The sequence below is a fragment of the Bacteroides sp. AF32-8BH genome (assembly GCF_003435205.1).
GTDB classification, from domain to species: domain Bacteria; phylum Bacteroidota; class Bacteroidia; order Bacteroidales; family Bacteroidaceae; genus Bacteroides; species Bacteroides ovatus.
Genome location: NZ_QVLZ01000042.1, coordinates 1 through 57,671 on the forward strand (window position 1 = coordinate 1; position 57,671 = coordinate 57,671).

The following is a 57,671-nucleotide window of genomic DNA, read 5'->3' on the forward strand; positions in this document are numbered from 1 at the left end:
GGGCTTTGCGCATAAAAAAGGCTGTGTCAGCGTTTTGACACAACCTCTTTTTTATTGTATGAACTCTGTCCAACATAAACAGTACTCCCTTTTTCCCACTAGAGTTCATGTCTATTTTATATTTAAAATTAAGAATAACAATGCTCCAATCTATTTATTCTCTGACTTCGGAATCCAACTATCCACCAACAGCCGATGCTCATCCCTCCATTTACGGGCTATTTCTTCTTCATCCATCCTGGCATCCTTCATAGCTGTCATAAAAGAGCTAAGTTCTTCTGTCGTTAGTTTGATGTTGCCAAAGAATTCGGCAGCAAACGGATCTTTCTCACTGAATCCTTTCCATGCAATAGCATGTATTTCTTCCAAGTCTCCATATACTTTCTTCGGATCATCCAAGAATTTCAAGTCAAACTGGTCGAACATCCAATGCGGTGTCCACCCCGTAATGACAATCCATTCTCCTTTGTCCATCGCTTTTTTCAAAGAAGCCAGCATGGTGGAACTACTTGAAGTCATGAGGGTATACCCATCAAGTCCGTAAGCAGCAATGGCCTTATCGGTCGTCTTCATTATCCCTGCTCCCGCATCAATTCCTACTATTTCAGAAGAAAAACGGTCTTTATTAGCTTCCAGCTCATTAATAGACTGGATCGTAACATATTGAGGAACAACCAGTCCGACGCGAGCTTCTCCGTATACCTCCCCCAAAAATTCGATGCTGTCCCCATACTGATCCATATAATCTTTCATCGTTATTGGTAACCAGGCATCCAGAAACACATCAGATTTCTTTCCTGACATAGATACAAAGATGGGGGCAAGGTCAGCATTTTGCAGTTCAACCTCATATCCATGCTCTTCCAATACCACCTTGGCCAAATGACTCATGGCAATACCTTCCAGCCAATTGGCATAGGCTATTTTTATTTTCTTTTCCTCTAGGTCTGAATGAGCACAGGAAGCCAGCAAAAGCATAGCCGAAAGCACTATTCCTACTATTTTATATATTCTCACATGCATTTTTATTCCTTTCCGTTTTAGTTCTTATTTTTTCGTCCTGCCATTCCTTGTGTGATACGGTCTAAGATGATAGCTAAAATAACAACAGCTATACCACCTTCAAACCCAAGTCCGATTTTCATTTGGGTAATACCTTTCAATACAATTTCTCCCAGACCACCGGCAGCAATCATGGCAGCAATGACAACCATAGAAAGCGACATCATAATTGTCTGGTTGACACCTGTCAGAATGGTGGGCAACGCCAAAGGAAGCTGCACTTTATACAATAACTGCCAACGGGTAGCCCCGAACGAACGGGAAGCTTCCACTACATTTTTAGGAACTTGCCGAATTCCCAATCCGGTAAGGCGGACTACAGGAGGCATAGCAAAGATAATGGTAGCAAACACTCCCGGCACTGCTCCCAATCCGAAAAACAAAACAGCAGGAATCAGATAAACAAAAGCAGGCATCGTCTGCATCAAGTCGAGAACAGGACGAAGTATTTTCTCTGCACGCGGACTGTTTGCCGTCCACACTCCTAAAGGTACACCAACAATCAGAGCCAGACAGGTAGATGAAAAAACGAGAGCCAGGGTTTGCATAGTAGCCTCCCAGAATCCCATTCCATAGATCAGTAATAATCCCAATGCGGTGAAAATTGCCGTACCGCGTCCTGCTTTCATCCATGCGAGTGTAGCAAGTACCAAAATGGTTATATAAAAAGGTATTCCGAAAAGTATGTGTTGGAATCCTATAATAAAACTACCGATGCCCGCATTCACGGCATCAAAGAAAGTGGAAAAATGTACCATCATCCAATTGATGGCCATCTCTATATATTGTCCTATATTTATCATAAATCTATTGCGTTTTGAATTATTTCGTTTATTTCTTCTTTGTCTTTCCCGGTCACTTCGATGATTAAGGATGAAAGCGGGATTGTTCCTAAAAACTCGCGCGTCTCATCAATCACCCATACCGGCGAATTGCTCTTTGTCATTAGAGGAAGTATATCCTCCAACACCGTATCCTCCAACACAGAATGTACTTCTGTACGCACAATCGTTTCAATGGATTTTTCCTGTTTGCTACGTAACTTAAGCAAGTCGTTCAGACGTACTTCTCCGACCAGTTTATCATCGGCGTCTATGACAGGTAATACGGTGATATTCTTCGCACGCATCTTACGAATCAATACTTCGGGACCTTCTTTCTTCAGACGGGCCACCAACGGTTTGTCAATCATTAAAGAAGAGGCGGTAATAATTTTGCTCCTATCCACGTTTTCAACAAAACGGGCTACATAATCGTTAGCCGGTTCAGTCAGGATTTCCTCCGAAGTACCTACCTGCACCACTTCTCCGTCTTTCATGATGGCAATACGGTCACCTAGCTTAATTGCTTCACTCAAGTCGTGGGTAATAAAAACAATCGTCTTTTTCATCTTTGATTGCAAGGCCAGTAGTTCATCCTGCATCTGTACGCGAATCAGAGGATCGAGAGCAGAGAAAGCCTCATCCATTAAAAGCACTTCAGGATTATTAGCCAGAGCACGAGCCAGTCCGACACGCTGTTGCATTCCACCGGAAAGATCGCCTACCATCTGATTTTCATATCCTTTCAATCCGACAAGCTTCATGCTTTCCATCGCTTTCTTCTCACGTTCCTCTTTCTTCACTCCCTGAAGTTCGAGGCCGAACGCGATATTGCTCAATACGGAACGGTGAGGTAACAGACCGAAATTCTGGAAAACCATCGCCAGCTCTTTCCGGCGAACCTGCAATAATTCTTTTTCGGAAATTTTAGATATATCTACTCCGTTTACAAGCACTTGTCCGGCAGTAGGACGTATCAGACGATTGATACAACGCAGTAATGTCGATTTTCCACTTCCCGAGAGTCCCATTATCACGAAAAACTCTCCTTCATTAATTGAAAGATTGGCATCTTTCACTCCTACCGTACAACCGGTATCTTTCAGAATTTCCTCTTTACTCTTATCTTTTTTCAACATCTTGAGGGCTTTCTGCTTCTCGTTACCAAAGATAAGGTACAAATCCTTTATTTCTATTTTACTCATATAATATATTGGTTTAGATTATAATATTTGTTTTGTTTTCAACTGCCGCATTCCTTATTCTCACTTACGATAAACAAGTTGAATGTTCGCATGGTTCAGTCATGTCACATGATAACATGACGGTCCGACGTTTTTTAAATGGTTTAAAAAAAACAGACAGAGTAGTTTAAAAGGAATAGAATTTGATAAGATTATCCTCTTAATGAACAGTAGAAAATAGTATTTTCATAAATAAATAACAGTCTGTTCTTGCATATTGTTGGCACAAAGGTAAGGAAAATAGATTAAATATGCAAATTTCATTCAGGTACGGAGTAATTCCAAAGATGCTTTTTCAAGTCTACGCATCCATTTTGTTTGAAAGAGATCCCTTCTTCCAACAAGAGTTGTTTCTGCTCTGTCCAACCCGGAACAAGCCGTCCCGACGCATTGACAACCCGATGACAAGGCGCAGATAAATCATCCGGAATCTGTTTCAAAGCACGCCCCACCATACGGGAACATTGAGACATTCCCAATAATGCGGCAATTCCCCCATAGGTAGAAACTTTACCTACCGGAATTTCTCGGACAACCTGATACACCTCTTGACAAAAGGATGCGGAAAGGCTCGCCTTATCTACTTTATAATCTTTCATCACTCAAACATTACTTTATTTCAGTTCCAAAACTAGATAAAAAGAAAAGAATTTGCAAATAACGAAAGCATTTCAAATAAAATATGCAACTTTATTTGCTTTATTTACAAATAATCCCGACCTTTGTACCCAATAAAAGCAACCCTATTATTAACAAAACAAGCACTGCTGTTATGAAAAAGAAAACTATCCTGTTCGCTTCTTGTTTATTGGGAGCACTGGCTTTCAGCTCCTGTGAGAAGAACCTTTATGATGAAAGTAAACAACCCGAGAAAGAAAAGAGAATAACAGACTTGAATATTCCTGCTGACTTTGATTGGGCTGATTCTCAAAACGCTAAAGTTAAATTCACTTGCCAAACAGCAACTACAATCTACGTATACTCTGAAAAAGATTGTAATGAGAATAGTCTAATGTTACAAATGGATGTGGATGCAACCACAAAAGAACTCCCACTTGAAATACCAGGATACTTAGAGAATGTATATGTGAAATATGAAGGAGAATCTAACGTATTCACTATTCCCGTTGAAAATGAAACGATTTCCATTTCAACAGTTCCTAAAACAAAAGCATTAACCGGCAAAGCAGCAGCCAAAAGTGGAATGAATATATTTCAATTTTGCTATCCACAAAGTCGTGGTTATGCAACAGTTATGTTTGAAGACATGTATCCAAGTTTAGGTGATTATGATTTCAATGACTTTGTTGCATGGTACAAACTTCAAATACCAGAATTCTATCTTGATTACAAAAAAGGTGGATATTGTACAGAATATCTCTATATAGGATTCCAAGTCAGAGCTATTGGTGGTGTTTATGATTATGACCCATATATACGTCTGACTGATGTTAAATACGATGAAATCAATCTAAATCTAACTTCTGATTATCAAGATGAAAGATTCAAGATTCGAAAAGGACCAAACGGAGAAGTGATTCTTGTCTTTGAAAAACCTTCTATACCAGAGGGGTATAAATACTTTAATACCGATCCGAACCAAATGACCAAACCTGATCTGTTTGCTCCGTATATATATCTGCACTTCAAGTCATCAGTTAGAGTAGAAAGACTACAAAATAGTAAGGTGGATATATATCTGGCTAAGAAAAATCATGGACAGGAAATTCACCTTAAAGATTATAAATCTGTTTACGGTTCTCCACAAGAGAAATATGCAAATGAGAAGAATTTTGTATGGGGATTCAAAATACCGGCAGCAATATATCATGCCACTGAAACAACCAGCTTCCTGGAAGCATATCCCGATTTCGAAGCTTGGGTAACTAGCGGAGGAGAACAAAAGAAGATGTGGTGGGAGAACTGGAATAGCAAAAAATTGATTATCAATTAATCAACATATAGAATAAAGAGGTTACAAAACTTCATATTACTTATTCATTTAGGCGCGGATTACGCAAAACATGAATCAATCAGTCTCATGTTTGCGCAATTCGCGCCTAAAGCATACATATACCAGATTTACTATAATATCCAATCAAAGAAATAAGTTCTATCCTTTCCTCTTCAACAAATCTGTCGGACTCTCTCCAAACTGTTCTCTATAACATTTAGTAAAATAAGAAGGAGAACTAAAACCAACTTCATAACCTATCTCTGCCACTGTCATATCCGACGAAGCAAGCAGGGAAGCAGCTTTCTTCAAACGAGCTATACGAAGCAGTTCATTCGGGGAATAATTAGTTAGGGATTTGATTTTGCGATAGAGTTGCACACGGCTTAATCCCATATCTTTACCCAAGTCTTCCACATTCAAATTTGAATCTCCCATCTTTGCCTCAATCAAAGCTTTGAATTTTTCCACAAAGTCTTTATCCATATCACAGACATCCTCTTTCGCCAACGTTTGTCCGTCACCAAAAAACTGTTTCAGGCGGCGGTGTGAATCTATCAGATTACGAACGCGTGCCAATAGTAATTGCGAACTGAAAGGCTTGGAGATATAAGAATCTGCACCACCATCATACCCTTGAATTCGTTGTTCATCCAAAGAACAAGCTGTCAATAGGATAACAGGAATATGACAGGTTTGTAATTCGCTTTTCAAGCGACGACAACATTCAATTCCATCCATTCCGGGCATCATTACATCGGAGATAATCAAGTCCGGGACATATTTCATAGCTTTACGAATACCTTCCGAGCCGTCTGCAGCTTCTATAACAGTATAATCAGTATGAAGCAATCCATGCACATATAAGCGAATATCAGCGTTATCATCAATAATCAGAACGCAAGGTTTGGAAGAGTCGTAACTTTTTTCCAATTCCTCTTCTTCGTAAGTTAAAGCATCATTCAAGCTCGAAGAACCGGAATAACCGGAAGTTGCAGGAGTTGCCGGAACCCCAGCAACGGCAGAGGTTGTAGCATCGGTGGAGGTTACAGAAGTAGCAGACACAGAGAATGCCGGAGAGTTTTCAGAAACAACAGTCTCGCAAGTCTGCACAGGCAAATCAACGGTAAAGATAGTTCCTTGCTTTTCATCACTTTCCACCGTGATGGTACCTTTATGCAATTCCACAAAAGCCTTTACCAATGCCAGTCCAATACCCGAACCGGCATGGTGCATATCTATCTTATAGAAACGGTCGAAAATATTCCGGATATGCTCCGCAGAAATCATTGAACCGGTATTGGCAACGGTAAAGCGAATCCAGCAATGATCGTCTTTAGTCAGGGAAGACAAGCGTACAGTTACTTTTCCGTTTTCCGGAGTAAATTTGAAAGCGTTGGAAAGGAGGTTGAAATAGATGCGTTCCAACTTTTCTACATCTGCCAATGTGCGGTAATCCGTATCCGGCATATAATCGAATGAGAAATGAATATGCTTCTTCCGGGCTACTGCCATGAAAGATTCGTTCCATCCTTCAAAAGAAGAAAGAATGTCTAACGAAATAGGAGTATATTCCATTTTTCCATTCTCGTATTTACGAAAATCCAGAATCTGATTGACAAGACGCAAAAGGATATTCACGTTTCGCTGAACTAACAATAACATTCGGCGCTGATCTTCACTCAAAGACGAATCAGCCAGTAAATGCTCTACCGGGTCGGCAACTAATGTCAGTGGAGTACGAAAATCGTGAGATATATTTGTGAAGAAAACCAGCTTGGCATGAGTCGCTTCTTCCAGTTGATGAGAAAGCTGGATAAGCTGATCCCGCTGTTCTTCGAGTTTGTCACGCTGTTCTTCAAGAATATCCCGTTGCTCTTCGAGTTTATCGCGCTGTTGCTCTACTTGTTTCTTCTGTTCGGACAACTCTTTATTCAGGCGATTCTTGGAACGGAGGGATTTATAGACTACCAACAACAATCCCGCTACTAATAAAAGAATAACCAAGCCGCCATACATCACGACCTGCTGCGTAGCTACACGCGACAGATACCCACCGATACGTCCGTTCAATGTTTCAATCTTCTGATCCAGTTCCGAGATATGGGTAGTCTGAAGTTGCATAACGTGCGCGTTCGTGCGGTCTACAACGGCAGTATTCATGACCGTTTCGCGAGGATAAGACTTCTTCTCAAGAATATTCATGGCCAGTTGCATCACTTTGTCCCCATTAGTCGGATAAATAAAAGTTGCATCCAGCACATTGTCAAGCACCAATTCAAGCCCGTTTCCTTTGCCGGGCAGGGCATCAATGCCAACAAAAATCATTTCCTTTTCACGTCCGGCTTTCTTCGCAGCTTGATAGGCTCCCGGAGCGATACGGTCGTTATGTGCATATACCGCATCAATCTTCGGATGACGGCGAAGCATACTATCCATTTCCACTTCTGCCGGTTCACGTTCCCAGGCAGCATCCGCTTTATCAATCAGTTTGATATCCGGATAATTGCTGATAGCAGCCATAAATCCCTGATGGCGTTCCATGGCAGGGGTGGAACCACCCAGTCCGGTAAGCTCCACTACATTCCCTTTCCCTTTCAGACTTGATGCGATATAATTTCCTACCGCACGACCTATTTCATAATTATCGGCACCGATATAGGCAGTATATTTATCAGAAAGTATCTTCCGGTCTACAAGAATGACAGGTATTCCTTTCTGATAGGCCTCCTCCACAATTGGAGTCATGGGAGCCGCTTCATTGGCGGAAATTATCAGTAAATCAACTCCTTTATCTATAAAATAATGAACATCTTCCGCCTGCTTACGGTTATCATCCGCCGCCGAGCGGATTTCAACCGACACTCCATCATAAAACATCGCTTCGCGAAGAATCTCATCATTCATCTTGTGCCGCCAAGAGTCATCACTACATTGGGCCACCCCAATACGGAAACGAGGCGCATCCTGACGACAGGCCGCCAAGCCCAAAAGACAAAACAAGACTGTTATCCACTTCATATATTTCATCGCTTCAATCATTCCCTTTCTTTCGTATATCTTTTGTATTTCTTTCTGTAATCCAAATTTCTCTCCCCGCATTATTTGCATTCACCACCGGGAAATACATCAGTTCCACTTTCACAGGGTTCAGCGTGTATTTTCCAGTAAAGCGTGAAAGCAAAGGAACCGTAAACTGATAAGTACCTACCGGTAATTTTTCGCTAAAGATAACAGTTTTCTCTTTAAAATACTCACGATATACTTCAGAACGGGAGAAATTAACAGGTTTTGAGGCATAACTACAACCTGCCGGAACAGGAACTTCGAGCATCACATATTGCGCACCCTCCTGTTTCACCTGCAAGGTAACTGTCAATGTAACAGGTACACCCGCCACCAAAGAGTCTTTTTCCAAAGTCGCCTCCACCTTGAAAGCATCACTCTGACGAGCATTCATCACACGCTTCATTGAATAGACACTATACAATAAAGGCTCTTTTCCCGTTTTTGAAATAAGCAGACTGTCGCCTGCTATCAGCCGGGCATGATAAGGAAATTCCGTAATTCGTTGATGATCCTTACCGCTCACAGACACCGACGTTCCTGACATCCCTCCGGAACCTGCCAACAAATCGGTCAGAACAGTTGCCACAGCCGAAGAAGCCTGATACGTATTCCATCCGCGCTCCTTAGTCCGCAAAATATACAATTGCATATTTTCTTTCAACTTACACAGGGAAGGGTCATTTTTAATAATCCGGTAGGCTATCAATGTATTTATCATCTGATTTCCCTCCCAATAATAAGTACGCCGTCCGTCGTCACAGTAAACACCTTCCAGCATATCCTTTTTCAGATAAGGACGTACGCTATCACCCACATTCACCGAATCCACCTGTTGCTTGATTTCCCAGAGAAGCAGCTTCTCTTTCAAGTATGAAAGAGGACGATAATACTTGTTTCTATTTGCCAACGAGTCTTCTTTCTGTTCCAATTGCCGGACGAAAGGTTCCAATAATCTGACTGCCGAAGAATAATCCGCCTCTACTTTCCACTCATGCAGAGCATGAAGTATTTCTATATCTTCCAGTTTCATTCCTCGATAAGGACGCGTATGAGCATACTCCACTTTCAAACCATTCAGATTCAACTCCACAGGATAACCTGCATCTTGCGCCATCTTCAAAGCCCGCAGAATATGCGCAGACATCCAGAAAGAAGTATTTTCAGAGTTCCCCCACCACGACCATAACTGATGTTTGTTCTGATGATTCGTCAGTCGATGGATGATAGGTCGAATTGCTTTATCTACTTTCACCTTTTCACCCTTACTCTGCATATACTGTTGGTAAGCCAACAAACCGATTAACTTGGATGCCAGCTGCTCATTGCACAAATATTTGTATCCTGTCAAGTAATTCACTGATTCTTTATAGATGTCCAACTGATTGTCAGTGATACTCACCATCACTTCTTCATCCTCGCCGGATTGCACTTTGACCGTCTTTGCATCGGACAGAATACCCAATGTGCCCTCCGCCAATTCAGTTCCCTGTGGCAGTATCGGAATCGTATATTCCTCTCCATCCTGATAGCCATCGTCGCGAGTGAAAAGATAGCTGATGGTCACGCTATCGGCATGAACTGCCTGCATCGGCACTGTTTCATGAAATCCCTCCATGAAACTCACTTCCTGCCGTTTCAACGTATCCGTTCCGACGCAGAACTGTGTCTTTCCGGCTATGTGCTGCCCATCCAGATAATTGCGGATAGTCCCAACCACCGTACTCTGATCCCCCTCCACCAGGAAGCGGGGAGTTTTCAACTCCGCCATCAACGGTTTGTAAGAGCGGATGGAACGTCGGAAAGTACCCGTCTGCAAACGACGGTTCATGCCATAAACGACAGTTTCCCATTTCGTCACATTATCGGGGAAAGTTGTTTCAAACTGTACCGTTCCGGTTTTATCCGTAAACAAACGAGGCTGCCAGAAAGCTACATCCGAAAAATTCCTACGTAAGCCATTCAATTGCATCAGTTCATTATACAACTGTTCGTTATCCGCTTCTTCTTTCGCTTTCTGATCTTGCTCTTCCAGTTTCTCCAAAGGTGCGGTTGCAGCAGCAGAAGAAGAACCTACCATTAATCCGGCAACAGACCCCGTCAACGAAGATCTTGAACGCATGCCGTATCCTACAACGACCACTTCCTCCAGCGCCTGACTATCTTCTTCCAAAGTAACCAACAGATTGGCTCCGGGAGTTGCTCTCATCTCCTGCTGTTTAAAGCCGACATAACTAAACAAAAGCTGATCCCCTCCCCTGTCACAATCCATTTCGAAATATCCGTCCATGTCGGTGATCGTTCCCTCCGTCGTTCCTTTCACCACCACGCTGCACCCGATTAAAGGCTCTCCGGTAGCATCCGTTACATAACCGGAGACTTTACCGCCGTAATTGCGTACATACTGCCTGATCCTCATTTCCCTGTGACCAGGAAAGTTTGTACCGATCCTGCCAATTCCTCTTCCCAGCAAGAGCCACCCTGCTGACAACGAATCGCGTTCGTGTAGAGGCAGAGATTCCATATCTACATCCAGATAGGTATATGATTGTATCGTCAGAGCATCCTGTTTCAGATACTTTCCATTGTTATAAAGCAAAATCGCATCATACGTTCCGGCAGGAAACTTGGAATATATTCTATTCATTTGCACCAAAGTATCCGGATAAACCAGTTCTCCGGTAGTGCAGTCTTTAAAGAGCAAGTTAGCCACTCCGGTAGAATCTTTTTCTTCCGGAAGCCGGAAATTCAACGTCTTATCCGGCAGGGAGAAATAAATCCGGGTGGGATGCCAACTCTTTCCCTTGCGAAGTTCGGCCACCAGACTACGGAATCTTTCCGGTGATAAATGGTAATCATTCAAAGTCGGAATCTTTGCCACAGACGAAAAATTCAGATAAGCCGGGCACAGTTCCTCATCCTTATATTTATAAACCACATTGCCCTCGAATTCATAAGAGAAACCTCCCTCATGCCGATACAACACACCATTCATATATTTCCAAGGTCCCGGCTCCACAGGACCTGCCAATATCTTTTTCTTGTAGCGCGACAGCTCCATGAGTGAAACCGGAAACAGCTTTCCATTATGTTCGAGCGAAGTATATACCGCCCCATCCATCACCGGAAGACGGCAAAGATACCGTTCATAACGCTTCTTCTCTTCCGAAGTAAACTTATACTCATCATATTTCCCTTTCCTCTGCCGCAACCAGACTACTTCCACTCCTTGCGGCAACTGATTCATATCGAAACTTAAAATCGTTTTCTTGCCCCGGTCGAAAGCCAGAGAATCAATGATGAAAGCCCTGTCGTGCATTCGCAACATTATCTTCTGCTTTCCCGACGGATGCAATACAGGAAAAGAATACTGCTTAGGCTGTTCCGTCCACGAAAAATAGCAGGGAACATCGTTCTGCTCAATCACATAGATATTCACCGCCCGCCCGTTCAGCATCACATAAGGAGCAAACTGGGTGGTTCCATCCGGTGTATCAACCGTCTGACGGAACAGATTTCCCGAAGGATAAGCAAACTGATAATAAGGCAACTTATCCAAATGAAGCAACTGGTTCCAATGCTGATAATCCAATGTGCCGGTATGTAGATACTCTTTTTGCTTCATTGAGTAGGAAGCTCGTTGCTCGCGCGGACGGGGTGCACTCCCGTAATAGGGTAAATCGGGTACGTGATAATCCAGCTGCGTGTTGACCGCAAAAGCTGTCAGATCGACGTTGGATACCGGACGCCCTTGTATATTGGTCACGTTCAATTTTGTTTTCACTTTCTGACCGGGATACACTCGTTCCGGCAAATCAGATTCAATCACCAGCCGTTCGGAAGGTGAAGTGTACGAGCGTTTCAACATACATTCCTTATCCCCCATGAAATAAAATACTTCTACGTAATAGACGGAAGAGGGATCGATCTCTCCGGATTTGTGTTCCATCTCTTTTCCCGAACCTTTCTGCAACAGGCGGTTGCCTTGATACACATACCAGGAAAGTTCCAGCTGCAAAGGATTGGAAAGGGAGACACAGAACGAATCTTTTTCTATGCCGCCATTCAGTTCCAGTTTGGAGTCAAGTGCGGCGGAAGCAATCGTCGTTTCATATCCTGTTTCCGGTATTTTGAAACGATAGTCCGTCACCGCCTGATTGAACGGTTCGCGATAGGGCAAACGCACTTTCTTCACTTCTTTCTTTTCACCATAGGTCAGTTCGGCCGCCACAGGACGCTCCACTCCCAGGTCGAAGAATGAAAAGCAAATAGTATCCGCCTGCGTAGTGCACTGCATATCATAGCACGAATAGTAGAAAGTCGCTTTGCTCTGCTGCTCCAAACGGTTATTGTCTGCCGTAAGCAAAACTACATTCACCGTATAGAAGCAATCGGAAGCTCCGAATATCCGAGCAGGAATATCTACCGAAGCTTTCCCGGAAGCATCCAGTTCCGCCTGCACGGACATCAGTGTATCGGGCAAAGAAAGTATCTGCGCATACGACTTCAGTACCTGCTGTCTGCCGACAGTCACTTCTACATTCACCTCCCGCAAAGGAAGTCCGTTGGCATCCGTTGCACTGATATCCATGCGGTTACTCTGCGATGCATATTGCACATTCGAAGCCAGCTTCACCAACAACTTGTTTCCGTTCAGTTCGTAGTCTTCATATTTGAAATTGGTGGAGGCTACGATGCGTCCCCGCTTATCACGAAGTTGTACAGTATATCTCTGATCGAGCTTCAGGTTCAATGAATCCGCCAACAGGAATTCTCCGGCGAAGCCTCCCGGATGGTAAGGGACGACGGACATTATCTTCTTATAGTCACGCCAGGAAGAACCGACACGCATCCACAATGAAAGTTCCTGTTTCAGAGGACGTTTATGTTCGGAGAGAGCATAAGACTTGAAACGGACAGTTTCGCCCGGTCTGTATTTATTCTTGTCAGTAATCAGGTAACTATAAAACTCCGGTGCATCTTGCCGCCCATAATCATTTTTATACCAGGGTGGTACAAGGTGTTTCCTCAAATCGAATACCGCACGAAACTTATCCACTTCAACCGTCAGGATATGCTGTTCTTTCTGCGACCAGTTATCGTCAGTATACGTCTGACTGTCTTCATCGTAATAAACAGCCTTGCTGCCTACCCGCACTTTGGCATCTTTCCTGATAGTTTCCCCGGCATCAACCACCTGCAAGGTGAGTACACCATACTCCTTGAAAAGGAAAACATGAAAAGGAATCACCGGAGCATAACGGTAATGAACTTCGTTCCGCTCTACATCAGCCAGCAGAAAATGCCCTTTGACCGGAGGATTGCTCCAAGTATCCGTGAAACGGGCAAAAGGAGTCTGCTGTATTTTATCCCATTGTTTCTGTCGGAGTTTGCCTTTGAGAAGTTTCAAAGCCTCTTTGTTAGTCAGTTCGAAAACGATCGTTTCGGGAGAGGTATCATCCCAGATCATCGGTTGTCCGAATGCTCCATTGGCAAAAAGCAGGACTCCCAATAACAACAGGCTCTTTAGCTGGCATAGCATTGTGTTCATAGTATTCGATAGATTGATTGAGAACAAAAATAGAAAATAAAACTGTGAGTATGCTATAAATCACTCGATTATTCGCAATCTTATCCCTTGAAAAAAGTAAAAATGGTCCCCCATATTTACGCGGGAACCATTAACAAACGTATAAAGGGTAATACGAACACTTAATTGATGTTATAAAACATCTCTTTTTATTTGGATTATTTGCTAAGTTGACAGAAGTCCGTATCTTTGCAATGTGTTTTTCATAGTATTAGATTTAAGGTTAACAAAGGTTGGAGCAAGGCGTTGCTCCTTTTTTTATGCCTGTACGTTTCGTACGTACAAAAAACAAGAGGTACACCCCACGAAATGAAATATACCTCTATGCTTACTATCAATAAAAGAATTACATCAGTCTATCTTTCAAAACCTGCGGAAGTTCGGGCATCGCACCTCTCTGTGTGCAGACATAAGCAGAAACCTCAACAGCCAGCTTATGCGCTTCGGGCACCGGTTTTCCATTGAGAATGGAGGCACAGAAAGCAGCTGTAAAAGAATCGCCTGCGCCCACTGTGTCGGCAACCGGTACTTTGGGCGTCTCCTGGAAAGAGACAACGCCCGGTGTGAACACATAGCTGCCATTGATGCCGCAAGTGAGAATCAACATCTTCAGGTTGTATTTTGCCAACAGAATCCAGCATTTATCCTGCAAATCAATGCCGGGATAACCAAACATACGGCTGATAGTCACCAGCTCTTCGTCGTTTATCTTCAGGACGTTGCAACGGTGGAACGATTCGCGCAGTACCTCTTTAGAGTAGAAATCCTGGCGGAGATTGATATCAAATATCTTGAGCTGTCCGTCTATATCGGGCATCGTATCCAGAAAGCGATTGATAGTGGCACGGCTCACTTCATTACGTTGAGCCAGCGAACCGAAGCAAACAGCACGTGTGCTCAAGGCCAGACGTTTCAGCTCATCCGTAAAGGGAATGTTGTCCCACGCCACGCCCTCTTTGATTTCGTAACAAGGCACGCCCTCGTCATCGAGCGTCACCTGCACCGTACCGGTAGGATAATCGACCTGTTCAATCTGCATCTTCAACTTCTTCTCGTTGAATACTTTCAGAATTTCTTCTCCCAGTTCATCCCTGCCTACGGCACTCACTACACGACTGTCAAAACCAAACTGTGATACATGATAGGCAAAGTTTGCCGGAGCACCACCGATTTTCTTTCCTTCGGGCAACACATCCCAAAGTGCTTCGCCCATTCCTACAATTATATTATTCATGATATACGGGTTTTATTGTTTCCAAAGTTATAAAATTATTTTCTGATACGGAACGTATAATACAAGAGATAAAGCACGCCCACCGTCATTACGGCAATAGCACCATTCTGTCCCATGGAAGTATCCGAAGCTACTCCCATTGCCAACGGAAACACCGTCCCGCCGAAAAGTCCCATAATCATCAAGCCGGAAACTTCGTTTTTCTTACCCGGCAAATAAAGCAATGCCTGCGAGAAGATAACGGAAAACACATTGGAGTTACCGAAACCAATTAAGGCGATGCAGGCATAGATAATTGCCTTTTCATGGAAGATAAACAAACCGATCATGGCAATCAACATCATCACCACACTAATGCCGAAGAAAGATTTCGGAGACATCTTACGCAAGATGAAAGAACCCAGAAAACAGCCCGCCGTACGGAAAATAAAATAAAGACTGGTTGCAAAAGCAGCATCATCCAATCCCATACCAATGCGCTCCATCAGAATCTTCGGGGCGGTAGTGTTCGTACCTACGTCGATGCCGACATGGCACATGATACCAATGAAACAAAGCAGAATAAACGGTTTGCCAAGCAGGGCGATGCATTGTCCGAAAGTAGACGGTTTGCCATCTTCTTTCTCCTCTTCAATCTGTGTGACATTGAGCAGAAGAATAGCGATGACGGCCACAATCATATAGATAGGGAACAGGATGCGCCAGCCTAAATCGAAAGTCGGAATGGCCTGTGTCGCTCCCCACATGGCGATATAAGGTGCCAGGAAAGAAGCAATGGCTTTCACAAACTGGCCGAAAGTCAGGCTACTTGCCAGGCGGTCGCCACGCACGATATTGGAAAGTAACGGATTCAGAGAAGTCTGCATCAACGCATTTCCGATGCCCAGGAGGGAGAAGGAAATCAGCATCAGCATATAGCTGTCGCCAAAAACGGGTAGTAACAAAGAAGCGAAAGTCACAATCAAACTAAGCAATACGGTTTTCTTCTGACCAATGCGGCTCATCAGCATGCCGGTGGGTACGGAGAAAATCAGGAACCAGAAGAATACCAGTGACGGAAAGATATTCGCCTGTGAGTCTGACAGACCAAGGTCTGCCTTTACGTAATTGGAGGCAATGCCTACCAGGTCAACGAATCCCATGGCGAAGAAGCAAAGCATCACCGGGATTAGTTTGGAGAGGGAAGAGTTTTTACTGTTTTCCATTATTTTATCTTTTATATGATGAATTCTGTTTCCATAGGGCGGAGCACATACCCCTACGGCAATGTATGCATCAGTCCTTTATATAGTTGGTGTATCCTCCCGTTCCTTGTTACTTTAAAGCTACGGTCTTGTTGGGTTACCACGGCCGTGGTAGCTTCTTCCCACGGCTGTGAAGAGTTCTCACCACGGCCATGGGAGGATCTCGTCACGGCCGTGACGAACTAACAGAACCGTAGCTTTGAGGAAAGTATCTCCGTACTTTAGTAGAACTCTTCCACTAGGACAGACGTACTCTTCCATAAGGAAAGACGTATTAGTCTATAGGGAAAGAAGTTTTTACTCTAAAGAAACAGGGAAAGAGCGCATGGAGTTAGGAGAATGAGCTTATTTCTTCAACTTGTAGATCACAAACGAATCTACTTTATACGCTCCTCCTTTACTGTAAAAGTCGATATGAGTGTAAGGTTCCGACGGGAATACTTGATTAGTCATCACAAAACGTCCGCCATCACCAAAGGCTTCCACACTGGATTTGTCAACAAACAGACGGAGTTTCAATTCGTCTTTTCCACTTTCAATGGCCGTCCAGGTCAACATTGGGAAGTTCTCATTGAAACCTACATCTCCGCTCTTGCGGCGGTCCATCGAGAATTTCTTTTCTTTCATGTCATATTGCATATCCACTTCTTCGCCTTTGTCATTATAAAGACGGAAGCCAATTACATCCGCATATTGATTTTCGATAGTCAGTTCTATTTCGTATGCACCCTCATTGCCGGCAATCATGTCTTTGATGGTACGTGTTCCGTTCACTTTAAACGAGCGTTTCTTGGAGATGTCACGCAGTTTCAGCAGTTCGGGAGAGGGAGCAGACTGAAGATAAGTCTCGCCATCTACGGTGAATAGGCTCAAATCACGAGGAACAGAGTTCGGGCTACGGTATTGAGAGGTAGGAACATCGTTTGCATATTGCCAGTTGCTCATCCATGCGATAGCGATGCGACGGTTGTCGGGAGCATCACTCCAAGTTACAGTGGCGTAATGGTCTTTTCCCCAGTCCATCCATTTGGTTTTGGAGGGTGATTCATTTACAAATTCTTTTCCGTTGAAGGAGCCTACAAAATATTGAGTAGCCGAGTCACCGAAAGGACCGTCGCCGAGGCTGCAAAGCAGTACCCATTTCTTTTCATTCGTTCCTTCTACCGGGAGTTCGAATAAATCGGGACATTCCCAAACGTTTCCGTGTGCGCCGTGTCCTTTGCCAAAGCAGCTTTCAAATGTCCAGTCTTTCAAGTTGGGGGAAGAGAAGATTTGCATTTCCTGCCCTACTGCCAATACCATGATCCAGCGTTTGGTGCCTTCGTACCAGAATACTTTCGGGTCGCGGAAGTCACGTGCTTCGGATACTAATACAGGATTGTTTTCGTATTTGGTAAAGGTACGTCCGTTGTCGGTGCTGTAAGCAATGCTTTGCACCTGACGGTCGCCGTTTTGTGTATAGATGGCGACGATAGCGCCTGCACCGAAGCCGGCGGTATTATGATGATCTATCACGGCGGATCCACTGAAGATAGTGCCGAATGCATCCGGGGCGATTGCTACGGGGCGATGTTCCCAGTTTACAAGGTCTTTGCTGATGGCATGTCCCCAGTTCATATTTCCCCATTTGGAGCCGTAAGGGTTATATTGGTAGAAAAGGTGGTATTCGCCGTCTTTGTATACCATTCCGTTCGGGTCGTTCATCCATCCGTAGAGGGGAGAAAAGTGATAGGTGGGACGGAACTTTTCACGGTTGCTTGTATCGAACGTATCGGACAATTTCATTTCCTTGCAGCAAGCAGTGTTGTCCGGTGAAAGGTTGACACGCACCGGGTCGTTGGAGTTCATTTTAAATTTGAAAGAGATTAGTTTGCCGGAATAGTCGGAAAGGTCTACCGGAACAAAGTAATCGACTTTATGGATGGCCAGACGGACATCGAAGTTCTTTACCTCTTTATTATTAACAATCATGCTGATACGCACATCGGGCGATGCATCTTCTACGGGCAACAACAGATACTTCTGGTTAGTGTTGACACGTACGAGGCAATGTCCTTCTCCTAAATCTTTAATTAATAGAGGAGAGTTGTCCGCACGGGCGGATAGAGAGATATTCATCACAATCATACAAAATAAAACCGCGAAGGTTTGAATTTGTTTGGAAGAGAGTCTTAAATTCATGCTTTATGGTATTAAGGTTGTTACAGTGCAAAGATAGGCGCTCCGGGATGAAACGCCTATCACTTTTGTTTCAAACACTGTAAAAGATGTTACTTTTCTATTAATAGGTGCTCACTTGAATATCTGATACAGTGATTTCACCTTTATAACAACAGAGTGACCACGGATTCTTCTGCATTTGATAGATGCGGTTCGTGAAAGATAACTGGTCGTTGATGTAAGTCACACAAACCGATTGGTCACTGTAAATCGTCACACGGTATTCATTATCCGCCGGAATATTGAATTTGTTATCAAACAAGTATTTGGCATTGTCACCGTCTTTCTCGAAGTTGGCTTTACCCTCGTCAGCGTTGACGTGGATGCTATACCATGATTTGGAGTCCGTTCCACGGACGAAAGAGATTCCAAAACGATCTGTATTCGAGGATGCTTTTACGGTAAAGGAAATCTTGTTGTGTACTTTCAACCGGTTGAAGATAACGGAAGCTCCTTCGGCCAACGTATAGGTTTTACCGCTTTCTGTTACGTTTCCGTCTTTAGCCATCACTTTTACCTCTTGTGCGGAAGTGTATTTACGGTCGATTGCATCGGGAACTCCAAGAGTCAATGTACCGTCTTCGTGCTGAATGAGGCGTTGTGCCACCAAGTTGCCAGCCCATTCGGGTTCTACATCCCCTACGTTTCCATTATCATTACCGGCACGGGTAGGACACCAGCCCCAGATGTAACGGTTGGTTCCATCGGAAGCAGTCTTGCCTGCATAGAATGCACGGCTGTCCAGCATACCTTCCCGATTGTCCGGCCATATTCCGGCATCATTGGCGGTGGTTGCTTTCAGTTCTTCAAGTGTTCTGCCTTTGAAGTATTGTACCTTGCGCATGAAGGAAGCTTGTTCCGAATAGACCAGATACCACCAGTCTCCCATTTTGAATACGTCCGGGCATTCATAGAAACGGTCCCACATCATGGTCATAAATATGCCAGCAGACGCCCACTCTTTCAGGTCAGTAGAGGTGAATTCGGCAATGTGTCCTTTTCCGTTTTTACGGGTGGCAATCAGCATGTGATAAACGCCGTCTTCGGTCTGGAACAGGAACGGATCGCGGAAGTCATTCTTGTCATAGCCGTACGTATCTCCTTTCAGATAGAAAGTGCGGTTCTTGGTCCATGTTTTAAAGTCGGGAGAGGTAGCTACCATGACTACCTGTGCATTCTGGTCGGAAGAAGGTTTGAATTTATTGCCGGTGTAGAAGGTGTAGTAGAGTTTATCAACCGGATTATAGATGGTACCTCCTGTACCGATGGCAGCATCCTGTTCGTCACGACCTCCACACGGAATCAGTTCGCCGAGAGATTCATAAGTAGCACCGTCTTTGGTGGCCACCCCGAAAATGGGGTGGTAAGTAGCTTCGGGGTTCGGACGGTAGTCTTGCAGGTACATCACTTTAAAGTCTTTGGCAACCGGATCATAGAATGGCATCGGGTCACCAACAAAGCCTACCTGCGGTTTATAGTACATCGAGAAGCCATGCTCGTCGGTCGATTGGAAGTAAGTGGCTGTACCATCCCAGTCTCTTTGAGTCAATACGGGATCCATCTCATCACTGCAAGCGGTCATTGAGGCCAACAGCGTGGTGATTGCTATATGTAAGATCATATTTTTCATAATTATTGCTTATTCTTTTATTTACATAAGTAGTTGATTGCATTCAGAGTCATTTGCTCTACGTTGTAGTGGTAGTAGTCGGCAGAAGCGTCTACGCCTTTACCGTACCAGTCGTAACAACCGGAGCCGATACAAATTGTGCGTCCGCTGTTGGCGCGCGGCTCAAATTCGGCAATGACTACCGCACCGTCACCTCCACGTGCCAGGTCAATTCCTCCTGTCAGGTTACGCCATTCGTTCAAGTCGGCATAACCTCCCCAGTCTGTTCCGATATGCCATTGCGCTGTACTATTGGTTATCGCATAGCCGGCATCACAAGTATATACTGTCGATTTGTCGCCATCTTTCCATCTTAAATCCTGGAACAACGGATGCGATTCGCTACCGGTAATCGGGAAGCTCCACGGAGAAGCCGTAATTTCGGGTGAGTCTTCGTTTCCTCCCCAACTGTTGTTGGGTACACGCTCATCTTTTGCAATGCTAAGGTCCTTAATATAGAAAGTTGCATAGCGGGTCAGCAACAGGTTACCACCGTTTTGATAGTAGACTTTAAATTTCTCTACGGCAGCTTTCGCATCATCCGGCAAAGGAGGATTATCGCCATTGTCTGCATGAAAATGCCACCAGATTGCAGTATATTTACCTAAATCTACTTTTCCGTCTACTACATCTTTGAATGAGATGTATTCGGACATGGATATATTATCCATCATCCACTGGGCAGCGGCTTTTTCTTCAGGACTTGTCAGTTGGCTCACAGAAGAAGCTGTGCCGATAAAGGCAGTCGGAATTACATTTCCTTGAGTAACTGTTACTACATAAGGAGTCACTGCCGAACGGTAAGTTGCCGTATAAGTGACAGGGTTGGTAAAGTCCTGGATGCTGCCGGATGCCGGAGTCACAGTGACTCCATCTGATCCGGTGAATGTACCTTTCAACTGGGTGATATCCACTGTCAGTGGAACAACTACAGAGATTGTTTTTGATAGCTGGTCTACTTTTCCTACATAAGTATCATTCAACTTAAAGGTCAGTATCTTTGCTTCGTCTCTCTTCACGGTAATCATATAGCTCATCTGTACGTCGCCATTCTTCACGGTCAAAGATACGGGAAGAGAAAAGTCGATTGTTTCACCAATAGCAATGCTCGCCGTAGCACCTTCGGAAAGATTGATTTCACTGACGGCCATCCGGGTAACGTCATAATCGTAAGGAACTCCCACTACGATTGTCTTATTCTGATAATCGATCGTCCCTGCGTATTCATCCAGTTTGATAGAGTTCACCCATACATCTCCGTCCAGACGAAGATTGGATTTGAAGTCATCGCTACATCCCGCAACTGTCAGACATGCTACAGTCACCAACAGGATGGTATAGAGTTGTTTTATGATTGATTTCATTTTATTCTTTGTTTTAAGATTGATGGTTACCAACCGAAATTCTGTGTATAATTTCCGTTACTAGCACTGATCTGTTCGAATGGAACAGGGAGGTATTCGTTCTTATTTTCTGTGAAACCTGCATTCTTGTAGACAGAGCAACGGGATGCTTCGGTCACATAATAAGCATTGATGACGTCTTTGGCTTCTCCCCATCTTACGAGGTCGAAGAAACGTGAGCTTTCCATTCCGAACTCTACACGACGTTCCCATTTCAGCATTTTCATCGCTTCGTCCTGTGCATAGGCTTTCAGTTCATAAGGAGTTACTTTAAAGTTTACTCCGTACTCTTCTTTGTAATTGAAAATCAGCATGGTACTTCCGGCTGCACGACTGCGGACATCATTGATAAGTGAGATAGCGTCAGCGATACGTCCATCGTTCAACTGTATCAGGGCTTCGGCACGCATCAGCAATACGTCTGCATAACGGATGACGATATGATTCAGAGAACTTGCCCAATAAGAACCTTTTTTCAAACAGTCACAATCCGGGTCTACATTCTCTTTGAGAGAAACATAATATCCGTAAAGTCCCTTGCTACGGCTCCAGTCATCATTCTTCTGAATCATGTAACCTTCGTTGTATTTATAAGGGAAGCCCGGCATACCTACCGTGTGGAATAAACGGGGGTCTACATTGTCTGACGTAACCTCGTAGTTCTCATTATCATAAGTGCTGAACAGCGGTTTTCCCTGCGAATCAGTTTTGAAAGCATTCACCAGATTCTGGCTCGGCTTGTGGAAATCACAGCAACCGAGTATCTGCGGAGTTGTCAATCCCATTCCCCAGTTCAGGTTACCGTTGTAGGTTCCGTCGTTGATAGAATACTGAATGGCCCATACAGATTCGGCACCATTTTCGTATTGCGGCAGGAAGTTCATGCTATAATCAGTTTCCAGTCCGTAACCGGCTTTGGCCATGATAAGGGGATCGGTATATTTCACCACCTGTTTCAAGTCTTCTTCGTTGATGCCGGTAAGGTTGTTGTTCACTCCGTCCTGGCGGTAAGCCTTATATAGATAGGTCTTTGCCAGATAAGCGGCAGCGGCAGCCTGGGTAGGACGTCCTTTTTCCATTTGTATCTCCAGCAGATTGTCGTAAGCAAACTGGAAGTCGTCTGCTATCTTTTGCCATTGTTCATTATTGGTATAAGTGGTATTCGAAAGCTCGTTGTAAGCATCCGGATCCATGTTTTCATCATTCACGATAACGATCTTCTTGAACAGTTGCTTCAACATAAAGTGAGCATGACCGCGCAGGAATCTCATTTCAGCAATGCGCTGGTTCTTCAGCGGATAAGTTTTCTCATCCATCAGGTCGAGTGACTGTAAGGCTGTGTTGGCACGAGTGATGCATTGATACAGTCTTTTCCATATATCGTTGATGTTCCAGTCTGTAGTGTTGATACCTTTGGAAATCTCCAGTGCGTTGAACACACCACCGTCTTCTGTTCCGGAACCACCTTTATAACAATCGTCGGAACGCACATCATAATTCCAAAGAGAGAATGAAGAGTTGATGTCGTCACCTGTCGCCCAAATGGCGTAGGCTGAAATCACGAGGTTATCCACGTATTCGGGAGAAGCGATCTGATCTCCAGTCACAATGCCCTGCGGAACCTGACGATCCAAGAAATCGTCACAGCTGCTTGTCAGCAAGGTAAATCCGATGGTTGCTATATATAATATCTTTTTCATAATCGTTCGTTTTATAAATGAGGTAAATTAAAATCCGATGTTAAGTCCGAATGTGATATTCACAGGGATCGGATAAGAGAAGTTCGGATTCTCCGGATCTTCTCCCGTAAAGTCCTTACTTTTGATAGTCAGCAGGTTTTGTGCGCTGCAATAGAAACGCAAGCGTTCCATTCTCAACTTCTTGGAGATGACTGCCGGAACTGTATATCCCAACTGGATATTGCGCAGTTTCAGGAAAGAACCGTTTTCTACAAAATAAGTGGAGACGCGCTGTTCATTGTTTGTATCGCTACGAGTCAATGCCGGGATATTGGAATTCGGATTGGTAGGCGACCAGGCATTGAGCAAACGGGTTCCTTTGTTCAGGAAGCCGACATTAGCTGCACTCCAGAAATCGCTTTTCTTCTTCACGTCACTAATGATATCCACTCCCTGCACGCCTTGCCAGAACATAGTCAGATCGAAGTTCTTATATTCCAGATAGATATTCAAGCCGTAGCTGAAAGAAGGAGTAGGATCGTAAATCCATTCCTGGTCTTTTTCATCAATCACACCGTTGTGGTCGATGTCACGATAGCGAATACGGCCAACAGCTGCACCTTCCTGCGTAGCGTGATTATCAACTTCTTCTTGTGATTTAAAGATACCGTCGGCAATGTAGCCCACTTGTGAGTTGTATGTATGACCGACTACGCTCTTTACTCCATTACCACCAAACTTACCATTAGCGGCCACCGTTTCCGGTAATTCAAGAATTTCATTCCGGTAGGTGGAGATGTTTCCGTTCAGGTCATAAGTCAGTCCGAAAGCAGTCTTGTTACGATAACCCAGATTAAATTCAAAGCCTTGGTTTTTCATCGCACCCGAATTAATCCAACGGCTGCCACCTTCTCCCAATACTCCTACACCGGCCATTTCGGTCAAGATGTCGGTTGTTTTCTTGTAATAGTATTCCAATGAACCATAGAGAGATTGTTTGAACAAGCTGAAGTCGATACCGACATTGGTCTGTGTGGTTGTCTCCCACTTGATATTGTCATTACCGATCTGGTTACGTTTGAATCCAGAAGGTAGAGTGCTACCTCCATTGGAACCGGTAATATCGTATGCTGTACCGTAGCTCTGACCTCCGAAGGAATCTGTTGTACCATAGTTAGGCGCGTAAATCGTGTAACGGGCAAGGTTGGAGATTTCCTGATTACCGGTCTGTCCCCATGAAGCACGCAGTTTTAAATCGTCCAGCCAAGTCAACTCTTTCATAAAATTTTCCTGTGTGATGCGCCATCCCAAAGATACGGAAGGAAAAGTGGCATAACGATGGTTTTTACCGAAGCGGGAAGAACCGTCACGACGGAGCGTCAATGAAAGCAGATATTTGTCTGCATAAGAATAGTTCATTTTACCGAAGAAAGAGACAAGCGAGTAACCTTCGCCGGCACCGTAAGCCTGTGCTGTGCCGCTACCTGCATCGGGCCACATATAGTCGGGAGTAAGGATAGAGAAATCTTCTTTGTAGCCGGAGAAGTGACTGTCGTCTTCCCGGTTTAGCTCCATACCTGCCATGACGTCTCCACGATGCTTGCCTATTTCTAACTGGTAAGTGGCAATGGCATTCCACATCCATTTGGTCCAGTGTTCCTGTTTGGCTTCTACGGCACTCTTCCCGTTGTTGGTCTGTGTTCCTTCCTGATAAGGATAGGTGAAGTAACGGGCTTGTTTGTTTGCATAGTCCAGACCAAAAGTAGAACGAACATTGAATCCTTTGAAGAGGCTTAGATTCACATAAGCATCACCGAACATACGCCAGTAAGTGTATCGGTTGTCTTTGTTGTATTCAAGTACCGCGCGAGGATTACGACGGTCCGGCCATCCGCCTACCGGTCCTCCCCATGAACCATCCGAAGCATAAACGGGGATAGCGGAAGGAATGTCCAAAGCAGTTTCAATAATTCCGCCGGGAGCTTGTACTTCCGAAGTACGGTTTAAGGTGAAATGCTGGCCGATAGTCAATATATCATCAATTAATTTATAATCGCTGTTCATACGGGCGGAAAAACGGTCGAAGTCTGTATCTTTGATTACACCCAGGTTTTTGTAATATCCCAGAGAGAAGAAGGAAGAACCTTTCTCCGAACCGTTGCTGACAGAAAGATTGTATTGCTGGATGACACCTGTACGGGTAATTTCATCAAACCAGTCGGTATCTGCCACAGGCATTGTATTCTTCGAGTCCAGGTATTTGGAAAGACTCATACCGTATAGTACCGGATTTCCGTTGGCATTGTAGCCCCAATTATAGTTATATCCCAAAGCATTACCATTCGGGTTCTCGCCATCGTTTACATAGGCTTGCCACATGGCACGTCCGTACTGTTCCGTATTCAACACATCCATCTTACTTTGATACATGGAAGCTGAAACCGAAGCATCAAAGTTGATTTTAATCTGGCCTTTCTTTCCTTGTTTGGTAGTAATGACGATAACGCCATTTGCAGCACGCGAACCGTAGATGGATGCTGAAGCAGCATCTTTCAGTACTTGAATGGATTCAATGTCGTTTCCGTTCAATTCGTGCATACCAGCTTTGGTAGGAACTCCATCGATAATATAAAGAGGATCGTTGTTGTTCAGCGTACCGATACCGCGAATACGTACGGTAGCTGATCCGCTCGGATTTCCATCCGCTGTAATGTTCATACCGGGCACGCGGCCTTGAAGTGCTTTCACCGGGTTGTTCTCCCCTTGCTTCTGGATTTCGTCTACTTTCACTACGGAAACAGCACCGGTCAGGTCGGCTTTACGTTGAGTGGTATAACCTGTTACAACCACTTCATCTACCATTTGAGTGTCTTCTTCCAATAATACATTAACGATAGCAGCCGATTTTACGGTCACCGGTTTATAACCAATATACGTAATCTTTAGAGTAGAGTTAGCCGGAACCGAAAGGGTGAAATTACCATCTAAATCAGTAATTGTTCCATTAGCAGTAGCTGTAGCTTCAACAACAGAGGCGCCGATGACCGGCTGTCCGTCCGTTTTAGAAGTAACGTTTCCTTTCACCGTAATGTTTTGCCCCCAAAGGACTGACATGAAAGCAAACAGGAAACAAACGCTGCAAAGAAGTTTTTTGTTCTTCATAATACGATGCATTAGTTTGATGTTATTAAATTAAAAGTACGAATTTTATCTATATCGATAATGCAAATTACGGTTGATTTATATCAAACGACTGAAAAAAATGTTTCAAAGGCTATAACATTTGTTGCATAGAACGCTATTTTATAGGGTTTTATACATGTTTTCTTTCATTACGGGAATTCTTGGATTCATATTCTTTTATAATCGCAGAAAACGCTACCTTTGTATAGTGATATGAGCCCAAAGAAAGAACGACTCTTCATTAAATAATAAACTCTAAAAATAAGATTCATGACTAAGCAACAAGCTTTAAAACTCTTTGAAGAAAGAAGAGTACGTACGGGTATGGGATGATGAACAAGAGAAGTGGTATTTTTCAATAGTAGATGTGGTTAGCATCTTAACCGAAAGTACCGATGGACGTAAATATTGGAATAAACTAAAACAGAGACTTAAAGAAGAGGGAAATGAAACGGTGACAAATTGTCACCAGTTGAAAATGCAGGCAGTTGATGGTAAAATGCGCCTTACCGATGTTGCCGATACCGAACAGCTTCTCCGCCTTATCCAATCTATTCCTTCTCCTAAGGCAGAACCTTTCAAACTATGGATGGCTAAAGTTGCCAGCGAACGGCTAAACCAAATACAAGACCCCGAATTATCAATTGACCAGGCTTTAATGGATTATAAACGTATGGGATACTCTGATAGCTGGATTAACCAACGTCTGAAATCAATAGAAATCCGTAAAGACTTGACTGATGAGTGGAAGAAACATGGATTGCAGGAAGGCGTTCAATTCGCTACACTCACAGATATTATTTATCAGACATGGTCAGATATGACATCTAAAGAGTACAAACAATTTAAAGGATTGAAAAAAGAGAACTTACGGGATAACATGACCAATAAAGAATTGGTATTAAATATGCTTGCCGAACTTTCAACTAAAGAAATATCTGAAACCAGCGATCCGGAAACATTCAGTGACCACATAGATATTGCTCAACAAGGAGGAGAAGTAGCCCGTAATGCCCGACTGGAACTAGAAGCTAAAACAGGAAAGAGAGTAATCTCTCCTCTTAATGCCCAAAGTGGTATCCTACTGAAAGGTAAATCTGAAGACAAATCGAAAGAAGGATCGGAAAATGAACTTAAAGATTGACTCTAAAATAATCCAATAAATCAACGATATGAAAACAATCTCCAACAAACAACTTACGATTCAAGTATCTCCTCACGGAGCTGAACTCTGCAGTATCGTCGCCAATGGAAAAGAATATCTGTGGCAAGCCGATCCTGCTTTTTGGAGACGTCACTCTCCTGTCCTATTCCCAATTGTCGGGAGCGTATGGGAAAATGAGTATCGAAATGAAGGGGTTCCTTACACGCTTACTCAACATGGTTTTGCCCGTGACATGGAATTTACGCTTGTTGCTGAAAAAGAGGATGAAGTGCGCTACCGCCTTGTCAGTAATGAAGAGACTTTGCAGAAATATCCGTTTCCATTCTGTCTGGAAATAGGTTATCGTATTCAGGGAAAACAAATTGAGGTTATGTGGGAAGTGACAAATACCGGTGATAAAGAAATGTATTTTCAAATTGGAGCACATCCCGCTTTCTACTGGCCGGAGTTTGATGCAAACTGTTTGGAAAGAGGATTCTTCGGATTTGACCCAAAAGACGGTTTGAAATATATTCTCATTTCAGAAAAAGGATGTGCTGATCCTTCTACAGAATACTCCTTAGAGCTGACAGATGGATTGTTACCACTGGACATACATACTTTTGATAAAGATGCTTTGATACTGGAAAATGAACAGGTTCGTAAAGTTACCTTATATAATAAAGAGAAGCAGGCTTATCTAAGTTTACATTTTAATGCTCCGGTAGTTGGTCTTTGGTCTCCACCTGCAAAAAATGCTCCTTTTGTCTGCATCGAACCCTGGTACGGACGTTGCGACCGCGCACATTATACAGGTGAATATAAAGATAAAGACTGGATGCAACAGCTGCAACCGGGAGAGATCTTCCAAGGGGGATATATAATCGAAATTGATGAATAATTGATGAATGAAAGTAGCTGCCGGATCTCACATCTGACAGCTACCAATACCTAATTCTAATCTACAAAACCTAACTTATAAACCTAATCGATATACATTAAATGAATCGACATTAAATGTACCTCCTTTACTATAAAAGCACATACGGTTGTATGGTTCCGATGGGAATATGAGATTGGTCATTGCTATCTTTCCCCCATTCAGGAATATTTCTACAGAACATTTGTCGACAAAAATATCCAAAGCATATTTCTTTTCTTTTCTTATTGGCGCCCAGGTAGCTAATGCAAAATCATCCATATAATTGATGGAAGTCGTCTTTCTACGGTCGTGAGCCTCAATCTCATGAGGCACACTATTCTTTCCGAAATCTACAATACCACTTTTCGTCCGATCCATTACCAGTCTCTTTTCCGGAAGATTGAAATAAATATCCACCTTTTCACCTTTATCATTAAAGAGACTGAATCCCATTATTTCCGCCCCTCCAGCAGTAATATCCAATGCCAGTTCATAAGCACCTCCATTATCTGCCAATAAAGAATTGATATGATAATCATTAGCAACTGTAAATGTAGGAATCTCTTTACTTTCTTTTCGCAAAGCTTTTATCTCCGCCACCGGAGCTGCCGAAAGATAGACTTCGCTATTTTGTGTGTAAAGGCTTAACTCACGTGGTAAAGCATTGGCACTGCGGAATTGCTTCGTCGGGACAATATTACAATATTGCCAGTTACTCATCCAAGGCACAGCAATCACACGATCACCAGTATTCGAGAAACAAACGGTGGCATAGTGATCTTTGCCCCAATCCAACCATTTCGTGACATTTGGCTGATTGTCACAAATAAACTTCGTTCCATCGAAATCTCCTGTGAAGTACTGGGTAGCACTCCCCCCGAAGTAACATCCCGGATTTACATTTACTATCAATGCCCATTTCTTACGGTTCGTATCCCCATCTACCGAAAGTTCTACCATGTCCGGACATTCAAACTGACAAGGCTGCACTCCGTATCCTTCTCCGAAGCTGCTCATATAGTTCCAGTCCTTCAGATTCTTAGAATCATAGAAACGCATTTCTTTATCGGCAGAAACAATCATAACCCATTTATCTTCCGGTTCATACCGGAAAACTTTCGGATCACGGAAGTCTTTCAAACCGTCAGAAGAACGCAGAATGGGGTTCTTCTCATATTTAGTAAATGTCCGCCCGTTATCCTTGCTAAAAGCAAGACATTGTATCTGCCCGTTTTTGTCACTGGCAGAAGTATAAAAAGCCAGAATACTCCCTGCTCCGTAACCGGCTACATTCTCCTGATCGACAATCGAGCTACCCGAAAAGATATGTCCCAATGTGTCACGGGCAATAGCTGGTTCCAGATGTTCCCAATGCATCAGGTCTTTGCTGACAGAATGTCCCCAATGCATATTTCCCCATTTGGAACCATAAGGGTTATATTGAAAATACAAATGATATTCTCCATCTTTATACACCAACCCGTTAGCATCATTCATCCAGCCATAAAGGGGAGTATGATGATAAACAGGACGAAACTTTTCTGTATTGGTAGTATCAAATGTATCAGATAATTTGATTTCTTTCCAGCAAAGTGCGTCTTTTGATTTATTACGGACACGTACGGTTACATTCCTCGTTCCGCCAGGCAAAGCAAAGGGAACAAAATAATCCACTTGATTCTGTGCCAAACGAATATCCATATCGGTATCGGCAGCTTCTCCTGTATGGAGGAGAACCTGACTTTCCGGTGCTTCCTCTTCTATAGGAAGCAATATATAATTAGTCGGATTGGTGATATGGATGACAGTCAAGCTATCACCTTGCTGTTCCAAGGTCAATTTGCTTTTAGTCGTATGGCAATAAGTCAGTCCATAAGAGACTGTTAATGCAAGTGCTACACCTTTACATAGTTTCATCCAGGGGGTTGTTTTCATGGCAACAAAGTATTCCTAGTTTATACAATCTTTAATCTAAAAATAGACGAAGGCAAAGATAGGGGATATCTTCACCTTCGTCTATAAACTTTGTTTCAAGAGGTATCAATTTTGATACATCTATCTATTCATGTTCTACTTCAATACGGACAATCGGACTTGTACTGACAGACAAATACTTGTTTTCCCGAATTATCATTAAATACTTCTTCTTCAAATCCTCCATACTTATGTATAATATCAAAACCACTCCATTCCAAATATGAATCTAATTCTTGAGGAAAAAACATTCTCATATCCAAGTTCTGAATAGAATTGAATTCACCATTGATAAAATAATGCCATTCTATACGATTTATCTGAGTTTTACTTTCATATCGCATGGTCTGCTTTATCAATACTTTTCTACCATCTTCAGTGGTATATGCAGCTATTTCCTTCGGTTCTTTTTCACCTTCAACTATATATTGAATATTCGGATTAAAGCAATCTAACAGAAATAAACCTCCTTCTTTGAGATGATTTTTAACGACATTAAATGCCCTAAACAAATCTTCATTCTTATATAAATGATGGATTGAATTAAATGGAATAAAGACAAGATCGTATTTGTCCTGCAAATTTAAAGTTCTAATATCTGCCTCAATAAACCTTATTTCTAATCCTGCTTCAGAAGCTTTTATCTTCGCTTGGTCGAGCATTGAAGACGTATAATCAACGCCACTAATATTATATCCATCCTTTGCAATTGGAAGAGTAAGCCTGCCTGTTCCACAGCAAAGTTCAAGTATTCGGGCATCCTTACTTTTGGGTAACCACCGCTTATAAAAATGCAAATCAGCCAGATCGGTATTCATCCCATCATAAATATTTGCATCATAAATTAAATCGCCAACTTGATAATTACTATTCATTCATGTCCTCCAATCTCTTTTTATTTTCACTCTACTCGAAACCAATATCCTTTGCATCCGGCCTCAAATGACCAGTAACTCCTCAATCAGCCCTAAGAGTTACTGGTCGTTCGCAAATTTAGCAAATATCTGTAAGCCAACTATGATTATCTTTTAAAACCTTCATTTTAATGATCTTCAATTCTAATAGAAGCCTGATATGGAATATTGTTGATATAGTCTACCGAAATTCAAACCAATCAATATTCATCGGACTAAGTATGTGAATCTTCATTGTATGTGTACCGGCTGATAATTGCAGGTTCGACACTGTAAAATCATTGTATGTAGTCCAATTTCCCGTAGTTGTGACTACAGGATTCAACTGTGCGCCTCCATCAAAAGAAAGGGCAAACTTTCCATCCTTCTCCGCTGCTGCACGAACCTTGACTGTAGAAACCTTCTCCTGAACATTAAATGTATATTGAATCCAATCGCCACCGGAAGTATTACTTATATGAACAATATTATTACTTGCACTAATCGCTACCCCCTGGTCGCTCCGGTAAGACTTAAAGTTGCCGGATGAAGCATTCTTAAAGCTATATTGTCCGTCATCAAAATCTTCCGCCTGAATGATACCGGGCACTTGACTGTGTCCTGCCCCAAACTTAATCCAATCGATATCAATATCCCCACTCTTTATACGAAAATCAATATATTGTTCGCCTGTTTCCAACTCTATTGGATACACTAAAGTCTCATTCCATACTCCGGCAGAACCGCTTAATACTATTTCACCAGTCTTATAAACTCCATTCACAGCAATACGGAATTTACCCCCCGAACGCTTCTGAAACATTCTGCAAGTAATACCATAACGTCCAGCCTCTTTGACGTTGATTGAATAACGCACCCACTCTCCCGATTTCATACCTTTAAGATAAGTGATTCCGTTTTGCGTTTCCTGTTGCATTCCTCCCTCCAACGGATTTTTATGGTATCCATAATGTTCACCGCCTGTATTGTAGTTTTCAGCCTGTATTACTACAGATGGCGTCATCCTCACTTCTACAGCCCGACCACTACGGGGACTCCCCCAGTTTTGTACCATCTTCAATTTATTATTCTGATCATACTCGATCGGATCGACACAAACCGAACGCAATGCTCCTTTTCCCGAATAATTAGCCGTATGATAAAAAGAATACCACCGACCTTTATACTCTACAATAGAGCCATGAGCCGTTTCTTCACCATGAGGATACATATATGCGCCGCATGGAGTGAATGGTCCCAAAGGATTGTTCGACATAGAATACTGCATCCGGTTACCTCCCTGACTACCCGCATGATTATCCGAATGGCTCAAATAATAGTTGCCTTTGTACTTATGTACCCAAGGTGCCTCATGAAAATCAGTAAAACCACTCAAAGGACTCATTACTCCATCCAGTTTAGTCCAGTCATCCTTGCGCAATTTAGCACCCCAACAGCCTTTGCCGGCACCGCTGGTATAAATATAAGGTTGTCCGTCATCGTCTACAAATACACAAGGATCAATCGTAGAAGGAATACCGTCAATCACTCCTTTCACCCTAAACTTTGCCGCAGGCTCCTTACTGGTTGCTACAAAGATGCGCCACGTATTAGCGTCAATCTTATGAGGGAAATAAAAATAATATAACTGTTCTTCTTTATTATAAGCACAATCAGGAGCCCACATAAAGCCATCGATTCCCATACCCACATGTGCTTTTACTGTGGCCGAATTCATGATCTCCCCATGATCCGTCCAGTTTTTCATATCCGTAGTGGAAAAAACATGGTATCTGTCCATGCGGTCACATCCTTGTGTCGGTTCCATATCATGTGAAGCATAAACATAAAGACGACCGTCTGCCCATACATGTGCTGAAGGATCGGCAGTATAAAGCGTTCCCGTAAATGAATTCTGATACATCTGCGAAGAGAAATCAACAAACAACGGATTATGCTCATAATAACCGTATCTTGGATACTCAAATTGAGAACCGTCTACTTTATCCCCGGTATATTCTCCGGTACGCGTAAACACAAACTTATCCAGATTCATACTCCCCGTAGTGCACCATCTCAATACATGCCTGCCCTCACTTAGTTGTACATTGGTTACCTTCACCGAATGTGAGTAGACACTCCATTCATCCTCCGGCGATTCTACGATCTGACCGGCAGACTTTCCGTCCACCTCAAAATAAAAGCTGGTCTTTCCCCCACCCGACACACAATAAGTATCAATGGAATAGGCTCCTGCCTGATTGACCTGTAGTGTATAACAAAGCCAATCACCGTTATTGACATTACCTATATTTATAACTTCTCCGCTTTTACTGATAGCCACTCCTTTCTCTGTACGGTAATCCTTATAATTTCCTGCCGTACTGTTTTTAAAAGAGAAAGAAATATCCTGCCCACCATCATCAAAATCTTCTGCTTCTATCACTGAAGACACTCCCGATATCACAGACAAACTATTTCCTTCCGAATCTTTTTTAAACGGAATTCCCCGATAATTGGTCAGATATTCCTCGCAACTGATCCCATTGTCATAGCGGTCATCAACATACTCATATTCATCGCCGCCATCGTCCCCCTGCCCCGGATCATCATTGATTGACGCACGTTCCTCCTTACAAGAATTTAAAGCAATCATTCCTCCCAAAAATAGTGGAAGAAAACACCTCAAAGTAAATAACAAATTGTGTCCCATAGTTTTTCTTTTTAATTAAATTGAACTCGTTAGATTTGTGATTGTAAAGATAGCATGAGGCGCTTACCTCCGTTATTAAAACCGGATTAACCAAGAATTAAAAAACAATTAAATCACTTAACAAGCAATTTTTCTTATCAATCATCCCCAAAAACAGTAAACCGGACACCGAATAAAATCATTTTCTCCATCAGTTTTTTTAGTTCCGCAAAGATGCTTGCCAAGGAATATTTTACCCTTTATTTAGAAGAAAAACAGATGTTTTATACAATTAATCACTTTTTAATCCCAGATTAAGCCCTTTCATTCCTCCTTTTTAATGCTTTTCCCTTTACTTTGCCGCTAACTAATAATATCCGAAAAACTATTAATATACAAATATGAAGAAGAATCTAATCCTATTGTGCAGCTTGCTGACAGGTTTTACCTTACAGCCCATACAGACAAATGCACAAAAAGCGACTAACGATCAAAAGTTATTTTATCCCTACTCTTTTGCTCCCAGTGAAGGCTTGGTCAATAAAACCGAGAAAGAGCATCGTCAAGAGATTTGCCTGAATGGTTATTGGGATTTTCAACCCGTCTCTTTACCGAAAGAGTACAAACAAGGAAAAGGAGTAGCTCCCCAACTGTCCCTTCCGAAAGATGGCAACGGTTGGAGCAAGACACGTATAAAAATACCTTCTCCGTGGAATATCAATTCTTTCGGCTATCGCGATCTGGAAGGTCCCGACCATCGCAACTATCCTTCTTATCCTAAAGAGTGGGAACAAGTAAAAATGGCATGGATGAAAAAGAACATTACGATTCCCGCCAACTGGACAGGTCAGCAAATCAAACTTTACTTTGAAGCAGTGGCCGGATATTCCGAAATCTATATCAATCAAGAAAAAGTAGGTGAAAACTTCGATTTGTTTCTGCCGTTTAGCTTCGACATCACGGACAAAGTGACTCCCGGTGAAACAGTGGAAATTCTGGTAGGCGTACGCAGCCAGTCCTTATTCGAAGATAACTCGACTATCGGTCGCCGCATTGTGCCGGGAGGTTCTATGTGGGGATATCATATCAACGGCATCTGGCAGGATGTATATTTGCTGGCCTTACCCAAAGTTCATATAGAAGATGTATATATAAAACCATTGGTTGCCAAAAACACATTGGAAATAGAAGTGACCCTACAAAATAAAACCGACCGGAAAGCTGATATACAACTGCAAGGTAATGTCAGAGAATGGATAAATTGTGCCGGAACAGACATAAACTCTGCTCCCGTTCCTGCATGGACACTGGGTACGGAAGTATTACAGGTAGCACCGCTCAAAGTTACAGTTGCGCCTAATGCATCACAAAAAGTAACCTTGCAAGTCCCCGTCAATGAAAACATACTGGAATACTGGACTCCCGAACAACCGAATCTGTATGCCCTGTTACTTTCCATAAAAGATAAAAAGCAAACCATCGATACAAAATACGAACGTTTCGGCTGGCGTGAATGGACATTGCAAGGAACCACACAATACCTGAACGGTAAACCTTATGCTTTACATGGAGACTCCTGGCATTTCATGGGTATCCCACAAATGACACGTCGCTACGCATGGGCTTGGTTCACTGCCATTAAAGGTATGAACGGAAATGCAGTCCGCCCGCATGCACAGGTTTATCCCCGCTTTTATATGGATATGGCAGATGAAATGGGTATCTGCGTATTGAATGAAACGGCCAACTGGGCCAGTGACGGCGGACCGAAACTGGACTCCGATCTCTTTTGGGAAGCATCGAAAGCACATTTGAAACGTTTTGTCCTGCGCGACAGAAATCATGCGTCGGTTTTCGGCTGGAGTATCAGCAATGAAAACAAGCCTGTTATCCTGCATGTATATAATCGTCCCGAACTGATGCCTGTTCAAAAGAAAGCATGGGAAGAATGGCGCGACATTGTACATCAGTACGACCCTACCCGCCCATGGATTTCAGCAGACGGTGAAGACGACGGTGATGGCATATTACCTGTAACCGTAGGACACTACGGAGACATCAACTCCATGAAGCGCTGGACCGAAATCGGAAAACCTTGGGGAATCGGTGAACACAGTATGGCATATTATGGCACGCCGGAACAGGTTTCCAAATACAACGGAGAACGTGCCTACGAATCACAGGAAGGGCGTATGGAAGGACTAGCCAACGAATGTTACAACCTGATAGCTAACCAACGCCGGATGGGTGCTTCATACAGCACTGTTTTCAACATGGCATGGTATGCACTGAAACCACTCCCACTCGGCAAAAAAGATAAAAGTAAAGCACCCAGTGTCAGCGAAGACGGTGTATTCTTCGGCGAATACAAAGAAGGTGTTCCGGGCGTCCAACCGGAACGCGTAGGACCTTATTGCACGACGTTCAATCCGGGTTATGACCCGACTTTACCACTCTATCAGGAATGGCCGATGTACAGTGCCTTACGTGCAGCCAACGCTCCGGGCGAACCGGCATGGTCTCCTTATGCAACAATCGACAAAGAGCAGTATCAGGCTCACAAAGCTACCAATACGGCTAAGAACTATAAAGAAGTAGTATTTATCGGTAATCCGGACAGCAAAGTAAAACAATTGATGGATGCGCAGGGAGTAATCTTCGCTTCCAAAACAACCATCCCTTCCTCACTGCTTTACATAGTGGATGGCAGCGAGGCTTTAAACGCCGCTACTCAAAAAGAAATTCAGAAGCAACTAGCCAAAGGCGCAGACTTATGGATATGGGGAATAACACCGGAAACCGTAGAGAAATACAATGAAATCCTACCTCTTCCCGTTGCACTAGATCCGCTGAAACGTTCTTCTTTCCTACCTGTACAGAAAGCATGGATGCATGGACTCAACAATTCCGACTTCTATTTCTGTGAACTTCAAAAAGCGGATGCCTCCAATTATTCGTTAAAAGGCGCATTTGTAGAAGAAGGTGAAGTTTTATTGAATGCCTGCAAGACCGACTGGCGCAAATGGAACAAACGTCCGGAAGAGATCAAAACAGCCGGAACAATCCGCAGTGAATACGAATGTACGTCTGCCACTCCGGTATTTGTTAAATATCAGCATGGCTCTTCCACTGTCTATTTGAATACATTGACTGAATTCGCCAATTCAGAAAAGGGATACAACACGTTGAGCATTATCCTGAAAAACGCAGGTATAAACTATCAGAAGCCGGAAATCAACATCAATGAAGTTTTCTTCCTGCGTGACGAGCAAATGAACTTCCCGGTAGCAACCAAAGAAAAGTTTGTGAAAAAGAATAATGGTTGGGCATTGGAATTCTACGTATTTAGCCCACGTCCTTTGGACGACTTATTGATAGAACCCAATATGCCGAAGCTCTCTTTGATGTTAAAAGCCAAAACCCGCGAGTTGTCCATCAATGACAAGCCTTACACAAGCCTGTCGCACGATGGACGTAACGAGGTAATCTATAAAGAGCTCCCTCTGTTGCAAGGCTGGAACAAACTGGTTATCACCATAGGAGACGGAGACCGGAATGACTTTAGCGGCTTCTTTCAATGTGACAACAAAAAGGATTTTCTCCCAACGTTGAAAGCTGCCTTTACCAATCCGGAAGCCAAATAAATGACTAATAAAAACGATTAAATATAAAAACTACCATGAAAATCTTACATTTCTGCGCTGCTATAACAATGGCTGCAATGTTAAGCGGATGCAATGGAGGGCAATCACAGACCGCCAACCGGACACCGGTCGATTATGTCAATCCATACATAGGGAATATCAGCCATCTGCTGGTTCCCACATTTCCTACCATTCAATTGCCAAACAGTATGCTTCGTGTCTATCCGGAACGTGCTGATTATACCACCGAATTGTTAAACGGACTGCCATTGATTGTCACCAATCACCGGGAACGTTCCGCGTTCAACCTTAGTCCCTATCAGGGGAAAGAACTGCGGCCGATCATTACCTACAACTACGATAATGAGCACCTCACGCCTTACTCGTATGAAGTGGATCTGAACGACAACAGCATGAAGGCAGAATATGCCCTCTCCCACCAGTCGGCTCTTTACCGGATCACATTTGAAGCGGACAAACCTGCCTATATCATTGTAAACTCCCGTAACGGTTCGATCCATGTAGGAGAGAATTTCATCAGCGGACACCAGCAGTTAAGTGCCAACACCAATGTGTATGTATATATTGAACCACAAGAAAAACCGGTAAGCACCGGCATCCTGAAAGATGGAGTCATCGAAGCCAGCAAAGACAACGCAGAAGGTATCAACGCTTGTGCGGCATGGCGTTTTGCCGATGGCACAACAACAGTCAGCCTTCGTTACGGCATTTCTTTCATCAGTGAAGAACAAGCGGAGAAGAATATGCGCAATGAGTTGAAAGACTATAACATCAAAAATCTGGCAAAAGCAGGACGCCAAATCTGGAACGAAGCCTTGGGACGTATCAAAGTAGAAGGAGGAACCGAAGATGACAAGACCGTATTATACTCCTCCTTCTACCGTACTTTCGAACGCCCGATTTGTATGAGTGAAGCCGGTGGTCGTTACTTCAGTGCTTTTGACGGCGAAGTACACGACGACAACGGCACACCTTTCTACAACGACGACTGGATTTGGGACACCTACCGTGCTGCACACCCGCTGCGCACACTGATCGACCAGAAAAAAGAAGAAGACATCATTGCTTCCTTCCTGCTGATGGCGGAACAGATGGGAACAATGTGGATGCCTACCTTCCCCGAAGTGACAGGTGACTCACGCCGTATGAATTCCAATCATGCCGTTGCTACCATAGCCGACGCTCTCGCTAAAGGATTGAATATAGACGCGGCCAAAGCCTACGAAGCCTGCCGGAAAGGAATTGAAGAGAAAACGCTCGCTCCCTGGTCGGGAGCAGCAGCCGGCTGGCTGGACAATTTCTACCGGGAAAATGGATATATCCCTGCTCTTCGCCCGGATGAAAAGGAAACCGACCCGAACGTGCATCCTTTCGAGAAGCGCCAACCTGTTGCCGTTACACTGGGAACGAGCTACGACCAATGGTGCCTTTCCCGCATCGCCGAAATATTGGGCAAGAAAGACGAAGCCGCCCATTACCTGCAATGTTCTTACAACTACCGGAATCTCTTCAACAAAGAAACAGGCTTTTTCCACCCGAAAGATAAGGAAGGCAACTGGATAACACCATTCGACTACCGTTACGCAGGTGGCATGGGTGCCCGCGAATATTATGGAGAAAACAACGGCTGGGTGTATCGCTGGGATGTGCCTCACAATGTAGCCGACCTGATTAACCTTATGGGAGGAAAAGAGCAGTTCATCGCCAATCTCGACCGTACCTTCAGTGAACCGCTGGGACGTAGTAAATATGAATTCTATGCACAACTACCCGACCACACAGGTAACGTAGGACAGTTTTCCATGGCAAACGAACCCTCCTTGCATGTACCTTATCTCTACAACTATGCAGGCCAGCCTTGGAAAACGCAGAAACGCATCCGTCAAATGCTGAAAACATGGTTCCGCAACGACCTCATGGGTATGCCGGGAGATGAAGACGGCGGAGGTATGACCTCATTTGTAGTCTTCTCCTCACTGGGCTTTTATCCTGTCACTCCCGGAGCACCGGTCTACAATATCGGAAGTCCACTTTTCACCCATGCAGAGATAACACTCAGCAACGGTTCCGTATTTGAAATCGAGGCTCCGAATGTTTCCGAAGAAAATAAATATATCCAATCGGCTACGCTGAACGGTCAAAAATGGGAGAAACCCTGGTTTCACCATGACGACTTGAAAAATGGAGGCAAATTAGTACTGACAATGGGCAACAAACCGAATAAGACATGGGGCAGCGGAGCAAATGCCGCTCCTCCTTCTGCAGACGATAAATAGGCTCTATCCGGTTGATATGAAGATGTCGCAAAATAGAATTTTCATTTTCTACATTCTATTTTGGGACATCTTCATGTTTCATTAAACGTATGATACGTAATAGCAAACAATTGTTTCAAAGCATTGCCTTATAAATAAACTCCGTTTTTTGGGTATATCATACAGTTTTTTGTATTTTTGCACTATAAATAAAGTACTATGAGATATCAACTACAAATCTTGCTCTCCGTCCTGCTTTGCATGGTAGGCAAAGTGGACGCATCTTCTTTGTATGATTATGGACTTTCTCTTAAATCCCATTCAGTACCGGGCATAGAGAGGACAACCTTGTACTTGGACGATAACCAACCTTTCTCTATAAAAAACGATTTTATCATTTCATTTCAAATGTATGTACGCGCCAATGAGCATGACTTTGGAACCATTCTCCATCTGCATACAAACACCAACCAATTTATTCGTTTCTCATTTGTGGCAGGTGAAGAAAGACATTTTCCGGCATTGGTACTCAATGAGGGCATCATCAACATAAACAGTCCCATCGAACGGGAAAAATGGCTGGATGTCTCGTTGCACCTGCGTTTGAAAGATAATGTAATTGAAATAGATTACGACAATAAAAAAATATCAGCGATGGCTCCCTTGCAAGGAGTGAAAAGCGTAACGGCTTTGTTCGGACAGATGAAAGAATATCTTTCGGACGTAGCTCCCATCGACCTTCGCAATGTAACCATCACACAAGATGGAAAACAGATACGTGAATGGAAACTGTGGAAGCACAATGATACCGTTTGTTATGATGAAATAGAAGGAGCTGTGGCACGTGCCATCCATCCGGTATGGCTGATAGACAATCATATTGAATGGAAACTTGTTCATCAGGCTAAAATCCCGGGAAAACTGGACGTAGCTTTCAACGCTCGCGAAGCCTTATTCTATTTAGTCAGATCCCAATCAATCGATGTATTGGACGAAAACGGAACTTTGCAGAAGGAAATTGCAATACGTGGAGGCTATCCGGCGGTAGAATTCCCCAATCATCTCTTATACGATACTTTAAGCAATAAATTAGTGTCTTATTATCCCAAGAAAGGCATCACGTCCCGTTTTTCATTTGATACTGAAAGATGGAGTAATGAGATACGTAACACGGAAGAAGCCAGCAACTACAATCATGCCAGAACATTCAATCCGGCAGACTCTTCCTTCTATTTCTTCGGTGGTTATGGTTTCTACCAATATCGCAACGATCTCTACCGGATGAAGTACAGCACTAACCAAATAGAACAAGTAGAATACGAACGTCCCCTTTACCCCCGCTATTCAGCTGCAATGGCCATAGTGGGTGATGAACTATACATCTTTGGTGGTAGAGGAAACAAGTATGGCAAGCAGGAATTGAGCAGCCATTACTATTGGGGATTATGCGCCATCAATCTGAAAAACAAGCAATCACGCATAGTCTGGCAAAAGAACCAACCCCAGGAAGAAGGTACTATCATGGCCTCTACCATGTATTTCGAACCCTCGGATAGTTCTTTCTATGCTGTTTCGACAAATAAAGGAGGTGTATTATGGAAGATTTCAATGAAAGATTCTGTCTACTCGGAAGTATCCAAACCCATCTATAATGAATCAACTTATCAGGATAGTGATTTCAGCCTCTATACTTCCCCGTCTCATGGAAAATTATTCTTGGTATTAGATAAAATACTAAGCAACCATACACATGAGCTGGCAATCTACTCCATCAATATGCCCCTCGTGAACGAGGTGGATATCCGCCAGTCAACCGCCGGAGAGAGCATCAACAACCGATGGTACCTCTATGCCATTGGAATCTTGCTATTACTCGTCTTAGCCGGTTTTGTACTTTATCGTTTCAAATACAACGGCAAAAATAAAAAGGCACCTCCCACAAAGAAAGGAACAGAGAAAACTGTTGCCACCACCGGCAAAGTCCAGAGCCAATCTGACGTACCAGAGTCTAAAACCATACCGAAAAAAGAATGGATGCAAGAGAGTGAAACAATCTTCACAGAAACAGTCAACTATTACGACCGCAGTCGTGCATCTATTTCTTTGTTGGGCTGTTTCAATGTACGCGATAAAGATGGAAATGACATCACTTCCAACTTTACTCCCCGTTTGAAGCACCTGCTCATTCTATTGATCCTCTATACGGAGAAAAATGCGCAAGGTATTCTGGCTTCCAAAACAACAGAGATATTATGGCCTGAAAAAGAAGAAACCGCCGCCCGTAATAACCGCAACGTAAACCTGCGCAAGCTACGAGTACTCTTGGAAAGCATCGGAGATATGGAAGTAATGATAGAAAACAATTTCCTGCGTATAAAATGGGGAACGGGTGTTTTCTGTGATTATCACACCCTGATTACCTGCACCAAACAATTCGAGCAGGAGAAAAGTGAAGAACTGTTGAACCGAATCCTGGAAATACTGCTATACGGACCTTTACTCCCCAACACGATTCTTGATTGGCTGGACGACTTTAAGGACGACTATTCCAGTTATTCCATCGACTTGCTGAAGAACTTGCTGGACATTGAAATCAGCCGGAACCATCAGGACATGATTATCCGCCTTGCCGACATCATGTTCCTGCACGATCCACTAAATGAAGAAGCATTGGCAGCCAAGTGTTCCGTGCTAGTCACACAGGGAAAGAAAGGTATTGCCCGAAACCTGTACGACCGCTTCTGCAAAGAGTATCATGACTCCATGGGTGAAACTTATAAAGTCCCATTTGCCGACTTATAACCCGGACGACAAGCTATTTTTTTAATTAAATTTTCTCTCCCTTTTCCCTGAACCACCGATAAAGTTATCAAGATTTAGAGAAAGGGGAGTTTCTTTTCATACATTCCACACCACAAACCTGAATAAACCGAGTAATATTCCTCTTTGCTCATAACTTTATTTTCACTTAATACAAAGGGTAAGCATCTGTTTGTGAAGGATTATAAGAAAAAAAAGACTTAATTCACATTTAATTGTTTTTTAATCCCCAATTAATCGCAAACACCACGCTTTTTTTATCGGTTCACAGTTCTTTTGCTGAAAATTAATCTTAAAAACATAACAGTATTATGAAGCAAGAAAGAACGCCTTAATCTAATTCGAATGATGAAACCTATAATAAAAACAGGTTCTCTCATCCGACTGATTCTTTAACTTAGTGATTATTCATAAATAAATTCATGAAAAGCATGAAACAACGATTTTCTCAGCACATGAGATACTATGAAAGAAGTCTCATTTTAATTTTAATGCTGTTCAGTGCTTCGGTAATGCAGGCGCAGAACCGGACAGTGAAAGGAACAGTATCCGATGCACAAGGTGAGCCTATTATCGGTGCTAATGTAGTGATAGTGGGTGGTACAAAAGGGGTGATAACCGATCTTGATGGTAAATACTCTATTCAAGTCCCGGAGAACGGCGCTGTGTTGAAATTCTCTTATATTGGTTTTAAAACAAAATCATTCAATGTAGTAAAAGGAAAGAATGTATTAAACGTGACCTTGGAAGAAGATGCTGTGATGCTGGAACAGACAGTGGTAACAGCGATGGACTTACGCCGCGATGAAAAATCTCTTTCTACCGCCTTCCAGAAAATGGATGTGGAAAGCATGACCGAAAACCGGGATGCCGGATTCGTAAACATGCTGGCAGGTAAAGTGGCAGGATTGCAGGTGATCTCCAATGGTGCCGCCGGTTCAGCCACCGTACGTATCCGTGGTGCCAACTCCATTTCCGGTAACAACCAGCCACTTTATGTAATCGACGGTGTACCTATTATTAATGATGTGACCGGTGGTGAAATCGACTATGGTAACCCGGCTAACAGTATTAACCCCGATGACATCGAAAACATCGTTGTTCTGAAAGGAGCCAACGCTTCCGCACTTTATGGTTCGGACGCAGCCAACGGCGCCATCCTGATTACCACCAAGAAAGCCGGTCAAAGAAGCGGACTGGGAGTTACCTACTCCACAAACGTTCAGTTCACCGAATTTTCCCAATATCCCATCTATCAAAATATATATGGTGGCGGACACATCAACCGTTTTGAAAACAACAAAGCCAACTCGTTCAATGGTGACGTCAAAGTGCCTTACGACCCGAACATGCCTTACGGCATCCAACGGATGGGCGGTTACGACAATTCCCGTTCATGGGGTATGCCGATGTTAGGTTTCCAAGTAGTAGGACGCAACGGAGAACTCAAATCCTACGTTCCTACCCCGGCAAACACCACCTCCATGTATCAGACTGCCTACTCCTGGACGAACAGTGTTTCTATAGAACGCGCCACCGAACATGTCTCCACCCGTATCGGCTTCACCAACCTGCGGAGCGATGACGTATTGGAAGGATTGAACAACCTTACCCGCAACGCTTTTAACGTGCGTTCCAACGTGAAACTGACAAAGTCGCTGGACGTCGACCTGAACGGTCGCTATACGCACGAGAATGTAAAGAACCGTTCTTACCGTAACAATTCCGACCGTAACCCTATCTATACACTTATGGATATGCCCCGCGACCTTTCCATACAGGAAATGTATCCCTGGAAAGACGAGAACGGAAAACCGACCGCCCTTCAATTCAAGAGTCCGGTGTGGATGCTGAACGAACTTTCCAACCAGGATAAGAAAGAATGGTTATTAGCGGACGTAACAGTCAACTACAAAATCACCAAAGACCTGAAACTGCGTCTGAAAGCCGCCCTCGACCTAAATATGAAAGAAGGATACGAATTTCGCAATATGTACACTCCGGGGGATGCCGACGGATTCTACAAGGAGTTTACCGAAAAATCACGCAACTATACTTACGAAGCCATGCTTTCTTACAACAAGACCTGGAAAGACTTCAACATATCCGCCAGTGTGGGTGCCAACTCGCAGGACTTCCTGTTCAAGAAACAAAACTCGGAAATCGGCACATTGGCTACTTCCGACTTTATCTCTCTCACTAACAACGGTGCTACCGTCAAATCCTGGCCGGAGTATAACGCGAAGAAAAAGCAGGCTGTCTACGGAACCGCCAGCATAGGTTACAAAGATTTCATCTACGTGGATGTAACCGGACGTAACGACTGGTCGTCTGCCCTGCCTTCCGACAACCGTTCTTATTTCTACTCCTCTTACGGTGTCAGCTTCGTACTGACGGAGTTAGTGAAGAGCATTCCTAAAGACTGGTTATCCTATGCCAAGATTCGTGGTTCTTACGCCAAGGTAGGTAACGATACCGGCTTCGACCAGTTGTTGAACGGATTCAGTTACAATACTTCTTATCTGGGAGACATGGCATGGTTTGAAAGCGAGAACAAGCGCAAGACCAACTCATTGAAACCGGAAAGCACTACATCTTTCGAGACAGGTTTGGACCTTCGTTTCCTGAAAGACCGTGCTTCCTTAAGTTTCACCTACTACAACAAGAACACCAAAAACCAAATTCTGACTTCCACCATCAACGGTGTAAGCGGCTATGGAGAAGCCTTGTTCAATGCCGGTGAAGTTAAGAACTGGGGATATGAAGTAACACTAGGTGTCGTTCCTTTCAGAAATAAAGACTGGGAATGGAAAGTGGACATCAACTGGGCTAAAAACAACTCGGAAGTGGTTTCGCTAGCCAACGGTATGGACTACATGACACTGACTACCGTACAAAACAGCGTGGAACTGCGCATTGTGAAAGGTGAGCCGCTAGTCAGCCTCTACTGCCGCGAGCCGTGGAAGACCAATGACGAAGGACAAGTGTTGGTGGGAGCCAACGGCCGTCCCTTGTCAGGCGAAGCTAAATTCCTTGCCAGCGTAGAACCGAAATGGACAGGCAGTATCCGTACTTCCCTCCGTTGGAAGGATTTGACATTCTCTGCCATGTTAGATATCCGTATGGGCGGGCACGTATGGTCGGAGACAGCTTTCCAGTCTTCCCGAAACGCGCAATCCATCATGTCACTGGGCGGACGTACCGAACACCTGTTCTCTGACTTGATTCTGAATGAAGGCGACCAGACCGGTTATCTCGGTATTCTCGACCCTAAATACGTCCCCAATGGCAAGAACAACATCTACATGGACGCTTCGCGCCCGAAAGGCATGAATATCCCCGGAGCCGTTTATGACAGTTCCGTACCGGGACTGGCGGGACAACCTTGCCAGGCTTGGATTAAGCCGATTGACTATTGGACCAACGACAGCGGTAAAAACGGCGAACTTTATTTGTACGACGCTTCTTACGTGAAACTGAAAGAAATTTCTTTAGGGTACAACATTCCCAAGAACTGGCTGAGAAAGATAGGTTTCATACAATCCATGAGAGTTTCCGCCGTAGGTAGGAACGTAGCTATTCTTCATCAGAAAACGCCGAAAGGAATTGACCCGGAAGCCACTTCTTCCATGGGAATCCAACAAGGTTTGGAACGAGGCTTCAACCTGCCAACTTCCAGTTACGGTTTCGATTTTAAAATAACTTTTTAACAGCGATGACGATGAAAAAGTACTTATATACACTATGCACTGCAGCCCTATTGGGACTGGCGACATCTTGCGTGGATAGTTTCGACGCAACCAACCAAAACCCCAACAAGCTATATTTGGATGAGATTGACATTCAGAAGATATTTCCGGGCACTATCTACAAATCCCTGGACGTATTATCCGAAATGAACTATAACTACTACGCCTACATGGCACGTTACGTAGTTTCCTGGACAAGCCCGCAAAGTTCGGACAACGTAGGCGACAGATTCTATAACTTCTACAAGAAAGTCCTGGGCGACGTAGCCATCATGGAGCAAAAATATGACCGGGATACCAACGGCAACTACTGGGCGATACTGACCACTTGGAAAGCCTACCTCTACTCCGTACTGACCGGAACTTGGGGACCTATCCCTTTGGATTCTGCCTGCAAAGAGACTTACGGAAACGTATATTACTACAACAGCGAAGCCGAAGCATATATGCAAATACTCCGCTGGCTGGACCAGGCAGTGGAAACTTTCGACCCGAACGGAACGAAAATGCTGAAAGACCCGTTCTATCCGTCTGCCGGCGGTGACAGCGACATTGAAAAATGGCGCAAGTTTGCCAATACCCTGCGTCTGGACGTGGCTATCCGCATGATGAACATGAAGAAAAGCCCCGAAGCCATCTCCATGGCACGCGAGCAGATAGAAAAAGCGTTGAACGAAAACAACCGCAACTACCTGTTCAGTTCCAACAGCGACAACGCAGCCGGACGCTACGGAACCGACCCCAATGCCGACGTATCCTTATATTACAACCGTATCCTGAAAGAGTTCGACCTGGGTACGAAGCTGGAAACAGAGATAGGCGGCCTGACATACCCGGCAATGAACGAATACTTCTTCTGCTATATGCGTTCCTACAAAGATCCTCGTCTGAGCAAGTACGCGCAAACATCACGTATCAACGAGAATGGTGACTACCGTGCGGTAGTAAGAGATTCCCTATGGTCCGTAGCAGAGCAGAAATATATCCAGGTGTCCTATAGAATACCGTTCCTGCCCCGCTTCGAATTGAAACAGACTCCAACCGGATGGATTGTAGGCAAGGATGAACATAACAACAACCTTCAGAGCCTTTACTCCACAGCTTCTGTCAGCATCGAGGGGTATACATACGCCCTGATTCATCGTGACTTCATCAAGCAGGATGCTACAGTGAAACTGCTGACATGGGCGGACGTAAACTTCATGCTCTCCGAAATCCAGTTGCGCAAAGACGAATGGGGATTGAACGTGGCATTACCGCAGAGTGCCGAACAATACTACTACAACGGCATCAGTGCTTCCATGAACGAGTATGGCGTCACCAGCGGAGTATCCGAATATATCGAACGCAACGGTATCAAATGGAACACCAACGGACTAGGATGCCGCGACTACCGTGCCTTCTATAAAGCCGACATCAACGGAAAAGGCGGTTACAAGAACAATCTGGAACAGGTATGGAAGCAACGTTACATCGCCGACTACTTCAACGGATTCGCCGGATGGACACTGGAACGCAGAACACGTGTGATGCAATATCCGCCTATCTTCTACAACGGAACTCCGAACAACTACGGAACCTATGGTGCCAACCAGTTCGACCCTGTGCCCGAACGCCTGCAATATCCTACGGACGAACGTAACTGGAACATGAACTATTACCGTGAAGCCTGCCGTATGTTGCAATCCACTTCGCTCGTACCCCGTTCCGACGGCAACTATAATGACAATTTCTTCACTCCGTTGGGTATCGGTGGTCCATACAACCAGGAAGGCTTGTACGAACGTTGGAAAGGTGGTCAGTTGATGTATAACAACGAAATGGTAGCCCATTGGTATGGCGACACAATTGAAGAGTTTGTCGAAAATGTACTCGAAGACTATCCCGAATACGCTTCCCTGCAAGGAGAAGAACGTCTGGCGGCAAGTATCAAGTGGGTACGCATAGAAGATAATAAATAATATAATAAACAGATAGACAGTTATGAAACTAATGAAATACATTACCGGATGCTCCGCAGCCTTACTACTTCTTGCAGCATGCAGCAAGGAAGAAGGTCCGAGCGTCGATGACTACTTCCTGAACTACGAGATTCCGGAAATTCCCGTCACCGAAGATTATCAGGTGGGCATCTTCTACTACAAGGGGAATGACATTACCACCAGACCGAATGGTGACGCTAATTTCACCCGTTGGGAACTTCTGACGCTGACCGACAAGGAACTGAGCACCAAGAACAACTACAACAACCTGACACCGCAAGTAATGCCCGAATCACAAAAGGACGGCTATCTGCAACCGGACGCAGGAAGCCAGAGCTATCGCATGATACCAATGGTACAGCAGCATGTAGACGACTGTATCGAAGCAGGAGCGAACTTTATAATCCTGCCCGAAGTAGGCGCTGACCTGGGCAAGGGTCCCGGTACAGAAATCAATCAGGGAGATTCACTGTTCGTCACAATGATGCTGGGACGCTCCGGCAGAGGCGGCAAACGCCTGCCGATGCCACACCTCGGTCAACCGGGAGTAGACTTCGTAGACTTGAAAACAATGAAAATAGTAATTTCGGTCAACTGGAACAACATTGTCGACCTGCCTCCTACCCTTTCTTCAAGCAACTGCATCGAAACGGCAGCCGGAAAGGTATATGACGGTGTCACCTACACCCGCCAACAACTACTGAACAATTTCTTCAGCAAAATAGGCTGTTACTTCTCCGACGACCGTTACTACAAGCTTGGTGGCACGCGCCCGGTGGTTTACATCAAGAACAAGACAGGCGAAATCTACGCGCAAGAATCCAAAGCAATGTATGATGGTATCCGCAAAGCAGTGAAAGAAGCTACCGGTTACGACATTTACATCATGGTGGAAAGTGCTGATGTATGGTGCAACCAGATGCGTTACCAATACTTCTACATGGAAGGTTGCGTAGACGCCGTAGCCAGCCGCAATATGTACGACCAGTCAGAGATGAGCCGTTCCTATATGTACCCGCAGATGATAGATCAGAACTGGAAGTACAACCGTGAAACAGCATTGCCCGCTTTCGGTGACGGCAGTATGGAGTTCGTACCTTGCGTCGGTCCGGCATGGAACAAACTGGTGCAGGACGGTCGCGGTTCCATCGGTAACACTCCGATTGTGAAGAAAGACGCCGCCATCTACCGTACCATGTGCAACGTAGCCAAGATGAATGCCGGACGTAACCGGTTAATTCTTATCGACTCCTACAACAAGTACAACTTCGACTCTTTCATCGAGCCGACAGTAGAAGGATACGGCAACGGATATGGCAGGACTTACCTGGACATCACCCGGCAGCAATTCAAGAAAAACTAAGAATGTTAACTTTTTAATGATAGAAAGAATATGAAAAATAAATATTGGAAATACATTTGTCTGCTGGGCTTGGGCGCTTTCTGCTGGACGTGCTCGGACGACAATCCGAATGACGGTCCGGACGGTCCGGGTTCTGAAGGCGGACAGGGAACGGAACAGGAAATCGTACGTTCTTACAAAATAGGTACACTGGCAGGATTCGAAGGCAACTTGCGCCAGAAGATGGACAAGCCCAGCACCGACGTTTCCACCATGCACAACCGTTCATTATTCTGCCGCTACGTTGCTTCTGCTTACCCGGAAGCACAGGACGACCAACCTTATCCCGGCCCGATTACCGAAGCCGACTGGTGGGATAACTTTGTAGAGGAAATCGCTTACAGTGGTCAGGATTATGTTGCAATGAACTGTCGCGGCGAAGCCAACAAGGACATTGACCACGGACGCCCGGACAAACTCCATGACCTGATGGCAGCTATCAAGCGCAAAGGTGTGGAACACGAGTTTAAAATCGCCATCTTCGACGATACGCCTGCTTCATGGTCGGCTGCGCGCAACGCGCACAAAGGCTACGGTTATGACAACAAGCCGTTCAAGAACGGCAGCCGTGTAGAAGGTTCACACTATCCGTTACTGTTCCTCGACCCCGAAAAAGAGGATATGAAAGGTGCGGACAACGATTTCCGCAAGGAAGTGTACTACTACATCTGGGATGCCAACCTGAAACCCTCGTTCGAAAACGTACCACGCGACTACTGGTTCGAGATAAACGGACGCCCGGTTATCCTGTTCTGGAATCCTAACGGCTTCCTGCAGGACAGTTACCTTAGCGAGCTGATGAAGAAAGACCCGGCAAAATACAAAAGTACGACCGGGCTTGATGAAACAAAATCGGATGCTTACAACGGCAAGTTGAGCTATATCCTGAAGTGCATCAGCGACGATTTCAACAGTACGTTCGGCGTGCGCCCATTCCTTATCATCCAGCGCGAATGGACCGACCGCGACTTCTCATTGGTGAACTGCCCCTATCTGGACGGTATTCACAACTGGTTTGCCGTTCCCACTATGGATATGTCAGAAGAAGTGTACAACGAGAACTTAATCTACAACACCTATATCTCCGCCTACAACTTCAAGGGTTTCAGTGTAGGCAGCGGATGCCCGGGCTTCGTGCAAGGTGACCTCGCCCGTCCGAACTGGCAGTTTATCGATGCCGACCACGGTCGCTACGCAACCAAGATGATGGAATCGTTCTTAGCCAAAAAACCTGATCTCGTATTTCTGGAAGGATTTACCGACCTTGCCGAAAACGCAGCCTGGTGGCGCAGTTCGGATAAAATCTACTACGACTATCCCAACCAACGCATCAACCTGCTCCGCAAGTACAGCAACCGTCCTTTCCCGACCAGACAGAAATTGGAAGCGGAAGCCTGCGACTATTGTTTCAACGGTTCGGTTTCGGGCAATAAGATAGAAACGCTGTTGATGGAAACAGAAATGAACAATGCTCCCGAGCAGGGCGTGGTGAAATACTGCAACGACACGAAGTACAACGGTGGTTGGCACGCCAACCTCACTTCCGGCAGCTTGAACACATTGAGATGGAAAGAAATACCTTTCCGAACCGGAACATCCACTATCCGCTTCCGCTACTCCAGCAATAACGCAGCCAGCGTACGTTGCCAAATTGGCGACACAATGACCCAAAGCGTAAGTCTCCCTGCCACAGGCGGCGCATGGGAAGAAACCGAAGTAGCCGTTTACTCTCGTGACGCACGTGGATATGCCGACTTCAACCTGATAGTGACCGAAGGTGACATCAGCCTGAACTATGCAGAGATTATCGCAGAGAAATAAAGAAATTAGAATAGTAAAATATGTACCAAACTAAAAATTTACCTATGATGAACAAAAGAGTATTAAACAGTTTTCTCTATGGAACACTGTTGTTTTCATTAGGAACAGGAGTTGTTTCCTGTAAGGATTACGACTCAGATATCGAAGGTCTGAACAACCGCATCACAACCGTTGAGTCCGACATGGACAGATTCAAAGAAAAGATTGAAGCTGCGTTGAATGCTAACCTGACCGTACAAAGCTGGTATCCCAGTGAAGACCAGTCGCAATATACCATCGTATTGAGCAATGGAGACGAGTTGTATGTACAGGCTTCCAATAAAGCCACCCCTTTCTACCAGTTCAAGGTGGAAGAAGGCACATGGAGATATACCAAAGACAAAGGTGCGGGCTGGTATAAAGTGTTGACATTCGGTACCGAACAGGAAATTCCCGGAACAGACAAAGACCAACTGTATTATGACAAGAGCAACGGTTATATCTACATCCAGAAAACGGAAGGACTGGTGCAAACCACTATCACCGCAGACAAGGATACACCGATTTTGGCAGAGAACAAAGAGAATAAAACACTTTCCGTCTATATATACGGCGAAAACTATATTCTTCCCGTACAAGGTGGCGGTTTCAGCGGTATCAGTTCCATTCTCTTCCAAAAACAATTCGTGTTCGAAGAAGATGAATTCCTGGAAGCAGCCAGCTACACCAATACGCAAGGCAAAGTAGTTACTGCCCATACAGCTACCGCCAAGTTCAAGATTCTACCTAAAGACATTGATTTGTCCGAAGCCGACTTCCAGTGCGCGGATATTCACGAATTGAAGCTGACACGTGCGGAAGCGCCCCAACTGTTAGTAAATACAACTAAGAAGTTAGACGAAAACGGCATCTTGAGCGTAGAGTTGACTCCAAGTAACATGACGGCTCCTTACTACGGTGCAGTACTGGAAATCACATTGGACAAGACGACTACAAGTTCCAACTACTTCGTGGTGAAACCGACTTCCTACAGTGCCAACAACGGCGTGTTCGCTTATCGTGAGACACGTACGGTTTATCAGAACTCGGAATCCTTGAAATTCGTCAGCACCGAAAGTCTAGACCTTACCAGGACAATAGGCTGGGGATTCGGTGAAAACGAAGAAGTGAAGTTTGTGGACGAACTGGGATTCAGTGAACTCGCAGTTGCAACCACTTATGAGTTGACAGAAAACCCGAACAATACATTCGAAGTTACTGATAAAGGTGTATTAACTGCCAAAGCTGCTAACAGGTCGGGTAAAGTCAGAATAACTTATACCGTTGCCGAAGAGGAATTCTCTAAAGAAGTATTGATTTACTCACAGGATGAAGCGACCGCTAAGAACGGTATCGAATTGAGAAGTACAACAGTATCGTTGAGTGACATTGAAAGTCTGTACAAAGGTACAAAAGCCTTCATTGTGCAGAATGCCCAAACAACAATGGAAAATCTTGGTGTCACTGCGTCCAAAGCATGGAAACTGGGTACTCAAGCCAATGGCGGCAATTGGGAAGCTATCCCGATGACTACCAACCTTGCAACGATTACACAAGACACTGAGTTAGCTAATGGTGAAGTATGCCTTTACTACGATGCCGCCCAAAAGACCAGTTATCTGTTGGTAGGCCCTCAAGCTGATGGCATAGAAGGCGCTAACCTGTTCGCTATGAATGATGAAGGAACAGACAAAGCTCCTTTCACTCTCAATGAGAAAGAAGTGGGATTGTATGTAGGAAATGTAGGTACGAAGTATGTAGTGGAAGCTCCGACCGCAAAAGAGGAACTGGCTATTCAAATGTATGTAAAAGCCGGTATTGACCATCCGGATACTGACCCGAATCAGAATATACGTATATTAGGCAAGAAATTGGCAATCCCCGGTGTGTATGATGAAGAACTGGGTTACCACTTCAACGAGTTGGATTTGCGCACTACCTTGTATAATTTCAAACCTGCTGACGCTGATTTCAAAATCACATTGAATAGAGACGACCAGAATGACAAAGTAAAAGAAAAATGGGGTACTAACTTCCAATGGGATGCCGACAACTATACTTTAACATTAAGTCCGGTATGGGCTCTGTATAACTTCAACTTCAACGACAAGAAAGTGAGTGATATGACAGAAGCCAATAATGGTGTCAAACTCTCTTGGACATTCAATGCCGGTAAGGGAGAAACTACCTCTAACGGAAATGAACAGTGGTACATCAAAGACCCGGTTCGCCAGCCGGGTGAAAACACAATCTACATGGGGCTTGACAAACAGCCAAACGCAACGGGAGTCATCAGTACAGATTATGAAATCAAAGTATCTGAAATAACGGGCGACCCGGAAAAGAAGAAATTGTCAGATTTGGAAGTAGGGAAAGTGTATAAATTCGGAGACTACTTCAAGAATCACAATTTCTGGGTAAACGGTTGTTCATGGGATGTTTACGGCGGTCCTAAAAATCTTACCGGAAAGAATCTTCCTGTATTAATAAAATATGATTTTGCCACAAATAAACTTGTGATAACCGATTATGCAAAGAAATACTTTGGCAAAAGAAGGTGTGAATTAAAGTTCCAGCCACAAGGCAATGAGACTACTGCCGGTTTGGAGATTGATAGTGACGAACAGACATTCAAATTAAAGTTAGTTCCGACAACGACCAATTTTCAAATAAAGATTGATTATAATACCGACTTCTCAAATCAGAACCTGTTCTTCAGAATCGTTGAGGGGTAAATCTTAATCTCTGTACAAACCAGAGTAATGAAGATTACTCTGAATAGAGATGCTATCAAACAACCATGCCGTGAAATCGCAAGTCTGTTACAGACCTCGAATTCCGGCATGGCTCTTTTATATTTCATGTAACCTTTTACATCAAACTCACCACAAGATATTTTTTTCAATGTATACAATAAGGATTTCCACTGCATAGAATAAGAATTTTGAGTGCAGTAAACTGCAAGAGTTTATGCAGTCAGGTAGTTGTCACCTTGCTATGTGACTATTATTACCTTGTAAAGTGATAAATGTCACCTTATAAGCTGACAATTGTCACTTTATAAAGTGACTATCTATATAAAAAAGACGAGAAACCTATAAAGATACAAAATTAATCAACGAAAAACAAGAGCAGAGACAATTAAGCACATATTAAGTGTACATTAAGCGTTACTTCATTCTAATATTTATTGTCGAACCGTACTTTTATACCAAAATTATTATTAACTTGTAATATCATGAATAGAATCAGCAAAGTATTTCTGGCTTGTGCGTGCAGCGTCTTCTGCATGAACGGACAAGCACAAAGCAATGCTACATGGACAAACGACTTCTCCAATGCCGGAGAAACACTGAAAGTGGTGGGTCGGGGAACATGCAGTATTGCCGACAATGTATTCCGTTCGAAAGGCGCTTATGCCGTATTCGGTCATCCCGAATGGAAAAACTACTCCTTTTCTTTCAAAGCCCGTGCCCCTAAAAATGCCGAACAGGTGCAGATATGGGCGAGCTTCCGCAATTACAACCGTTTCGACCGTTATGTGGTAGGTATCAAAGGCGGACTGCAAGATGATCTTTACCTGATGCGCACCGGATATATGGGTACGGACGAATTTATGGGAGTCCGCCCGTTAGGTTTCCATCCTGTGCCGGGAGAGTGGTATCGTGTAAAAGTAGAAGTTTGCGGCAACCGTATCCGCATATTCCTCAACGACGAAAAACAACCGCATATTGATCTTGTAGACAAGAATGCCGACTTGGTACCATCGGGTGAAGTTGCTCTGGGTGGAGGATGGATAGAAACTGAATTTGACGACCTCACCGTTACTCCGATGGCAGACGATGCACTGAAAAACGTGAAAGTGGCAGAATATCAAAAGAAGGCCACTCCTACGGAGAAAGAAAACAAACGCCGCCAAGAACGGGCTTCCTATACTTCCGCCAAACTGGCAGCGCTCACCGGCAGCCGCACAGATATCACGCTGGATGGCAACTGGCTCTTTATGCCGGACTATCAACTGGACAACAAGGATAAGGCTGTTTCGGTACAAACGAACGACCAGGACTGGCACATCATGTCCGTTCCTAACTTCTGGACACCAATCCGTATCTGGCTGCATGGCGAAACGATGCCCTCTCCTACCGGTGCACAACCCAAAGGTGTGTCGGACACCTACTACCAACAGGAAACCGACCGCTGTGAAAACTATACATTCGATTATCGCCGGGTGAAATATGCCTGGTACCGTCAATGGCTGGAACTGCCTGCCAATGTGGAAGGCAAGAATATGACGCTGACCTTCGACGCAGTCTCCAAAATTGCCGAAATCTATATCAACGGAACATTAGCCACTTCACATCTCGGCATGTTCGGTGAAATTCAGGTAGACGGCAGCCGTTTGCTGAAACCCGGTAAGAACCTGATTACCGTAAAAGTGATACGCAAAATGGATGGAAGCGCATCGGAATCGGCAAATGCCATCGATTTCTTCTATTCTTCCGTACGTGAAAGTGAACAGGAAGATGCCAAAGTGGAAGTGAACAAAGATGCTCTGCTGAAAGAAATTCCTCATGGTTTTTATGGTGACGAACCTGCCGGAATCTGGCAACCGGTAAAACTGACGATTACCGATCCCGTAAAAGTGGAAGATGTCTTTATCAAACCGACCCTGAATGGCGCTACCTTCGATGTAACCCTAAAGAACCACGGTAGTAAAAAGAAACAGTTCGACCTTTATACGGATATCATCGACAAAGAAACCGGTGCTGTACTCTATTCGGGATTATCCATACGGAAACTGAATCTCAATGCAGATGAAGAGCGCATGGAAACCTATACGATCAGCGATTTGAAACCTCGCTTATGGACACCCCAGCATCCCAACCTGTACGATTTCAAATTCCGCCTGGTGGCAGATAAAGGAACAGAACTGGACTGTCTGACAGAGACTTCCGGATTCCGTACTTTTGAGGTGAAAGACGGACTTTTCTACCTGAACGGTAATAAATACTGGTTGCGCGGCGGAAACCACATTCCTTTCGCACTGGCACCTAATGATGAAAATCTGGCCAATACTTTCATGCAACTGATGAAAGCCGGAAACATCGACGTAACCCGTACACACACCACTCCGTGGAACAAACGCTGGATGACAGCTGCCGACCGTAACGGTATCGGTGTTTCATTCGAAGGCACATGGTCATGGTTGATGATTCATTCCACTCCAATTCCAGACCAGCGTCTGATTGAAATATGGCGTAACGAGTTTTTAGGATTGCTGAAAAAATATCGCAACCACCCTTCACTGCTCTTCTGGACAGTGAACAATGAAATGAAGTTCTATGACAATGACAGCAATCTGGAACGTGCCAAAGAGAAATACCGTATTATTTCGGATGTAGTGAAAGAGATGCGTCGCATCGACCCTACCCGTCCTATCTGCTTCGACTCCAACTATCAGGCCAAAGGCAAGGATAAGAAATTCGGCGCTGACTTTATGAGCAGCATCGACGATGGCGACATTGACGATATGCACGGTTATTACAATTGGTATGACTACTCGGTTTTCCGTTTCTTCAATGGAGAATTCCAAAAACAGTTCAAAGTAGCCGACCGTCCGCTTATCAGTCAGGAGATGTCTACGGGTTATCCCAATAACGAAACGGGACATCCTACCCGCTCCTATCAGCTCATCCACCAAAATCCTTATACACTGATCGGTTATGAGTCTTATGACTGGGCAGACCCGGCTTCATTCCTGAAAGTACAAGCATTCATCACGGGTGAACTGGCCGAAACGCTTCGTCGCTCCAACGACCAAGCTTCAGGTATTATGCACTTTGCATTGATGACATGGTTCCGTCAGACATACGATTATCAGAACATTGAACCGTACCCCACCTACTATGCTTTGAAACGGGCTTTACAACCTGTATTGGTTAGCGCAGAATTATGGGGACGCAAC

The 57,671-nt window shown here is 44.1% G+C and carries 27 protein-coding genes and 1 pseudogene (1 of these 28 running past the window's edge); 12 read left to right on the forward strand and 16 right to left on the reverse strand.

The window, feature by feature from the left end; translation table 11 throughout:
* Positions 1-150: 150 nt before the first annotated feature.
* The 4 genes from DWZ47_RS23740 to DWZ47_RS23755 all read right to left on the reverse strand — a co-directional run bounded on the left by DWZ47_RS23740 (position 151) and on the right by DWZ47_RS23755 (position 3,726).
* Positions 151-1,017 carry a glycine betaine ABC transporter substrate-binding protein gene (locus DWZ47_RS23740; RefSeq protein ID WP_117514889.1) on the reverse strand — a complete coding sequence of 289 codons (867 nt, stop codon included), beginning with the start codon at positions 1,015-1,017 and terminating at the stop codon, positions 151-153.
* Positions 1,018-1,040: 23 nt separating this feature from the next.
* Complete coding sequence (locus DWZ47_RS23745) at positions 1,041-1,865, reverse strand: ABC transporter permease (RefSeq protein WP_004307076.1); 825 nt, start codon at positions 1,863-1,865, stop codon at positions 1,041-1,043.
* Positions 1,862-3,088: a glycine betaine/L-proline ABC transporter ATP-binding protein gene (locus tag DWZ47_RS23750; protein ID WP_004307077.1), complete on the reverse strand. Its 1,227-nt coding sequence runs from the start codon at positions 3,086-3,088 to the stop codon at positions 1,862-1,864. The genes DWZ47_RS23745 and DWZ47_RS23750 overlap by 4 nt, the downstream gene beginning before the upstream one ends.
* A 299-nt stretch (positions 3,089-3,387) precedes the next feature.
* Positions 3,388-3,726 (reverse strand): MGMT family protein, encoded by a 339-nt coding sequence (locus tag DWZ47_RS23755; RefSeq protein ID WP_004307078.1) that lies wholly within the window; start codon positions 3,724-3,726, stop codon positions 3,388-3,390.
* A gap of 173 nt (positions 3,727-3,899) precedes the next feature.
* Here DWZ47_RS23755 and DWZ47_RS23760 point away from each other — a divergent pair, with 173 nt between their 5' ends.
* Complete coding sequence (locus DWZ47_RS23760; protein WP_233525099.1) at positions 3,900-5,081, forward strand: LruC domain-containing protein; 1,182 nt, start codon at positions 3,900-3,902, stop codon at positions 5,079-5,081.
* A 159-nt stretch (positions 5,082-5,240) separates the two neighbouring features.
* Here DWZ47_RS23760 and DWZ47_RS23765 read toward each other — a convergent pair whose 3' ends face one another.
* The 9 genes from DWZ47_RS23765 to DWZ47_RS23805 form a co-directional block, all read right to left on the reverse strand.
* Positions 5,241-8,111, reverse strand: coding sequence for a substrate-binding domain-containing protein (locus tag DWZ47_RS23765; RefSeq protein ID WP_316121720.1), 2,871 nt, complete (start codon positions 8,109-8,111; stop codon positions 5,241-5,243).
* A gap of 4 nt (positions 8,112-8,115) precedes the next feature.
* On the reverse strand, positions 8,116-13,698 hold the full coding sequence (locus DWZ47_RS23770) for a carboxypeptidase-like regulatory domain-containing protein (protein WP_117514868.1): 5,583 nt from the start codon (positions 13,696-13,698) through the stop codon (positions 8,116-8,118).
* A gap of 385 nt (positions 13,699-14,083) precedes the next feature.
* Positions 14,084-14,971 (reverse strand): carbohydrate kinase family protein, encoded by an 888-nt coding sequence (locus tag DWZ47_RS23775; protein ID WP_004307082.1) that lies wholly within the window; start codon positions 14,969-14,971, stop codon positions 14,084-14,086.
* 35 nt (positions 14,972-15,006) lie between these two features.
* Positions 15,007-16,176 carry an MFS transporter gene (locus DWZ47_RS23780; protein WP_074637871.1) on the reverse strand — a complete coding sequence of 390 codons (1,170 nt, stop codon included), beginning with the start codon at positions 16,174-16,176 and terminating at the stop codon, positions 15,007-15,009.
* Between the two features lie 384 nt (positions 16,177-16,560).
* Positions 16,561-18,396 carry a DUF4980 domain-containing protein gene (locus DWZ47_RS23785; RefSeq protein ID WP_117514870.1) on the reverse strand — a complete coding sequence of 612 codons (1,836 nt, stop codon included), beginning with the start codon at positions 18,394-18,396 and terminating at the stop codon, positions 16,561-16,563.
* 100 nt (positions 18,397-18,496) lie between these two features.
* On the reverse strand, positions 18,497-20,065 hold the full coding sequence (locus tag DWZ47_RS23790) for a glycoside hydrolase family 32 protein (RefSeq protein ID WP_182281652.1): 1,569 nt from the start codon (positions 20,063-20,065) through the stop codon (positions 18,497-18,499).
* Positions 20,066-20,082: 17 nt separating this feature from the next.
* Positions 20,083-21,468: a DUF4960 domain-containing protein gene (locus DWZ47_RS23795; RefSeq protein WP_117514874.1), complete on the reverse strand. Its 1,386-nt coding sequence runs from the start codon at positions 21,466-21,468 to the stop codon at positions 20,083-20,085.
* Between the two features lie 26 nt (positions 21,469-21,494).
* Positions 21,495-23,207 carry a RagB/SusD family nutrient uptake outer membrane protein gene (locus tag DWZ47_RS23800; RefSeq protein ID WP_117514876.1) on the reverse strand — a complete coding sequence of 571 codons (1,713 nt, stop codon included), beginning with the start codon at positions 23,205-23,207 and terminating at the stop codon, positions 21,495-21,497.
* Between the two features lie 27 nt (positions 23,208-23,234).
* Entirely contained in the window at positions 23,235-26,348 is a 3,114-nt protein-coding gene (locus tag DWZ47_RS23805; RefSeq protein WP_182281653.1) for a SusC/RagA family TonB-linked outer membrane protein, read from the reverse strand.
* Positions 26,349-26,639: 291 nt separating this feature from the next.
* Between DWZ47_RS23805 and DWZ47_RS23810 the strand changes: the two are divergent.
* Positions 26,640-27,513, forward strand: a pseudogene (locus DWZ47_RS23810) (Bro-N domain-containing protein).
* A gap of 28 nt (positions 27,514-27,541) precedes the next feature.
* Positions 27,542-28,414: an aldose 1-epimerase family protein gene (locus tag DWZ47_RS23815; RefSeq protein WP_055167471.1), complete on the forward strand. Its 873-nt coding sequence runs from the start codon at positions 27,542-27,544 to the stop codon at positions 28,412-28,414.
* 75 nt (positions 28,415-28,489) lie between these two features.
* Here DWZ47_RS23815 and DWZ47_RS23820 read toward each other — a convergent pair whose 3' ends face one another.
* From DWZ47_RS23820 to DWZ47_RS23830, 3 genes are all read right to left on the reverse strand, one after another.
* The gene (locus DWZ47_RS23820) at positions 28,490-30,370 is read right to left on the reverse strand and encodes a DUF4980 domain-containing protein (protein WP_055167469.1); all 1,881 of its coding nucleotides are present in this window, start codon (positions 30,368-30,370) and stop codon (positions 28,490-28,492) included.
* A gap of 140 nt (positions 30,371-30,510) precedes the next feature.
* Positions 30,511-31,284, reverse strand: coding sequence for a class I SAM-dependent methyltransferase (locus DWZ47_RS23825; protein WP_055167467.1), 774 nt, complete (start codon positions 31,282-31,284; stop codon positions 30,511-30,513).
* A 220-nt stretch (positions 31,285-31,504) separates the two neighbouring features.
* Positions 31,505-34,015, reverse strand: coding sequence for a carbohydrate-binding protein (locus tag DWZ47_RS23830; RefSeq protein WP_055167465.1), 2,511 nt, complete (start codon positions 34,013-34,015; stop codon positions 31,505-31,507).
* Positions 34,016-34,395: 380 nt separating this feature from the next.
* Here DWZ47_RS23830 and DWZ47_RS23835 point away from each other — a divergent pair, with 380 nt between their 5' ends.
* The 9 genes from DWZ47_RS23835 to DWZ47_RS23875 all read left to right on the forward strand — a co-directional run.
* A complete protein-coding gene (locus tag DWZ47_RS23835) occupies positions 34,396-37,638 on the forward strand; it encodes a glycoside hydrolase family 2 protein (RefSeq protein ID WP_055167463.1) in 3,243 nt (1,080 codons plus the stop codon).
* Positions 37,639-37,673: 35 nt separating this feature from the next.
* Complete coding sequence (locus tag DWZ47_RS23840) at positions 37,674-39,935, forward strand: GH92 family glycosyl hydrolase (protein ID WP_055167461.1); 2,262 nt, start codon at positions 37,674-37,676, stop codon at positions 39,933-39,935.
* A 198-nt stretch (positions 39,936-40,133) separates the two neighbouring features.
* A complete protein-coding gene (locus DWZ47_RS23845; RefSeq protein ID WP_117514881.1) occupies positions 40,134-42,716 on the forward strand; it encodes a hypothetical protein in 2,583 nt (860 codons plus the stop codon).
* A gap of 449 nt (positions 42,717-43,165) precedes the next feature.
* Positions 43,166-46,444, forward strand: a complete 3,279-nt coding sequence (locus DWZ47_RS23850) for a SusC/RagA family TonB-linked outer membrane protein (RefSeq protein WP_004307108.1) — start codon at positions 43,166-43,168, stop codon at positions 46,442-46,444.
* An 11-nt stretch (positions 46,445-46,455) separates the two neighbouring features.
* The gene (locus tag DWZ47_RS23855; RefSeq protein WP_055167507.1) at positions 46,456-48,444 is read left to right on the forward strand and encodes a SusD/RagB family nutrient-binding outer membrane lipoprotein; all 1,989 of its coding nucleotides are present in this window, start codon (positions 46,456-46,458) and stop codon (positions 48,442-48,444) included.
* Positions 48,445-48,466: 22 nt separating this feature from the next.
* On the forward strand, positions 48,467-49,828 hold the full coding sequence (locus DWZ47_RS23860) for a glycoside hydrolase family 99-like domain-containing protein (protein WP_117514883.1): 1,362 nt from the start codon (positions 48,467-48,469) through the stop codon (positions 49,826-49,828).
* Between the two features lie 30 nt (positions 49,829-49,858).
* Positions 49,859-51,688, forward strand: a complete 1,830-nt coding sequence (locus DWZ47_RS23865) for a DUF5010 domain-containing protein (RefSeq protein ID WP_117514885.1) — start codon at positions 49,859-49,861, stop codon at positions 51,686-51,688.
* Positions 51,689-51,732: 44 nt separating this feature from the next.
* Positions 51,733-54,441 carry a hypothetical protein gene (locus DWZ47_RS23870; protein WP_182281654.1) on the forward strand — a complete coding sequence of 903 codons (2,709 nt, stop codon included), beginning with the start codon at positions 51,733-51,735 and terminating at the stop codon, positions 54,439-54,441.
* A gap of 503 nt (positions 54,442-54,944) precedes the next feature.
* On the forward strand, positions 54,945-57,671 hold the 5' portion of the coding sequence (locus tag DWZ47_RS23875) for a glycoside hydrolase family 2 TIM barrel-domain containing protein (protein ID WP_117514887.1). 975 nt of this gene lie beyond the right edge of the window; 2,727 of the gene's 3,702 nt are visible here — the first part of the coding sequence; its start codon is at positions 54,945-54,947; its stop codon lies beyond the right edge, outside the window.

Coding starts and splice junctions, on each gene's coding strand:
- DWZ47_RS23870 (WP_182281654.1), top strand. CDS start 51,733: ATGATGAACAAAAGAGTATTAAACAGTTTTCTCTATGGAACACTGTTG.
- DWZ47_RS23830 (WP_055167465.1), bottom strand. CDS start 34,015: ATGGGACACAATTTGTTATTTACTTTGAGGTGTTTTCTTCCACTATTT.
- DWZ47_RS23820 (WP_055167469.1), bottom strand. CDS start 30,370: ATGAAAACAACCCCCTGGATGAAACTATGTAAAGGTGTAGCACTTGCA.
- DWZ47_RS23760 (WP_233525099.1), top strand. CDS start 3,900: ATGAAAAAGAAAACTATCCTGTTCGCTTCTTGTTTATTGGGAGCACTG.
- DWZ47_RS23805 (WP_182281653.1), bottom strand. CDS start 26,348: ATGAAGAACAAAAAACTTCTTTGCAGCGTTTGTTTCCTGTTTGCTTTC.
- DWZ47_RS23865 (WP_117514885.1), top strand. CDS start 49,859: ATGAAAAATAAATATTGGAAATACATTTGTCTGCTGGGCTTGGGCGCT.
- DWZ47_RS23835 (WP_055167463.1), top strand. CDS start 34,396: ATGAAGAAGAATCTAATCCTATTGTGCAGCTTGCTGACAGGTTTTACC.
- DWZ47_RS23745 (WP_004307076.1), bottom strand. CDS start 1,865: ATGATAAATATAGGACAATATATAGAGATGGCCATCAATTGGATGATG.
- DWZ47_RS23795 (WP_117514874.1), bottom strand. CDS start 21,468: ATGAAATCAATCATAAAACAACTCTATACCATCCTGTTGGTGACTGTA.
- DWZ47_RS23790 (WP_182281652.1), bottom strand. CDS start 20,065: ATGAAAAATATGATCTTACATATAGCAATCACCACGCTGTTGGCCTCA.
- DWZ47_RS23785 (WP_117514870.1), bottom strand. CDS start 18,396: ATGAATTTAAGACTCTCTTCCAAACAAATTCAAACCTTCGCGGTTTTA.
- DWZ47_RS23860 (WP_117514883.1), top strand. CDS start 48,467: ATGAAACTAATGAAATACATTACCGGATGCTCCGCAGCCTTACTACTT.
- DWZ47_RS23765 (WP_316121720.1), bottom strand. CDS start 8,111: ATGAAATATATGAAGTGGATAACAGTCTTGTTTTGTCTTTTGGGCTTG.
- DWZ47_RS23840 (WP_055167461.1), top strand. CDS start 37,674: ATGAAAATCTTACATTTCTGCGCTGCTATAACAATGGCTGCAATGTTA.
- DWZ47_RS23780 (WP_074637871.1), bottom strand. CDS start 16,176: ATGGAAAACAGTAAAAACTCTTCCCTCTCCAAACTAATCCCGGTGATG.
- DWZ47_RS23800 (WP_117514876.1), bottom strand. CDS start 23,207: ATGAAAAAGATATTATATATAGCAACCATCGGATTTACCTTGCTGACA.
- DWZ47_RS23750 (WP_004307077.1), bottom strand. CDS start 3,088: ATGAGTAAAATAGAAATAAAGGATTTGTACCTTATCTTTGGTAACGAG.
- DWZ47_RS23775 (WP_004307082.1), bottom strand. CDS start 14,971: ATGAATAATATAATTGTAGGAATGGGCGAAGCACTTTGGGATGTGTTG.
- DWZ47_RS23845 (WP_117514881.1), top strand. CDS start 40,134: ATGAGATATCAACTACAAATCTTGCTCTCCGTCCTGCTTTGCATGGTA.
- DWZ47_RS23825 (WP_055167467.1), bottom strand. CDS start 31,284: ATGAATAGTAATTATCAAGTTGGCGATTTAATTTATGATGCAAATATT.
- DWZ47_RS23770 (WP_117514868.1), bottom strand. CDS start 13,698: ATGAACACAATGCTATGCCAGCTAAAGAGCCTGTTGTTATTGGGAGTC.
- DWZ47_RS23850 (WP_004307108.1), top strand. CDS start 43,166: ATGAAACAACGATTTTCTCAGCACATGAGATACTATGAAAGAAGTCTC.
- DWZ47_RS23755 (WP_004307078.1), bottom strand. CDS start 3,726: ATGAAAGATTATAAAGTAGATAAGGCGAGCCTTTCCGCATCCTTTTGT.
- DWZ47_RS23815 (WP_055167471.1), top strand. CDS start 27,542: ATGAAAACAATCTCCAACAAACAACTTACGATTCAAGTATCTCCTCAC.
- DWZ47_RS23855 (WP_055167507.1), top strand. CDS start 46,456: ATGAAAAAGTACTTATATACACTATGCACTGCAGCCCTATTGGGACTG.